Genomic DNA, 57,671 nt, shown 5'->3' with positions numbered 1-57,671 from the left:
GGCGACAACACCGCCCTGCGCGACCAGAACCTGATCCACCGGTTGATGCCGGACCTCCGCAAGGATTACCCCAACACCCGCCTGAGTGAGCCCGGCAGCACCGTGAGCCTGCCCTGGCGCTTTGATGTAGCCGGCCTCTTTGAATTGCGTTGCGTGAGGGCGGATCATCAGCAACAGGAACCTTCGCTGCTGATCAAGGTAGTACCCTACACACCTCCAAGGTGAACCTCTCTGCGCTGTGCATCGGCGGATTCTCTAAGGAAAAGATCGTAGATCACGATGAATCTTCGATGACATTTCGCTCAAACGTGAACAGCGTCATGCCTGATGGCGTTATGCCATGCACCACGTCACCTTTTTTGTCGCATTTGATCGGTACCCTGCCGCCAACTTGACCACTTTGATCACTTCATGGAGGAAGGGAAAATGTCCCAGAAGACAACGCTATCCCGTCGTGACCTGCTGAAACAGGGCTCCCGTGGCCTCGCGGTATTGGCCGTGGGCCCCAGTCTGCTGGCCATCAGCCAGCCACTTTCCGCCCGTACTCTCACCGAGGTGGGCCCTCTGCAGGCACCCGACAGCAATGGCATTCGTCTTCCTCAAGGGTTCTCTTCCCGTATCGTGGCGGCCGCCGGCCAACGCGTACGCCGCAGCTTCTGGAACCGCACTCGTTACCACTGGCACAGCTACCCGGACGGTGGCGCCACCTTTGCCACGGACGATGGCGGCTGGGTGTATGTTTCCAACAGTGAGACGATCAGTCTGCTGGGGGGCGGCGCCGGTGCCATTCGTTTTCATGCGGATGGTTCAGTGAATGATGCCTACCGCATTCTTGGCGGCACCAACCTGAACTGCGCCGGCGGCCTGACGCCATGGCATACCTGGTTATCCTGTGAAGAAACCGATTTCGGCCGGGTCTATGAGTGCGATCCCCTCGGCCAAAAAGCGGCACAATTGCGCCGCGGACTGGGTTACTTCAAACATGAGGCCGCCGCCGTCGACCCGGTCTTCAATATGGTCTACCTCACTGAAGATGAAGGCGATGGCCGCTTCTACCGATTCATCCCCGCGGGCGTCAACCAGGACGGCTCGCTGAATCTGGATGAAGGCGTCCTGCAAGCCGCCGCCGTGGACGAACAGGGCTATGTGAGCTGGCTGGATGTCCCCAACCCCAACCCGCGTCTGCTGCAAACCCCGACTCGTGAACAATTACCTCAAAGCACCGCCTTCGATGGCGGCGAGGGCTGCTGGTACAGCCACGGCCAGGTGTACTTCACTACAAAAGGCGATAACAAGGTCTGGCAGCTGGACACCAACCTGAACCAGCTGACGGTGATTTACGATGCCGCTACCGCCGCCAATCCGATCCTCACCGGCGTGGACAATCTCACCGTGTCTGGCGGTGGCGATGTACTGGTGGCAGAAGACGGTGGCGATATGCAGATTGTCGTCATTGATAAACAAGGCGAGGTGGCACCGTTAATTCAGGTCACCGGCCAGGATGATTCCGAAATCACCGGCCCCGCATTCAGCCCGGATGGCACCCGGTTGTATTTCAGTTCCCAGCGCGGCAGTGATCTGTTTGGTGGGGGTAATGGCTTTGGAATTACCTATGAAATTACCGGTCCGTTTGCGGATTTTATGACCCTGTAGCCCCCTCTGCATGAGCCCAGCTTGCCTGGGCGAGATTGAAAGCCAGATACGAGTGACGAGTTTCGAGTTGCGAAAGGCAAAACCCGGTGCACGGTTTCATGGGTTCTTGGTTTTCGAAACTCGTTACTCATAACTCGAAACGCTTCACTCGGATCGGCCAGGCAAGCTGTGCTCCTGCTATCTTTTCGCGGCGGCTCCGCCGCGATAAGCAAAAAAAAGCCCCGGCAAAGAGGCCGGGGCAAGGGGAAGGCCGGAGGGTTCCGGCAGACTCTGCGTTTGTCAGGAGGTGGGTGCGTGCTCTTCCTTCACCCGGAACCAGGCCGCGTAGAGCGCGGGCAGGAACAGTAAGGTCAGGGCGGTGGCAACGATCAAGCCGCCCATGATCGCTACCGCCATGGGACCGAAGAACACACTGCGCGACAGTGGAATCATGGCCAGCACGGCGGTGAGCGCCGTGAGTACGATGGGACGGAAGCGACGCACGGTGGATTCGATGATCGCATCCCATGCAGTGAGACCTTGCTCCATATCCTGGCCAATCTGATCCACCAGAATCACCGCATTTCGCATGATCATGCCCGCCAGGGCAATGGTGCCCAGCATGGCCACAAACCCGAAGGGCTTCTGGAACAGCAGCAGGAACAAGGTGACACCGATCAAGCCCAGCGGCGCGGTCACGAACACCATCAACGACAGCGGCATACTGCGTAGCTGCAGCATCAGCAAGGTAATCACCACCAACACAAACAGCGGCATCCCGGCATTCACGGATTTCTGGCCACGGGCGGATTCTTCCACTGTACCGCCCACTTCCAGCAGATAGCCCGGCGGCAAGTCTGCCTGAACGTCTGCCAGTGTCGGCATGATCTGATTCACCAGCGTGGCAGGCAGCGCCTCATCCGAAATATCCGCACGAATGGTTACCGTTGGCAAACGATCACGATGCCAGATGATGCCTTCCTCGAAACCATACTCCAGGGTAGCAATCTGGTTCAGCGGCACCCGGCCATTCTCGGTCTGCACGGCCAGGTTACCCAGCAAGCCCAATGCTTGACGTTCGTGGCGGTCACCGCGTACTTCCACGTTGATCAGTTCGTTATCTTCCCGGTACTGACTCACCGCCACACCGGAAATGCTGGCCTGTAGCGCCACCGACAAATCTGCCGTGGAAATTCCCAGTGCCCTCGCCCGGTTTTGATCAATATTGAGGCGAATCACTTTGCTGGGCTCTTCCCAATCCAGATGCACATTCATGGCATGAGGGTTGGCGCGCACTTTCTCGGCTACCCGGCGGGCCAACGCTCGCACTTCTGGAATGTGTTCGCCGGAAACGCGGAACTGCAGCGGATACCCCACCGGCGGCCCGTTTTCCAGACGCGATACCCGGGTGCGCACAGTGGGGAATTCTTTATTGGTGAGATCAATCAACCAACTACGAATTTCCTCTCGTTCTTCCACATTGCGCGCCAGAATCACGAACTGCGCTTGAGAGGCAGCCGGCAGCTTCTGATCCAGTGAGAGATAGAAACGCGGGGTACCGCTACCCATGTAGCCGACATAACTTTCGATCAGTGGATTTTCTTCCAGATGCTCTTCAAGCCGCATGGCCAGTTCCTGGGTCGCGGTCAGCGACGCGCCTTCTTCCAGTTTCATGTCCACGATCAATTCCAGGCGACCTGAGGCCGGGAAGAATTGCTGTGGCACAAAGCGGAAAAGAAACACGGAAAAGATGAAGATCCCCACCGTCAGGGCGATTACCGTCTTGCGATAACGTACGCACCATTCCACCCAACGACGCACTTTCTGGTAGAACGGTTTTTCGTAAGGGTCGTGCACTTCACCTTCATCATTGCGGCGAGCCAGCGACGGCAACAGCTTGTCACCGAGATAGGGGACGAAGACCACCGCCGCTACCCACGACGCCAGCAACGAAATAGTGACTACCTGGAAAATGGATCGAGTGTATTCACCGGTGCTGGATTCCGCAGTAGCGATAGGCAAAAAGCCGGCTGCAGTGATCAAGGTACCCGTGAGCATGGGAAAGGCGGTGCTGGTCCAGGCGAAACCCGCCGCCTTGAGACGGCTGAAGCCCTGCTCCATCTTGATGGCCATCATTTCCACGGCAATGATGGCATCATCCACCATCAGCCCCAGCGCCAGTACCAAGGCACCGAGGGAAATCTTGTGCAGGCCAATATCGAAATATTTCATGGCCGCAAAGGTCATGGCCAGCACTAGCGGAATCGACAATGCCACCACCATGCCGGTGCGCCAACCCAGGGAGAAGAAGCTCACCAGCAGCACGATGACCAGCGCCTCCATGAGTACCTTAACAAATTCGCCCACGCCAGCTTCTACCGCTGCCGGCTGGTCAGATACCTTACGCAGCTCCATGCCCACCGGCAGACTTTTCTGTAATTCGGTAAAGGCCTTGTCCAGGTTTTCACCCAGTTTGAGAATGTCACCGCCTTCTTTCATGGAGACCGCAATGCCAATGGCATCTTCACCCATGAAGCGCATACGCGGTTGTTGCGGATCACTGAAACCGCGGAACACATTGGCAATGTCATCCAGCCGCAGGGTGCGGTTTTCCACCTGGATCGGAAAACTGCGAATGTCATCTACGCTGTTGAATTCACCCGACACCCGCAGGCGCACCCGGTCCGTTGGTGTTTCAAAAAAACCGGCATCGGCTACCGCATTCTGGGATTCCAGCGCCTGCTGCACGGTCACCAGGGGGATGCCCAGTGAAGCCAGCTTGGTATTGGAAATTTCGATCCAGATTTTTTCGTCTTGCAGCCCGATCAACTCCACCTTGCCCACATCCTGCACCCGTTGCAGCGCCAGTTGCAGGCGGTCGGCGTAATCTTTCATGATGGCGTAGTCAAACCCTTGGCCACTTAGCGCATAAATATTGCCGAAGGTGGTACCAAATTCATCATTGAAGAAAGGACCGAGTGCATCACGAGGCAGGGTATGGCGAATGTCCCCCACTTTCTTGCGCACCTGATACCAGAGCTCACCGATTTCGGCCGAGCGCATTTCATCACGGGCCATAAACATGACCAGTGATTGGCCCGGCCGTGAATAGGATTGAATGTGCTCGAAGTCACCGGTTTCCATCAATTTCTTTTCGATGCGCTCGGTGATCTGCCGGGAAACATCCTCAGCACTGGCACCGGGCCACAGAGTATTGATGGTCATCACCTTGAAGGTGAACGGCGGATCTTCACTTTGCCCCAGATTAGCGTAGGAGATCGCCCCCATGGCACCGAGCAGAATCATGGCGTAGAGCACCAGCGCCCGGTTCTTCAGCGCCCATTCGGACAGATTGAAAGACATGGCGGCGCTCCTTATTCAGGCTGCTCGGCGGGAGCCTCAACGGGGCGTTTCGCCTCGGTGGCCACATCCATGGGAACCTGGGTCAGTTCTACCTGGCGGTTACTGCGATCCACCGGAATCACCGGCTGGCCTTCGCGCAGTAGATGCGTTCCTGCTGCCACCACCCAGTCGCTGGCGCGCAAACCGGCCAACACGGGCACCACCTGTTCCTGGTAGGGACCGACTTCCACCGGCGTTTTCTTCAAGGTAGCGCTCGCCGGGTCTACCACCCACACGTAGGTTTCTTCCTGCTCTGCAGTGAGAGCCGAGAGGGGAATGCTCAAGGTTTCGCTGGTGGCCGCCTGGGCGAATACCCGTGCAGACTGACCCAACTCAGCGCCCACCGCGTCATTGTCAAACGCCACACGGGCTTCAAAGGTGCGCGAACGGGGGTCGGCAGCAGGTGACAGCTCGCGCAATTTACCGGTAAATAACTGCCCCGGACGGGACCACAATTCGATCGCAACCGGCATGCCAATGGTAAAGCGCCCCACATCCTGTTCCGGCAGATCGATTCGCACTTCGCGATCACCATCCACGGCCAACACAAAAACCGGCTGGCCGGGAGACACAACCTGACCCGCTTCCGCCAGACGTTGCGCCACAACACCAGCCTGAGGGGCCTTGAGCGCAGCATAATCTGCCTGGTTGCGGGCCACCTTCAGGTTGGCACCCGCCTGGCGCAACTGCGCAGCACTGGCGTCAAAGCGGCTTTCTACAGCATCAAACTGGGAACGGCTGATCACCTGTCGTTCCTGCAATTCGCGGTAACGCTCCAGCTCGCTCTTGGCCAGTTTGTGATCGGCCTGGGCTGACGCGAACTGGGCGCGTGCCGCATCCAGCTGGAGACGAACGTCATCGGTATCCAGACGTGCCAACGTTGCGCCCTCGCTGACGCGATCGCCCACGTCCACCAGACGCTGGCTGATCTTGCCGCCAATGCGGAAACCCAGCTCCGGCTCATAGCGGGCACGCACCTCACCCGGGAACACATCCTGGCTGGCACCGGAGGACAGCGGCTGTGTCACCAGCGCCGGCCTGGGCGCTTCCTGATGCTCCTGATCCGGATCAGAACATCCCTGCAGACCAAGTAAACCGGCCATCAGGGCCGGAATAACCGCGTAACGCAACATGGCACTCCCCTCGTCTCCGGCTGCTTGCCGGTATGCTATACTCACCGGTATAGTAATTTTACTAAACTGAACCGTCCAGTATTGAAATTATGTCAGCCAATGTCTCCACGGCCAACCGGGGCCGACCGAAAGATCCCGCCAAGCGCACCGCCATCCTCGATGCGGCCAAGCAGCTGTTCCTGTCTTGCGGCTTCAGCGGCACCAGCATGGACGCCGTTGCCAAGAAGGCCGGGGTCTCGAAACTCACGGTTTACGGCCACTTCAGCGACAAGGAGACCCTGTTCTCGTCCGCTGTAGAAGCAAAATGCCATAACACCTTGCCCGAACCGATCTTCGCCCTGGACCCTGAGCAGCCCATCCGCGCCACCCTCACCCGCATCGGACTGGCTTTCTCCGGGCTGATCAACAGCGAGGAAGTGATCGCCCTGGAACGGCTGATGTGCACCATGGCGACGCAGGACCCGGAAATGTCGCGCCTGTTCTTCGAGGCCGGGCCACAACGTACCCTCACCGCCATGGAGAACCTGATCCGCAACGCCAATCAGGCAGGATTACTGGACGTACCAGACCCCAAGCGCGGCTCGGAAAATTTCTTCGCCTTGCTGCAAGGCTGCGAGCACATGCGCACCATGATTGGTTACCGTGACCCCATGACCTCCGCTGAATCGCAACCTCATGTAGAGCAAGCTGTGGAAATGTTCCTGCGGGCCTACGCCACCCACTAACGCTCCCGAAACCTTTCGCGCATACCCTATTTGGGTGACGCGGATGCCAAACGATTTCGCTACCCTGAGCCAATCGGGAATATCGGAGCACGGGAGGCGTGATGAAGGGGGCAATAGCACTGGTTGTGTTGCTGTGTTCACCGCTTGCTGTTGCCGATTACGACTCCTCTATCGATGCGGATAGCTGCTGGGATGGACGCACCCCGACAGGCTCTCCCTGCATGGTGGTCGCGGACAGCAAGTGGAGCACCTACACCGAGGGCAAGTTCATCGTCACCTATCGCAATGTTTGCGATCACCGCATCTATGCCCGCTTCTGCAATGAAAGAAACACAGGCAATGCGGACTGCGGTGCATCAGGTATTGCTGCCGGCGACACCAAGAGCTGGAGCACCTACAAGGCGAGCGGAGAACACCGCTATCGCTGGATTGGCGTCACCGATGCCTCCAAGGATTGGGTCTGCTCCGGCAAGGTGGATAGCTGGAACGACTAGTCTTCCGCCTCCCCAGCCACTTTTTGCTTTTTTTGATCGTTATCTGCATCACCCTCGTTTAACCGACCCCCCAACGTGGTCGGTTTTTTTTTGGTTCATCGCGGATTTCCGGGAAAGCCTGATTTAATCCCCCTTTCCGTAGGAGCGTCGCTGGCAAAGCCTCCCTGCCGTTCAGTGACCGGCAGGGGTTTGAGGGTGTTGTGGGAGTGGACGTTCGGCCACGATGCGCGGTAGCGCCTGGCAAGGTATTTCGCGGCGGAACCGCCGCTCCCACAGATGCAGCAGCTCGCCCAGACGCTGATGTCCACTCACCGTGGGAGCGGGTGTTTGCTATACCCTCCGAGTGCGACTGCGAAATAGCCTTTCTGTGCGAATATGGACTGACGAAACGAGAGAGAGCTGGAACACCAAAGGTTAATCGCTGGCAACAACGCTGTGGGAGTGCGGTTCCGCCGCGATGAGCCAGGCCAAGTCGAAACCTCCTTTCATGATCTCACCACAGAAGCCACAGCCAGGCTGTCGCCATAGAACCGCACATTGGCGTCACCCGCCGTCAGGCTTTACGTTAACGGCGTTCGGCAAGCCTTCAGCAACGCCCGCCCCCTTCGGCGAGCCCCCAGATACCACCACGACAACCCCAGGCCCCGCATGGCATCGCGATCATTGGCATCCCGAGCCAATGCCTGCTGAGCCAGGCGCAAGGCCTGGCTCAGCAGCAGAGTGCGTTGCGAAGGATGCTGACGAGCCTGCATCACCAAGCCATGCAATTTCACCCGCGCGGCCTTTTTCATGAGCCTGCCTCGCTGCTGACCGACGCTTTCAGGTTGGCCCGGCCTGCCGCAGCAAACCCGTACCAATCCAGTTTCCGGGTAACCAGCATGACCGCAGACAGGGCAGCGAACAGTAGCAAGGCTCCCAGCAGCAACGCATAGTCTTCCGCCATCAGAATGCCGTAGATCAATCCTTGCACCAGCAACAAACTGCCGGCAAATCCCCAGCCCGACGCTGGCGAGCGCATCACCGCCATCAGATACACACCGATCAGCGCACAGCAGGACAACGCCGCCGCGAGATAAGCCCAGGCAAAATCGATATGCTCGCTAAGTGCCACCAGCAGCAGATAAAACATGGCCAGCGCCAGCCCCACCAGCAAGTACTGCATGGCATGCAGCGGGTACCGGCGCAGCACTTCGAACAGGAAGAACGCCGCGAACGCGAGCCCGACAATCAGAAAGCTGTACTTCAACGCCCGCTCGCTGGAGAGCAAGCCGGTGACGGGTTGTACTAGGCGCACACGTAGCGACTGATCTTGCTCGTTACACAAACCATCACCCTGAGCGCAGTGGATCGCGCTTGCTGCCGCCAGGCTGTTAGTACGCCACTGGCTTGTGAAGCCTTCGGCATTCACCTCTCTCTCAACTGGCAGCACCAGACCTTCAAAACTCGGGTGAGGCCAATCTGCCCGCAGAGCCATTCGGGTTTCTTTCGCCAACGGCAAGGCAGACAGCGACTCTGTGCCATTCAGGTTAAGGCGCACCTTTACCGTAAATGCACCCTGAATATCCTTGGGCAACTTCACTGCAACTGCGCTATCACCAAGGCCGGAGGGAAGCTGCTCCGTTTCCACCAGAGGCTGAGGCACATCGTTCACAAAAATTTGTGGACGTTCCACCAAACCGCGCAAGTCCGCAATCTGCATCACCAGCAGCGGAGCCTGTGAAGAGGCAACCTGTTCCGGTTGCGTCACACGCTGCCAGCTGGCCGGAAATACCGCCTCCAGTTGCAACAGGCTGCGGTACACAGGCGTGCCATAAATCCCGCGATAACGCATATGTGTTTGCAATTCGCCATCCACGCTCAGCGTGTCTGGAATCGCACTTTCCAACACCTGCCGGTGCCGTTCGATACGGCAGTCTTTTGATGCATCGCAATCTGACTTTTCTGCCAGATAACGACGCACACGTGGCACAACCAGCATCGGACCACTGATTTGCTGCTCACCACTAACCTGACGTGCAATCTCATGCTTTACCCGCCAGGCCTCATTGCTTCTGTCGCTCACCTTACCCTGGATCATCATCAACGGGATGACTAACACCAGCATCAAGCCGGCAATGGTCAGCATTTTCAGAAAAAGATTGTTTCGCATGGGTCCTCTCCCCTTGGTTAATGGGGAAAGGATGACGAGGCAATGGGAGGGTTGTGTGGGGATTGTGTGGGGAAAGCCAGTTTCGGGTAACGCGTTTCGAGTCGCGAAAACCTTCAACCAAAACAGACTTCAGGATTTTGAATTTCGAAACTCGCTGCTCGTGACTCGTCACTGAGGCGACCGCAGCTCCCCACAGCTATGCTGGCAGATTGAGGGTCACCGCCACCCCGTCACCGGTGTTTTCTACCTGCAGTGTGCCGCCATGCAGGCTGGCAATTTCTTCCACCATGGCCAAGCCAAGGCCAGAGCTTTTTTCTGCTTCTGGTGCAGCAAGGGAATAAAAACGTTCTGTGACGCGGGGCAAGGCATAATCCGGGATCAGCGGCCCGGTATTGATGACGCAAAGCGATGGGGGCGTGACGGCAACCGTCAACACCGTTTCCCGGGCAGCAAAGCGCAGCGCATTATCAAGCAGATTGAATAACGCCAGCTTTAGCGTTTCCGGTTCCGCCAGCAACGTCTCGTCTTCGCCACTTACCTCGACCCTGAGCGACTTTTCCTGCAACAGCGAATAGCGGCTTGCTTGCCATTCCGACACCATCGCTGCCATTTCCAGCGGCATTTTTTGTGCCGGCAGGCTTTCCAGCTTTTCCAGCCTGGCCATGGCCAGCAACCGGTCCAGCAGCTCACTGAGCCGCACACTTTCATGGACCACATTATCCGTGAAGCGCTGCAGGGCAGGCTCGTGGATTTCCTCGGCCAGAATTTCCCCTGCGCCCCGTATCGCCGCCAACGGACTTTTCATTTCATGGGTCAACAAGGTCACGTTGTCTTCCAGACGCGCCCGATCTTCCAGCCTGCGGCGCATGGCCGTCACCGCATCGGCCAGCGCACGGATCTCATCGCGACCATGAAAATTCGGTGGCGCAGCACGCTCACCGCTGGCCACGGCTTCGGCATAACGGCGCAGCCGATTCACCCGGCGACTCAACCACCAGGCCAGCAGGCCGCCCAATACCAGACAGAACAACAGCACACCACCGCCATACAACATCAAGTGACGTTCTGCGCGCTGCACGAAGGGTTCAATGGAGCGGCCCGGCTTACCCAGACTGATCACGCCGATAAGGCTGCCGTCATCCCGAATCGGTGCGGCCACATACATAACGGAGGTAGAGGGGTCGGCAGGATCGTTGCGCGTAGTTCGCGCTCCATAGCCGCCCTGAAGGGTCAGATAGACATCGTTCCAGCGAGAAAAATCTTCGCCTTCGTCACGCCCCTGAGAATCAAACAACACCACTCCATCGGGGCCGGTGATATAGACATGAGTGTGAATGCCACCCTTCTTCATTCCCCAGATTTCGGCATCTGGTGTGCGTGCCGCATAGCGCTGCAAGGCTTCACGCAGCTGCGGGGTAATCACCACCTGGCCATTGTGCGCATCCACTGCCACCATTTCCGCCAGCAGGTTGGCAGCATCCACCAGGGTTTCTTCCGCCGACTGACGCACCAGCGGCTTGGCCTGACTGAATACCATGTCCAGTACGAACCAGCCCAGCAAACCAAGAATCAGAAAATAAAACAGCAGCAGACTCTGACCGAGCTTCACGGGTTTTCCAGGTAGTAGCCGATACCCCGGCGGGTGGCGATCAAGGCATCGGCTTGCAAGGGTTTGAGCTTGGCTCGCAGGGTTTTGATGTGCGTGTCCACGCTCCGTTCAAAGCTGTCTTCGTCGCTGTCGCAGATATCCAGAAGATGCGCACGACTGAACACCTGCCCCGGATGCTGAATCATGGCAGCCAGAATCCGGTATTCGGAACGGGTCAGTGACAACGCCTGCCCCTTGCAGAGAATCTGCGCGCCTGCCTCATCCAGCTGCCAGAGCGAATCCTGCTCCCGAGGCGCCAGACGCTTGAGAATCGCCCGAATCCGCGCCACCACTTCGCGGGGGCTGAAGGGCTTGGTGACATAGTCATCACCACCCAGCTCAAGGCCGAGAATACGATCCACCTCTTCCTGCCGCGCGGTCAGAAACAGCACCGGCACCTCACTGGTCTGACGCAGGCGCTTTAGCACCTCAAAGCCGTTGATATCCGGCAGCCCCACATCCAATACCACCAGATCCACTTTTTCACTGCCCAACCGGGAAAGTGCATCTTCGCCCAGCGCCACATGGCTTACCGAAAAATGCTCTCGCTCCAGCGCATACATCAGTGGTTCCGCAATGCGGGGTTCGTCATCAACTATCAGTATTCTTGCCACAGGTGATTATCCAGATCAGCAGTATCGGCATGATAACCAGAGCATCGCGCTCTGCCCAGCCGTACAAAACCACTCACCACTCCCGGCTTTGTGTGTGTATCTCCTTAATGAGAAGCGCGTCATCGCGCTGCTCCAGAACCAGAGCGATGCGGTTCTCGCGATTCAGGCTACTGCGGAACAGCTCGTAGCGCTCCTGTTGCTCAACCGTGACCTGCCAGCGCGTACGGCCTCCTTCATTGGCAACCTTGCGCACCACGGGCTTGTCGAAGTGAAATTCATGCACAGAAGCGAACAACCATAATGCTCGCTGCTGCTGCAGAAATTCATCGCGGGTCAGCGATATCAGCATCGGCTCCTCATCCGCCATCAACAGGGTGACCTGCACCGTCACATCATCCGCCAGCATGCTGGCCAATAGCCCATTATCCTGCTGCCTCAACACCGTTTCATACGCCTTCACAAAATCCGCAGGGCTTTGTGTGGAGGCGTTATCGCCATACCCGACAAGGGAGAAACTCGACAACAAAACCACCATCAGCATTCGCAGCTTATGCATCACCAGGGCCTCCCGTTACCACACTCCGCACGGACTGGATCGACCTTGCAGCGAACTTTTTTCATCCACCCCATCATGTCCTTGTCGTATACACCGGACTCAATCAGGAACAGACGCGCCCCATTCATCATTTCGGTATAACGCTCCCGGTCCTTGTCAGGAGGGGGATAGAAGAACAGCAGTTCATCTTCTGCCGCACGGACCACTTTCATTGCCGACGCAAACTGATCAGAAAAATAGCGCCGCGAACGCGCCATAAAGTCGTCTGAGAAATGCTCATGGCGCAGCACCAGTTGCATGGTGAGCTGTGCGGTGGCCATCTTGACCACAATGCCTTTTGCCCCTACCCCGCGATAAAGCTCCAGGGGACGATAGGCCACCGCCGGTGCCGCGATCACATCCACCACACCGTTGTTGAATTTCGATGAAAAATTACTGATATCCGACAGCTCCGGCCTCACCCCGATGTGCTCTGCCATCAGCGACTGGGCAGGGTCGTTGTCAAACACCGCCATGCTATGGCCCGCCATTTTTTCTACGCTGTTGATGGTGCGGTCGTTGATAAACAGATACGCCGCACCCAGCGGCAGAATGCCGGCAGTTTCATAGGCTCCGTGCCGCTGGCTTTCTGCCAGCTTCGGATGGGCCAGCAGTTCGATCAATGTCTGCAACGCCGCATAGGAATCCATCCCGCCAATGGCATCGATGCTGCCCGTAAAGGGCACGAACTGGCGGGCCCGGATGCCTGTCATCATCAACCCATCGCAGAAGCCGGCCTTGAAATCCTCTGCTGCCACTCGTTCATCAGTGAAGACTTTGAGGGAAACCGTCTCCCCCCAGCTGGCGGCCGCAACACGATACCCTTGCATCTGTTCCCATAAATCGCCCTGGGCGCCGATCAAACTGAAAACGCAGAGTGTGTTGGCCATAAGCCGGGGGGCCAGAAAACACAGCAACGTGACCAGGATGAACTGCCGCAGGATGAGGGTGATTTTTTTCATGTTATTCCCTGTAGTAACGGTACCGTTATCCGGCTAATGCGCCGTGCCCGCCGACGCCGGACTGACCAACCCTTCGCCACTCAACCGGGACAGCATTACCTTGCCCAGCCAACGCAACCCCGCGGGCATACCGGGCACGCGTTGCAAGCCTGCATACCCTGACAAGCCACTACGAAGCACGGACAGCACCCGCTTCCCGTCACGACCCGACGGGATGCCGAATGCATTGGCCTCCTCATCGCCCAATAGATAACGAAACAGTGCGGCATGCAGGTGACGAGGTAATCGTGAGGTCGGGCGCTGGTTGCTCAACCCCTTCAATAACGCCGCCATCACCGTTCTGGCATTATCGTCCGGGGCAAAAAACTGGCTCATCAATGCCGCATCGAAATCGTCCTGCTCTTGCTGAGATCGTCCCAGTAATGTTTCCGGCACTCCCATCAATCGGGTCGTATAGCGCCATACCAGACGATGCCCGGCTGCCTCCTCTTCACTGATTCGGGCACCCAGCAATCGCATGCAATCCAGCATCTGGGCCCCGAAGAACGCTGGGCCTGCGGCCGTGGCCAGCTGACTCACCGGCATTCCCTGTGCCTGCACATCCCAGCCCTGTTCCAGACACCGCATGCGCACCAGCGCATGCACCAGCCGCACATGCAGGCATGTCTCCCATACCCTGCCGCCGGGTGCCAGGGCATCACTATCACTCACCTTGAAAAACAGGGCTGCGGATTCGTTCAATCGGCGGGTCACGTTGGCCTCCAGACGCCCGGTGCCTACAAAAATGGCCGCGGCATCCGGGTGCCCAAAAGTTAGCGGCAAGACACCATACGTCAGCGCCAGAATCATGTGCGGAAAGTGTCGCTGTATCATGGCTCCACCACAGCGCATCACCTCAAAGTCCACCCACTCAGGCACGGCCTCCATATCTTCCAGAAAACGTCGGCATGCCGTATCCCCTTGCCTGGCCAACAGTCTGACCGCGGCCGCAGGCTGTCCCAGTGCCGCACCCTGTTCCCGCAGGCGCAAGGCAACCGTTTCCGCCAACGGGTCACCCTGGTAATGCCAATGCAGCATGGACTCGGCCCAGGCGGCATTCGCTCGCGGATCGCTGAGTTTGCCCCGCCCCACGATCAACGGGTTCTCTAACCTCCGATACCCTTCCTGCCCGACCGCTTCGGTGTGGGTTGTCACTTCCATGATGACCTCCGTTGTGTATTTTTTGGCCAGAATACGCCCTGCCTCAAAAATACTCAACATGTTGAGTATTAATCAAGTTTAATTATACGTACGCTGTCACACAGGAGGGGAATGCCATGTCCTTGCGTCACGTTTTACTGGTGTATCTGGGGAGCGGCGGAGCCGCTGGCTACGATATCGTCAAAGGCTTTCAGCACACTTACGGTTACTTGTGGAATGCCAGCTTTCAGCAGATTTATCGGGATCTGGGCAAGCTCCACGAGGAGGGTCTGCTGGATTGCGAAACGGTGGAGAATGCCCCTCGCCCCCCTCGCAAGGTCTACCAGCTGAATCAGGCAGGCTGGCAGGCGATGCAGGCCTGGCTGGCCAAGCCACTGCCGATTCCACGCATTAACGACGGCTTTATGGTCAAGCTTTCCGCAGTACATTTGCAGAACCCGGACGTATTGGCCGCCGAGCTGACGCAGCTACAGGCGCATTACCGGGATACACTTGAGTATCTGTACCGGAAACGGGCGGTGTTCGAGTCCCTGCCGCCAACCGTGCTGGAAAAATTCATGGGCGTTTTCCTCACACTCAAGCGAGGCATCCGTTTGGCAGAGACCTGGCTGGAGTGGTCTGAGGAAGTCGCTGAGGTGCTCGCCAAGCGCCAGTGGCAACAGGTGACCCCGGACGACATTCACCTGTTCCTGGAAACGCTGCAGGGTGACGGCCTGCCACAACCCCACAGTGGAACCGACAAATAAGAAGCCTTGCCGATAACGGCATGCATGGCATGATGAAGAAATCTGCAATGGCCCCAGGGAAAGGAGGCAACCATGCTGGAACTTATCGACAACCTGCCAGAAGACACCGTTGGCGTTAGTGGCCACGGCGAACTCACCGCATCCGATTACAAGCAGGTGTTGATTCCTGCCATCGAAGCCGCCCTTAGCGACCACAACCAGATCAGTTTTCTGTATGAACTGGGCCCCACCTTCGAATCCTTCTCTGCCGGCGCCATGCTGCAGGATGCTCTGGTGGGCCTGCGCCATCCGCTGAGCTGGCACAAGATTGCAGTGGTCACCAGCCACGACTGGATCGCCAAACTGGTCGGCCAGGCCAGTGCGATTATTCCGGGGGAGGTGAGAGTGTTTGAGTGGGCAGAGCAGAAAGATGCGTTGAGCTGGTTGGCGAGCTGAGAAGCAAGTTTCAAGATACAAGTTGCAAGGCGCGAACCAGGCCTCGGTTTATTCAAGGTTTGAATCCGCGCCGAACCGAGATCCGCGGGCAAGGCATTGCCTAATCAAAAACCGTGTCCGCGTTGCCTAATCACAAAGCTGGTCCGCGTTGCAACTTGAAACTTGTACCTTGCAACTGCCCTAACCCACCTGCCGCACGCTCAGTTTCAACGCATCCAGCAAATCCCGCCCTGCGCTGTGCAGTTCACGGATGTCCTTCAGGAAGAACGTTTTTTTGGCTTCTGTCTGCACTACCAATACACCGTAAAGCACGCTGTCGTATTCCAGCGGGATTCCCAGATAACTCTGGAAGCGCTCCTCGTCGGAACCGGCAATGTGAAAATAATCCTCATGGGCCTGAATATCCCGTGCCACGACCGGAGCCCGCGAGCGGGCCACCTTTCCGGTCAGGCCCTGGGAGAATGCCAGCGACGCCCCCAGTACACTCTGATTCAGGCCACTGGTAGCAACGATCTGCAGCGTCTGACTGACGACATCAGCTTGATAGAGGCTGCACACCTGAACGTTGAGACGGCTACGGACGGAATCGACTCGGGCATGCATAAAATCAGGGGGAAGTGGCACGGTAGATCCTTGGCTATTTTCTGCGCTTGTTGAGTCCCGAAACTCTTTCAAGTTTCGTGCCCAAATGCCACATCCCACGCTAAACACACCAAGAAACAAGGCACTAAACCTTGCTCAACGGCCTCCTTCGATCCCCCAAAGCCTTTCCGAAAAGCGATACCTCACCTCTCTGCCCCCCTGTGAAGCGCACTCCATCTTTTTGATTTACACTGTATACGCTCGATATAGACAGGAACCCTTTGTGGCCAAGAAAGCGAAAACCGAAGAAGAAATTGCCCTGTTCCGGGAGTCTGTCTGCGAAGCGGCGATCAAGCTGTTCATTGATCGTGGACCGCAGAACGTGACCATGCGGCAGATTGCCAGCGAGGTCGGGGTCAGCCCGATGACGCCGTATCGCTATTTCCGTGACAAGGACGAGATCCTCGCCACCGTCCGCGCTGCCGCATTCAACCGTTTCTCTACCGCGCTGGAAACTGCGGTGGCCAATGCGCCGGATGCCCGCAGCAAGGGCCGCGCCGTAGGTGATGCCTATGTGGATTTCGCCAAAACCTATCCCTCTGCCTACCAGCTGATCTTCTCGCTCCCCCAGCAGGATGAGGAGCAATACCCGGAACTGGTGGCTGCCAACGCCCGCGCCCAGAAAGCCATGGTCAATTACGTGGAAGAGATGATTGCCGCTGGCCTGCTGGAGGGAGATGCCCAACTGATCGGCTATATGTTCTGGGCTACGCTGCACGGCATCGTGGTGCTTGATCTGGCCAGCGGGCTGCGGGGCATGGACGGCACCACCCTGCGCGAGAAAATCATGCGCACCCTGTATGCCGGCATGAAGGTGCAGCCCCCCCATCTGGACGATTGACCATTTCGCTCACGGGCCGATCAAGTGCTCTTGACCAGAAAAATATACAGTGTAAATTTATAACGTAAATGATTTGCCCTTTGAGGCCCCAGTACGAGGAACGCGATCATGTCTTTGCCTGAATCCATTACGTCCCGGCTGCGTTTGCCGGTCATGTGCTCCCCCATGTTTATCATTTCCAACCCGGATCTGGTGCTGGCTCAGTGCAAGGCCGGGGTGATTGGCTCTTTCCCTTCACTGAACGCCCGCCCACTCTCCCAGCTGGACGAGTGGCTGCACCAGATCACCGAAGAACTGGCCAAGTGGGATCGCGAAAATCCTGATCAACCTGCCGCGCCTTTCGCGGTTAACCAGATTGTTCATCGCTCCAATGATCGCCTCGAAAAAGACCTGGAACTGTGTGAAAAGTACAAGGTACCGCTGGTCATTACTTCGCTGGGAGCCCGTGAAGAAGTGAACCAGGCAGTACACGGCTGGGGCGGTATCGTGATGCACGACATCATCGACAACTTCTTCGGCCGCAAGGCCATCGAGAAAGGTGCCGACGGGCTCATCGCCGTGGCCTCCGGGGCAGGTGGCCATGCTGGCACCCAATCCCCCTTCGCCCTGATTCAGGAATTGCGTCAGTGGTTCGATGGCCCGATTGCCCTGTCCGGCTCCATCGCCAACGGTCGTTCCGTGCTGGCTGCCCAGGCCATGGGCGCCGACCTCGCCTATATCGGCTCCATGTTCATCGCCACCGAAGAGGCCAATGCCGAACAGGCTTACAAGCAGATGATTGTGGACAGCAGCGCCAAGGACATCGTCTACAGCAACCTGTTCACCGGCGTACACGGCAACTACCTGGCACCGTCTATCGTCAACGCCGGCATGGACCCGAAAAACCTGCCGGAGAGCGATCCCTCTGCCATGAACTTCGGCTCCGGCGGCAACACCGACAAGAAAGCCTGGAAGGACATCTGGGGCTGCGGTCAGGGCATTGGCGCCATCGAGGCCGTACAGAGTGCAGGCGACGCTGTTGCCCGTCTGGCCGAAGAATACGCCGCCGCCAAGAAAGCATTGCTGGGCTAAGTCATTCGGGAGAGCATCATGGGCAGTAACACTGGTCTGTCGGCATGGCATGCTGTCGTCAAGAACAAGAACCTGGAACAGCTCAATGCGCTGATTGCTGACGAGGCCGTGTTCCACTCACCTCTGGTGCACACGCCTCAGGCAGGCAAGGCTCTCACCCTGGCCTACCTGACGGCGGCCATGCATGTGCTGGCGAACGACAGCTTTCACTATGTACGTGAAGTCAGCGAAGGCAATCACTCTGTTCTGGAGTTTGCGCTGGAGCTGGACGACATTGCAGTGAATGGCGTTGACATGATCACCTGGAACGATGACGGCAAGATCATCGATTTCAAAGTGATGATTCGCCCCTATCAAGCCATTGAAGCCGTGCGCACTCGCATGGCCGCCATGCTGGAAAAGTTGAAGTAGTGATTACCTGCCCCTCAGGCTGAACCTTTCTGGTCAGCCTGTCCGGGTGCAGACAACTAAACAGAAGAACCCGGCATATAACGATGGAACGCCTCAGTGGCAGCCGCTACCGTCACCGCCACAAACACCCCACTGAACATGATGCCCACCGTGGCAGTCGCCAGGGCCAACACCTTGCTTTTGCGACTGGAGGGACGGAAGTCTCCATAACCCACCGTCAGTGCGGTAATGAACGACCAGTAAAACGCATCGAAACGTGACCAGCCTTCCAGCCTCCCCACCCATTGCCCGAATAAAGTAATCAGCAGAAAAAAGAAGGCCAGCAACGGAAAACCCAACCGCATGGCTTTCAGAAAAAGTTCGAGAAACAGCAGCGTAAATTCCATTTACTCCTTCCTGAAAACAGTTTGCCGCGAGCTGCAGTTTTTTCCTCGCTGTCGCTCGGATCACCATGCGAGCATAAGCCCCTACAAGGTGCATAGGTTTTCTGGTTACGCCGAACTCAACGAGCTGGAAGGATTTTCAGTTCTTCAACAACCGCCGGGAACTTTTCAGAGCCGTTCTATCGAATCGGGCGTAGCTCGTAGCTCGTAGCTCGTAGCTCGTAGCTCGTAGCTCGTAGCTCGTAGCTCGTAGCTCGTAGCTATTGGCTGAAGTTCACCCGGCAGAACCAGCTTTTCAAGTACGACGTCTCCGGGATCGCAGGGTGCACGGGATGATCCGGCCCCTGCCCTTCGTAGCCGATCACCTGCAAGCTGCGATCAATATGGCGTGCGCTGGACTGCACCACATCCAGCAAGCGATCCGCCGGCATATGCATGGAGCATGACGCCGAGATCAGATAGCCGCCCGGCTTCACCAGTCGCATGGCCAACTCGTTGATAGCGTGATAACCCGCCAGGCCATTCTTGAAGTCTTTCTTGCGCTTCACGAAGGCCGGCGGATCCAGCACCACCAGATCATACTTTTCGCCATCCGCGATCAGCTGCTTCATGGCCGCAAAAGCATCGCCCTGAATGGAGCCAACCTTGTCGCCTACGCCGTTGAGCTCGGCATTACGGTGCACATAACCGATCGCCGTTTCGGAAGCATCCACGCAGGTCACCGATTCCGCGCCCGCCAGTGCCGCCTGCACACCCCAACCGCCGCAGTAGGAAAATACATCCAGCACCCTTGCGCCCTTGGCAAGCGCCGCCATTTTTTGCCGCGCAGCCCGGTGGTCGTAGAACCAGCCTGTCTTCTGACCTTCGGCCAGAGGCGCAGTGAAATGGGCACCATTTTCAGTCAGAGAAATTTCATCCAGCAGCTCGCCCTTGAGTGCACGGGTATAGCGCTCCATACCTTCAATTTCGCGGGCAGCAGCTTCGTTCTTGGCAATGATATGGGAAGGGTTCAGCACCGCATCCAGGGCACTGACGATAACGTCCAGATGGGACTCCATGGCACCAGAACCGGTCTGCACCACCAGCACATCATGGAAACGATCCACCACCAGCCCAGGCAACCCATCGGCCTCACCAAAGATCAACCGGTAGCAAGGGGAATCGAACAGGGTTTCGCGCAGGGACAGCGCCTGCTCGATACGCTTCTTGAAGAAACTGCGTGACAGCTCCTGCTTCACATCGCGACTGTAAAGGCGAGCAGCGATCAGGGAATGGGGGCTCAACAAGGCGCGCCCCAGCGGTTTGCCCCGGCTATCCTCCACTACGCAGGCCGCGCCTACCGGCAGATCCTTGAGTGGAGTCTGACGAGTGTCGATCTCGTTGGCATAGACCCACAGGTGGCCGGCCTTGAGACGGCGTTCTTCATTCTTGCGCAGGCGGATAACGGTCGGTTCGGTCATGGTAGCTACATTGGCTGACGGGAAAGGGCGCATGATAGCACAGGGGGCACAGAGCCCACGGAGATTAACACCCTCTTTATCCTGTGCCCGATCTCGGCAACCAGCGCGGTAGAGGACTTCAGCGCAGGAAAATTTCTTCTGCACCTGTGGGAGCGGCGGTTCCGCCGCGAAATACCCTGCCAGGCGCTACCGCGCATCGTGGCCGAACGTCCACTCCCACAGTTGCAGCAGTTCGTCCAAACGCTGAAGTCCACTCGCCCACGGTATTGCCCTTGTGGCGAGTCGGGTTTCCCATCAGCTGTCTGGCTGAATATTGCTTTTCCGCTAATCCGCGATGAACCAAAAAAAAGCCCCGGCCAAGTGGCCGGGGCTTTCATGTTGCGTGACGCGTGTTGCTGGTTGCGTCTTTTTTAGCCCTTCACAAACTCCGGGTAGGCTTCCATACCGCAATCTGCGATATCCATACCCTCGTACTCTTCTTCTTCGCTTACGCGGATACCCATTACCACTTTCAGGATGCCCCACACTACCAGGCTGGCAACGAATACCCAGACGAAGATGGTAGCGGCACCAGCCAACTGACCCAGGTAAGTCGCAGCGCCTTCCTCAACACCATCAACAACCTTGTAGCCGTTGGTCACCGGTACCAGCATCAGACCCAGGAAGCCAGCCACACCGTGAACAGAGATGGCACCCACCGGATCATCGATCTTCAGCTTGTCCAGAGTCAGGATGCTGAACACCACCAGTACACCACCCAGAGCACCGAACAGGGTTGCCTGCAGGGCAGTCGGGGTAGACGGCTCAGCGGTAATCACCACCAGGCCAGCCAGCGCGCCGTTCAGCAGCATGGTCAGGTCAGCCTTGCCGAACAGGATACGAGCAACAATCAGGGCAGCAATCGCACCACCAGCGGCAGCAGCGTTGGTATTCATGAAGACCACCGCCACAGCATTGGCATTTTCCACGTTGGAGGTAGCCAATACGGAACCACCGTTGAAGCCAAACCAGCCCATCCACAGGATGAAGGTACCCAGAGCGGCCAGCGGCAGGTTGGAACCCGGGATAGCGTGTACTTCACCATTCGGACCGTACTTGCCTTTACGAGCGCCCAGCAGCAGAACACCAGCCAGGGCAGCAGCAGCACCAGCCATGTGCACGATGCCGGAACCAGCAAAGTCACTCCAGCGAACAAAGGACATGTCTGCAGGACAGGTATCGCCGGGAGTACCCAGAGTGTAAAGGCCAAATACGCCACACTCGCCAAAGGAACCCGCTACACCGTTACCCCAAGTCCAGGAACCAGATACCGGGTAAATGACAGCGGTCATTACAACGGCAAATGCCAGGAAAGCCCACAGCTTCATGCGCTCAGCAACAGCACCTGACACGATAGACATGGCAGTAGCAACGAACACTACCTGGAAGAAGAAATCAGCAGAAGGCGCGTAGGTCCACTCATCCGCTACACCATCACCGGTAATACCGGAAAGGAAGATGTCTCCTCCGTACATGATGGCGTAACCGCAAATCATGTACATGGTGCAGGCAACAGCGAACAACGCTACGTTCTTGGTAAGAATTTCAGTGGTGTTCTTGGCGCGAACAAGGCCGGCTTCCAGCATGGCGAAACCTGCCGCCATCCACATCACCAGCGCACCACTGACCACAAAATAAAAAGTATCTAGTGCGTACTGCAACTCAAAAGTCGAATTTTCCACAATGCAACCCTCCGGAAATGGAAGCGTGTTTTTTCAAGCCCTGGCATGGGTCGATTTCAAAACACGGTAAAACTTAAATCGCGTCCTCGCCGGTCTCGCCGGTACGGATACGAATGGCCTGCTCAAGGGAGGTAACGAAGATCTTGCCGTCACCAATCTTGCCGGTATTAGCGGCTTTCGCGATGGCTTCAATTACCTGGTCCAGAGAGGACTCGGCGATGGCCACCTCGATTTTTACCTTAGGCAGGAAATCAACAACGTACTCGGCACCCCGATACAGCTCGGTGTGACCTTTCTGGCGTCCAAAGCCTTTCACCTCGGTAACGGTGATGCCCTGCACGCCGATCTCGGAGAGTGCTTCACGCACGTCATCCAGTTTGAACGGCTTAATTACGGCAGTAACCAGTTTCATTTCATTCTCCTCAGCTTTCACCGCGTCCGGTGACGTCCGTTTCACTTCGAGCCCCGAAATGGTTCCCGATCCACAGCTTGCTCGAACGCTCTGACCCAATAAGTGCACGACCCATGCCAGTTTTTGAAAATCATGCAATTTCAAGGGGTTACAAACACCACCGTCCTTTGAGGCCGGTGGCAGCGCGCCATTATAGCGCACCGTTTTGGGGCGGGTTCCAGTTTGGTGCAAACCACCATGCAGGCTCCACGCTGTGCCCCAAAGTCACTCACCGTGCTACCATCCCGTCCGGATTACAAGGGAGTCTCTGAATAACTCCTTGCGTACTCAGCGCGGCCTGAAGCGTGCAGCTGTTGCGCCTTGTCTCGATGGTCAGGGTGGTTCCCTTTCCGAGAGACAAGGCGCAGCAGATGTGCGCTTCAGGCTACGCCCTCCGGGTCTTCCAGGCTGGCCCGCACTCGTTGTTGCGCTTTTTCGACAGGCAACCAGCATGCCATCAAAAGCGCGCCCCTCTTTACCTTTGCCGAGGGGGCGAACCAGCCTGAAAGACTGAGCATGCAAGGAGTTATTCAGAGGCTCCCCAGGACGTTGTGCACGCCATTACCTATCCACGACCACCGCGGAGTTTTCATGCCAGATCTGCCTATTATTGACCGCCTGATGGCGGATATCAGCCGCCGCCTGCCTGCCGACCTGGGCAGCCTGCGCAGTGAAGTGGAACGCAATGTTCGCAGCGTGCTGGCAGAAACCGTTAGCCGGATGGATCTGATCACGCGGGAAGAGTTTGATATCCAGCAACAAGTACTGATGCGCACCCGTGAAAAGCTGGAAGCACTGGAGAAGCAGGTAGCCGAGCTGGAGAAGGGCACCGACAGCTAAGGCTGAGCCTCTTTAAAGCGGTATTTACCACAGAGATCACAGAGCACACTGAGAAAAAGAAGGCTCCAATCTCAGTGCACCCTGTAATCTCTGTGGTGAAAATCTTTTGGATGCGGGTCTTTTATCTCGCTGGCACCGAGCGCCGCGAATACCCCACCCCATAAGGCGTCGCTTTTTCGGTCTGGTAATAATCCCGTACGCCGGATTCCCAATCCCGAAGCACCCCATCCACCCCCGCCAATAAACCGGTCTGGATACCCTGCTGATAACGCTGAGCCGCAGAAGTGGAGAGGAAACTTTCATAGCTGGCCAGTTTTTCCAGCGGCAGATCACGATAAGTAAACGCCAGGGACAGCAACGTCTGCTGCTGCATCAGTTGCAACAAAGGCTCACGATGCTCCTCCAACTGAGCCTCCAGTGCGGCAGTGTCCACTGCGGCATTGGGGTGCGCGGCAATTTCCACGGCAATGTGGTTAGCCTGCATGGCTTTTTCCTGCAATTTCAATCCCAGCACTGTAGCCTGCATCAACCCATCCAGGCGACTCGCCGCCTGCATTCTCTCTTTGTCTGCCAACAAGGCAGGCGCCGCTGCTTTCAATGCGGACAACACGCCATCTTCCAACCCTTGCAGTTCAAGCTGAGTGATACGCTGCCCCAGCGGCGAGCTAAACCACAACAAAAGGGTTTCCCGATCACCCGGCTGCAATACACGCTCCACGCCAATCCTGACGTGCTCATAGATCACCTCGGGACGGAGAGACTCCATGGCAATATGCTGAAGTACCTCGCGCTCTTCCTGATCCAGGCCCGGGTTCTGCTCCAGTGCGGCGTTAACCATTTTTTCAAACACCGGCATCTGGGCATCAATCCCCGAGTCGATCAACAATCGGTCAACGGAGGTATCTTGTTCGGCATGACTCTGCGGCATGCCCGCCAGCAGCAGCGCCAGCAGCAGCACATAGCGAATAACCCCGTTAACCGGAACTGCATAAAAGCGGTATTCCATTTTTCTTTCCATCACTGAATATTCCACTTACCAGCCTAGCCGCTTCTGGATATTCCAACCAGTGTCTCGCTGGCGCATCTGACTCGCCAGCCGGTTTTCTGGCCGACCGGTTTATGCTTGAATCACCTCCATGAATCGCCTTCGGGGAGAAGGGCCGTTACTCAACCAGCCGTGGACAACCCAGCCTTGACGATCGACTGGCCTGCCATCGTTTTCAGTGAACAAACGCAAGGGCGTATCCGTGCGCTTTGTGAACGTCGCTTTGGCCACACTGCCGATGCCGAAGTTGCCAGCGATTATGTGCTGGAACATCTTTCCAGCGGAGACTGGGCACAGTGCCGCAAGTTCACCGGCAAATCCCGACCGGAAACCTTTCTCTACACCCTGTGCAGCAATCTGGTGGAAGAATACGCGCGCAAAAAGTTTGGCCGTATCCGCCCACCATCCTGGCTGCAGCAGCTGGGGGATACCTGGCTGACACTGTGGAAATTCATCTGCCTGGAACGACAACCCGTACCGGTAGCTATTGATCGCCTGGCCGGTGAAGATGACGCACTGCGTGACCGCCATGCCCTGACCGACATGGTGAAAACCATCAAGGCACGCCTGCCCTGGTGTGGCCAGCAAAGCGGTGAAATTCCGCTGGAGGAATATCACCAGGACACTCCCGGCGACGATGACAACAGCGATGATGGGCTCGAGCCCCTGCTGTTGTTACTGCACCAATTGGTGCTGGAACAAACCGGGGAACCATCATTATCCGCTTGGCAAAACCCGGATACCTTGCAGGCACTGCGAGGCGCCATCACGCTGAGTGACGAACAACGGCTGATCCTGCGCATGGCCTACGTGGACGGACTCAAGTTCAGCGCCATTGCGCGCAGTCTGAATCTACCCACTCATCAACCCGCGCGACTGGCACAGCGTGCCGTGGCACATATTCGCGAGGTGCTGGCATCCCGACAGTTACTGCCGGAGGGTGGAGAATAATGCATTTTGTCTGTGTTCATCCTGAGCATCTGTCCATCTCAGTAGTCAGGGGTAAACGACTATGACATCGAACACATCAGGCCAGCGGCAGGACGAATATCTGAGCCGAATTGCGCTGGCACTGACACAGGCGCAGCCCGCACAGGGTAGCGAGCCGGATGATGAGGATCTGGCCGCACTGCTGGACAACATGCTGGACGCCACCCGGCGCAAGGAAGTCATCAGCCATCTGGCCAATAACCCGGCGCTCTATCAGCGCTGGCAGCAGTTGCTGGCCAATCATGATCTGTGGATCAGCAACAATACCGTCACCAGCATCGCTTCCGCCGGCACAAAACGCCGGCGCTGGTGGCAGCCCGCCGGCGGCGTGACGGCAGCCGCCGCCGCGCTCTTCGCAGGCTGGCTGGTGATCAAACCCGGCCACGACCTGCTGACACTGGATCAGGCCTATCAGCAGTTCTCTCCGCAACTGACACGCTATCTGGATGACCAACCCTACATGCGAGCACTGCCCATCGCCGTGGACAGCGAAGTGACCGACATTCTTGCCGGCATTTATCAGGGACAACAGACCCGCAACATGACCACCAGCTTTGCCGGTATTGGCCGCGCCCAACTGGTACTGGCCAGCGAGGAATACCAGCAACGGGCAGGCAGCTCTCCTACCCTCGGCTTTGAATGGGGCCGCTGGCTACTGCTCAGCCATGCCATCTGCAGCGCTGATCCAGACAGCCTGACGCTGATTGCGCCACCGACGCCGCCAAACGCCGAAACAGCGTTGCCGGAGCCACTGAACTGCGCCTTCGTGGATACTCAGGTCAGCGCCCTGCAGCAACTCCTGAAACAGTAGCCCCTCACCACTGCTGCCCAGAGTTTCACGAGGCTCACCCCCCTTCCTTCGCAGGAGCTCTCTGCGGCCTTTAGCCGCGGAGACCCTGCCATACAGATCTTCCCCTGCAAGCAGGCCCCTATGGACCGCTGTCTGCGGAAGCAGAAATCCGCTCATTAGATGATGTTCCCGCAAACAGGAAAACTCGCAGGCTTGGCCGTTCAGCGGGGCACGAACACGCCAATGCACGCTGAGAGACAAGCAATAGCCTCTATCGGCTAACCTGCCAGGAAAACAGATTGATGGCTGCGGAAGGCAAGGGCGCGGACAAAGATGCCATGCTATCCCGCAGGCTGACATTGAGAGGAGACTGCTGCAGGTAAGCCAGGTCCTGACTGACCCCCACACCCGGCACACTGCTGACCATCAAGTGCTCCATGCCTACCGTGTCCAGATTCACCACCCACTCAAAGTGCAATGACTCACCACTGGCCAAGCGATTGGGCTGACCACTGTCAGGATAAAGTTGCGTGACGCCGTATTGGCTATCCACGAACAGAATGCTTACGTCCTGCGGCTGAGCACTCAGATTGGTCAACGCAAACAGAATCCGGTCGCCCTCTTTCAGGATCGGCCGGTCATTCACGGAAAGCGGTTGCTTTTCGCCATTACGCTCCACACGAAACACCTGCCTGAGTATCGGATCGGCACCGGGTAACGATTGCACGCTGGCCAGCATGCGCGTGACCTTGGCTATTTTCATCAGTCCTGTCTTCAACGTTTGTTTCAGACACTCCTGCAATGGCCAGCGGCTGCATTGCGCTTTGTCTGGCACAGGTATATTCAATATCCGCTGCGGCAAGCGGGTGTCGATGCAATGTTTGCGTGCCGATGGATCAAGCACCTGCTCCTCACAAGGCAGGCTTTGATCCGCCCGGAGGAACCACAGATACCCATCAAACTGGCTTACCAAAATATCGGCCCGCTCCGGCTCCGTCAGCGTCATGCCGCTACCGGAGCCGGACAGCATCTTCAGCCAATTTTTGAGTTGTGCCTGCTGCCCAGCAGACGATGAACTTGCCGGCAGCACGGCCACATTCACGTTATCGCTCGCCACCGGTTGCTCAAGCTCAACATAAACAGTTTCCGGCCAACCTCTGGCAGCGTCATCGCTCAAGGTCGCCCAGCTGCGTAACGGCGTTGCGCCGTTGAGTGTTACCCGCCCTAACCGCTTGCGTGTTTTCGCTATGGGGGAATCAAATACCGCTACCGTGGCTCCGCCATTCAACAGCGACAAGCTGCCCGCATGCACCTGCAACTCACCGTTTCCAAACGATGCAAAATAGCTGGATGGCACCGGGCTATCGTCATTGAAAAGCGGCTTGTTCATGTCGCTGGCACTGAACAGCGGTTGAGTCGATAGCCAGGGCAAACTCTGATAGCGGGACAGCACTTGCTGCGCCAGTTGCTGATAACTCAACTGCGGATTGGCCGCCATGACTTCCATGAGGGTGTAAGTAAACAAACCATGAAAACGCCGTTCCACCGCCTTGCGCGGCAACTTCATCTCCGGCGTAGTCTGGGCGCTTTGTGCGGCCGAAAACGCAATCAACTCACCCCGGGGCTTGCCTTGTACTGTATCCCGAGTGGAGAAGTCGGCCATCACATCCCGGTCAGTTATTTTCACGCCCGGGGCCACGTCTGGAATACCCAACACGTCACCGCCCACCCGACGATAACGGACTTCCGGAATGGCGCTGGCACCACGAGTCATGGTGCCCGAGTAACAACTATCGATAACCAGCCACACATCGGCACCACGGTCACGAATGCGATCAATGTAGACAGCGAGCTCGTCATCCAGAATGGCATTTTTCGCCGTGCCAGTAGCTCGATCCCAACCAGACACATCAGTGGGCAGAAAGATTTCATCCATGCCATCGGTTTCAGTATTGTCCGTGGCGCGTGCCGGCTGGCGACTGCCGTGACCGGTAAAGTAGAGATAATAGAAATCATCATCTTTGGCCTGTGCGGCCAGACGATCCAGGGCGGCCAGGATATTGGCGCGAGTGGGCTGGGTTTTCCCCTCTACAGTGACCAGTTGCTCGATATTGCCGTCATCAAAACCCCGCCGGCGAAGTAATGCCTCGACTATCTCCACATCATTGGCCGGTGCTGCCAGCTGTAGCCACGAGGGCAGGTTCGGGTAGTCCGCCACGCCGACCAGCAGGGCCCGCTTGGCGGCCTGCACCGGCAGCGCCGCGAACAGTCCCAACAACAACACCCCGGCACACCAGCCTCTGCGGGTGATGCCCAAACGTACCCTCGTTGGCATGATCACCGTTTCCCGTTCCTCTCCTTGTACATTCCGCTGGCCATCCATTTACGGTTTGCCAAACAGGGTAAACGCCGCCCAGGCTGCCGGATCCGCATAGCGGCCACCGCTGGCAATCAGGCTACGCTGTGCCTCCGCCATGGCTTCCAGGAAGCCGCTTTCAGGATGCTCACGCATACTCGCATAGAAAGCCTCCATCAGATTGGCGGTGGCACCGTCATCCACTTTCCAGTAAGACGCCACCACCGTAGGCACCTTGGCCAGGGCGAATGCCCGCGCCAGGGTGGCATACTCCAGCCCCGGTTTGCCGATGCCGGTTTCACAGGCTGACAGCACCACCAGATCGGTCTGATCCAGTTGCAACGCCGCAATGTCGATCACATCCAGTCGGTAGCCCTCCGCCAGTAACAGGTAACTGTCCGCTGGCACGGCCGGATCCAGACTGCCATGGGTGGCAAGATGCACCACCCGGGCGTCGCGCACTGCGGCAGCCACGTTGGTGTAAGTGGCTGCCGCGCCTTCCAGCACGGTTGGCTGGCCGGCGGACTCCGCCGCAATCCGGCTCACCTCCTGACGCGCGCCCGGCAAGCTGCCATCTGGATCTGCCACCAGAGTCAGTCCATCACTGTAGGACCCGTTTTGTTGCAGCACCAGGCTCAGGTGATACAGGGAAGGCACCACCCCGATATTGAAACGCTGGGCCGCATACTCTCGGTGCTGGCCATCTTCCGTTCCAGGCTGACGCAACAGCGCAGGGAAAGGCAGATACGTCAATGCCCCCACCGGAGTCACCAGCACCTGGGACTTGCCTTCCAGCTCCCGCTCCACCGGACGCAGCAGCTTGTCGTAAAGCCAGGCCAGGTGGTTATCCATCTGCCCCACTTCCTCCGCAGCGCCCTGCTCAGGGTTAGCCGGTGCAGACAGTCCTCGTTCCCCCGCCTCCAGATGTCGGGCGCGATAACGCATCCCTCTGACTACCAGCTCACTGACCAACTCCAGATCTGCATGGCTCACCGTCACTTCCCGGATCTGCGCCCCCTCTCGGGTCACCAGCTGGATCAACAACTTGTCCGGTGTGGGCAAATACTGCACCAGCGCCTGCTCCTCACCGAGTTGCTGATGCATGGCCGCGACTTCTCGCGGGTCCAGCTTGAGCATCTGGTAGAGGCCAAAATGTTCACTCTCCATACGTGCCAACAGGGTTTCGCGCAGCCGGTTTTTGTTGGCCAGTTCCTGCCGCAATCGTACGGCCTGGTCACGATTCTCAGCCCGGGCCACAGCCGGAGCGTCATCGCCGCGCTTGCTATCGGCGGGGGAGGCCAACGGAGCCTTGTCAGCACGCTCCAGCTTCGCCTCCAGTTCATGGATCTGCTGCTCCATGTCCTGATAACGCTGCAGCAGCTGCCCCTGTTCACTGTCCTTGGCCAGAGCCGGCAGAAAAATATTGCTGAGTGCCTGTTGCTGTTGGGTATCGCCACCTAAAAACGCCAACTGCCCGTACTGGTTATCGTTAAGCAGTGACGCCACCCCCTGGGATTCATACAGCAGCACGCCCAGATCCGTTGCCACATAGACACGGCCATTTTCGGCTACCGCCACATCGTGCACCGTGCGCCCACCATACTGGCCACGAGCTTGATCGTAAGGCAACAACTGGTTCAGGCGGTCCGGGTATAGCCAAGTGCCGCCGTGATAGAGCACCACGCCCCCCGCCGTCGGTAACAACCAGGTATTTTCCCCCGCAAAACGGCTACCCTCTCCACCCAGCCAGAACAGCGGATTTTGTTCCTTTACCGCCTGGTAGCTGGGGTCGTTCATCGCCGGGAATGCCTGACGCTTTTGCCAGCTGTCTTCCCCCGCCAGTTCACGAGCAAAGTCCTGGTTGGTGCCCACCAGCGCGGTGCGCTCATCCAGCACGGTGTAACCCGTGACAAACCAGTTGGCTGGCTTGCCCACATTGTCGAAACCGTTGCCATTCCAGCGTAATAGTCCTCCGGACAAATCCACGCCCTGATGAGCGAGATGCCGCTCATTGGAAGCAACTACCTCAATGCCTCCGTCCAGGGTTTCATGCACCCCCACCAGCAGCGGGCTGCGTGACGGAAACACCTTGCTGTCGAGCAGATAGTTGAACTCAGTGACCTGTTGATCCGCATAGCGGAACAGGGACGACCCCGCCACCACCCACAGGGTGCCACGGCTATCCACCAGCATATCGACAATGCCGCCCTGCCAACCTTCTTCTTCCACGGAAGGACGAGCACTGAACAACACCTGGGGCGTATCACTGTCCTGAGCAAAGCGCACTACCTGATAACCATCATGGGAGATCAACCGTCCCTCGGCATCCTCCGCAAGCACCCGCGCATTCACGGACGAATAAGGGAACACGGCTTCCACCGGCATATCGTTGCCGAGAATCAGAATGCTGTTCCCCGTTGCCATAAAGACCCCATCGAATGCCTCACTCATCAGCAGGTCATAGACACGGTCACGAGTCACCCTGTCGGAGTCGCCCTCCCGCCGGGTGTACACCCCTTCTTCGCTGAACAACACCAATCCCTGCTCATCACTCCAGGACACTCGCGGCCCCAGCGGCAAGCCTCCGCGTTGCTCGGCGAAGGGCAGCGGCATGGCCTCAAAATAATTTCCCTGCAGCACATTGATGCCCCGGTCAGTATTCACCACCAGCGCCTCTTCGCCTTCACCCAGATGCCAGATAGACAGTTCATGGGCACGCTTGGCCATCAGCAGATCATTCTTGCCCGCCACCAGCAGTGGCGTCTCATCCACCAGCGACCACACACCACTTTCACCATCCAGACTGTGCGCAAACACTTGATCCTGATCGAGTCGGTAGGCTCGCATCCGGCCACTGTCGAAGGCCATGCTGTTGGCGCGTCCCAGCCGGGTACGCTGATCACCCGCCCACAGCCATGCCGTATCCTCCGCACGATAGAGCAGCGCGGCTTCGCTCCCCGGCAACCGCAGCACCTGCTCAATGCTTTGCCCCTCCATTGCTGCAAGCGGCACGGGTTGACCCTCGCCATACTGTAGCCGCACCAGACCTTTCGCCGTGCCAACCCACACCTGATCATCATGAGCGGCCAGCGCCTGCACCCGAGCGGATGGCAGCCCCTGCGCCACGCTCCAGCGTTTCACTTCCCCTTCGTAGTCCCCCGCCAACGCCAGCAGGCCACGGGCGGTACCCAGCCACAACACGCCATCTTCCGTTTCTGCCAAGGCAAGAATGTTGGCCCGCTCATCCCCTGCCTCCGGCGCCACGGTCGCCGACAATCGTTGGGTGCGCGCATCCATGCCAAACCAGTGCCAGTACCCCTCGGTCAACACCGACAAGCCCTGGCTGGTGGCTACCACCACATCACCATTTTCTCGCAGCAGCACCTGCTGTTTCTCTGCCCCAGCCAATCGCTCACCCAACAACTCACTGTTGCCATAACGGTGCCAGTAGGCGGTATTGCTGAAGTCGGAACGCTGCAGGCGATGCGCGTCACGCAACAGGGTAATCGGTTCCTCACCAATCGCCGCCAGCGCCTTACGCAGTTTCGAGCGTGACTTGGCCTGCTCGGCGCTGCGTAACCAGCCATAGGCGGATGACCAGTTGTCAAAGGTCTCCTCCGGCAAGCCATGGGGCCGCACCTGCCGATACAGCTGATGCAACAGGGTGACGGCTTCTGCGCCGCGAATCACAAAACGTTTGTCGTCGGAATGCACATGCGCCGCCGTTATGGCGCGGTACAACACGTCTTCCGCTTCCATCACATAACGCGCGCTGTCGCCCACATGTGCCAACAAATATGCCGCCAGTGCCAATCCGCTTTTTTGTTCTTCGGCACTGAGGTATTCGGTTTCCTCATAGTCTTCCCGCAGCACGTCCAGTTCAGGATCATCCACCGACAACTGTGGCAGGTGTTTCACATCATTGATGCGCTTGACCTGATTCACCATGCCCAGCAGGGTCTGGAAGCTGCGGGTAATTCGCAGTGCCATTTGATGACCCTGCTCTGAATCCACCGCCAGAATTTCTCCCTGATCGTCATAACTGACCCGCAGCTCGCCAACTCCCACATCCACAATCCGCACCGGCTTGCCCATGGGGTTATAGGTGAACTGGAGTGTCGCCTCAGGGCTGATCAGTTCACGAATTTCATCATCGTCGTTGTAATGCAATGCAATGACACTGCCGCTGGAATCCGCAATACGGGTGAGCTGACCAGAAGGCGTGTAGGCCAGCTCAAGGAAGGTCGCTCCGCGGGAAAAATACACCGGCTTGCCGAACACCGGATGATCACGCCGGATAACCTGCTCCCCGCTGGGCAGCACGATTTCCACCCCCGGCATGTCGCCATCCAGCTGATAGAACACCCGCGTGCCATCTGCAGAGAGTGCACTGCGTCGCGCAGCATCAAACCACTGGAGATAACGCAACGATGTTCCGGGACGCTTGCCCTCCACCGTGTATTGCTCAAACTCCGACAATGAATCGCCAAGCTGCCCCAGGGCCTTGCGCTCCCAGGATCGCTCGATATCCAGGCCGCGAGCATTGGCATCCTTGATGGCCTTGAGCGCAACGATGGGACTGCCACCCCAAAGCAGATGTTTGTGCAGGAAGGAATTGACCACATCACGGTCATAGGGATTACGCGCCAGCATCCGGGCGCCGTAACCAAAGGTCTGGTTCGCACCCAACTCTTCGGAATAACGCGCGACCAGATCATGGAAATGGCTGGTGCTGTCACGTTGGTAGGTGCTGCGAGCCACCAGTGACTGTGCCGCACAACGGTTGTCCTTGCGCGCACGACAGAACGACTCCTGGTAGCGCAGGTAGTCCATGTAATGGCCACGGCCTTCAAGAAACTCCTGAAACGAGGCTTCGGCAGCCACCACTTGCGCATTAGCGAGACGTTGATGACGCGTCTGGTTCTCGTAGACCCAGACGTCATATAGCAACAGGGATTGGCGCGCACTCAAACGCGATGCAGCACCTTCCTCCTGCTGCTGCAAACAGGAGCGCGCCCAGCCATGGGCTCGATCCCACTCTTTCTCGCCCACGTAGTGATCCACCAGCGCCTCGCAGGCGAAAGTTTCCGTGGGGGCCGCGCTCACCGCTTCCTGCCACATTTGCGGCACTGTCTTCGCCCCGCTCCGCTCAGCAAGCTCCCAGACCGCTTTTTTCCAGGGGTAGCGGGCCGTCAACGCACCAGCCCATTGGCGAGCCGCCTGCTCGCCCTGCAACGCGGCAGTGTACTCATAGAGCGTATCCAGCAGGCGCTCCGATCCCGGCGAAGACGGCAGTATCGCCATCAACATGTTCCGCGCTTGTTGCCGCTGCCCCTGCGCCCATCGCGCGCTCGCTTCGCGCATCAACAGGGCCGCATCTCCGGGGTAAGTCGCCAGCGCCTGATTGAGCAGGGTCCGGTAATCCTCTTTGCTGCCCAGCGCCTCAAGATCGCCAAGCATCCCCTCCAGCATGCCTGCCGACACATCCCCAATCGCTGGCTCATACCGTCGAAATGCTGCAATGCTCGCGGCATGATCCCCCGTCTTGCGATAAGCCTCCAGCAGGGTAGCCAGATGATGCTCGGCAAGGTGATCAATCAACGGAGCCCCCTTCGCTGCCGCCGCCAGCGCCAACTCGGAATGTCCATCACGCAGCTCCAGGCGCGCCAGTTCGATCAGGAGTCGGCCATCTTCCGGTGCTGCCGCCAGTGCCGTTTCCAGCACCTCACGTGCACCGCCCAGATCGCCCTCATCCATCAGGCCCTCTGCGTAATAACGGGCACCTCTGGCTTGCCGATTGTCTGCGCCATACCAATACGCCAACCCCATCGACACGCGCCGGGCGCGGTCGTGCTGCCCCGTCTTTAACAACTGCTCGACGGCATACTGGCGGCGAGCATAAAAAGGAAACCGGGCGATGGCAGACAGTTGCGCCTCTACCGCTTGCGGGTAGTAACCATTGCCATTCAACGCCAGGGATTGCGCCACAAGGGCTCGGCTGTCCTGTGGTGCTGCCGCCAGGAAGCGCTCGATGAAGACCAGCCGATCACTGTATTTCCAGGTGTGCTGAGGCAGCAGAGCACGCAGGTATTCCCCAGTGAGGGTATCGCGTATCTCTTGGCGGGCAGCAAATGCCGCCGCTCGCTCACGCATGCCAGGCTGATCCAGCGCCTTCATGTTTTCGTACATCCAGACCAGCTGCCAATGATCCGGTGCCAGCGCAAGCCCTGCCTCCAGATAGCCGAAAAACGCCGGGTACTGCTGACGATCACGGGCCACCGACGCCAGCTCTGACAGCGCATACACATCACTGAGCTGATAGGAGGCTTCCACAGGAAACTGCTGCAATGCAGACGCCTCATCTCGATCCAGCGCCATCACGATGCGCGGCGTCAGCCCTAACGCCTCACGCAGAGCCGGTTCCGCCGCTTCGTACGCGCCTTCAAGCCGACGCTGACGACGCAGCGTGCTGCTCCAGATATAGGCGGCCAGGGGTTGGGGGGTTGCAGCCAACAGATCCTGCTCAAGGCTGGCCAACAACAGGGTCTCCCGGCCAGCCCAATACAGGGCGCTCCAGTAGCGAATTCGGTCATCATCAAAGCTCAGCGCGGTCTGGGCTACCGCATCAGGCAACACCGTGTTATCCAGAAGAGAGTTCAACAGGGCGAAGTGCCCCCAACTGATCGCCACTTCCAGCGGCGTCTGCCCCTGGCTGTCCTTATCCAGAGGAGAGAGACCCGCTTTCATTAACCGTGCACACAAAGCGGCATTGCCAGCCCGGGCACACCAGTGCAATGCAGACTCCCCCGCCGCGTTGCGTGCAGGCTGCCCACCACTCTGCTTCAACAGATAATCGGTAATCTCCCCATGACCACCCAGGATGCTCCACTGCAACGCCGTCTTGCCCTCTTCCCCCGTGAGGGACAAGTCCGCACCGGCCTCCACCAGCAGCACCACCGCCTCAAGATTGCCCTGCCTTGCCGCCAGCGGCAGAGGTAACGCTCCCGCGTCATCCTTCACCGACACACGCGCGGGTTCTGCCGTAAGCCACTGTTCCAGTGCCGCCGCATCGTCACTGGCCAGCACCTCACGGAAACTCTCCGCGTATGCGGGACCAGCCAACGACAGCGCGCCCCCCAATGCCCACAACAGCAAGAAGCGAGGCCATCCAGCCGCCATTGCACTACCCCAAACCGCACTCTGCATGCCCTACACCCCAATCACGTCTCAGATCACTCAATGACTAAGACGGACAATCCCGACAAATTCGACAACACCGCCAGTTGACGCCCAATATCCACCCACCCCAGAAAATAGAGAAATGCCGCAGGCCAATCAATGACAGGGGCGGCGGGCATCCCGCTCTCAACGGAAGCGCAACCGCAAAGAGGAACACATCAACGACGGAAAAGTAGCGGGGCGAAGGGCGCCCAAGGAGAGGAACGAAAGGCAGGAATAAGCAGGAAAGGGGGCGTAGCCCCCGGCCCCTCAACACCCAATTCACAGAGGGGCATCAATCACAACAAACGATTACTGAAAGGCCTGGTTGAACTTTTCCTGATCCAGATATTTCTCGAATGCCCCCATAGACTCGCCCACGGCCGGCTCATTCATCAGCTCCATCATGGCCACCTCGCCTACCACCCGGAAGGCATCTTCGAAGGCCCGAGCACCATTTTCTTCAAAAGCGGCTCTGGCCTGGCTCGGGCAATCGTCAGTCAGTAAGCGGGTTATCAATCCGCCCACATAGCGGTTCGAATCATCAATATCGGCCGGTGACGCGCTGGAATAGGGCTTGATCGTGCTGTGAGCTGAAATACTCAAAAATACCCACTTCGCCAGCTGCTTTCGTTCCTTGCCATTCAGGGATTCCGTCAGACACACCCCAAGACGTTGCGCCTGCGGCCCAGCTTGGGCAACACCGGCCAACAAAAAGGCCGCACAAGAAACCACAACTACCAGAAACTTTTTCATTCCTCTTCCCCCTCATCCTTGAAAATTCATTCTTCTGCACCCGGCCCGGTCTGCGCGCCGATACACACAACCCCGCCATAGTACCCACCCAAGCCTGCATTTCCAGAGCAACCAGCTCACGCCTGCTCCTGGATATCACGCACGAATTCCGAGACCGTACCATCCCAACCACAATGCAAGCATCGCCCCGCCTTAAAGCGTGATCGCAATTATGGTAGCCATATAAATAATGCGCGCAGCGAGGGCACAACGATCCCATTTCAGATGCCGCTCGAAGCACCGGCTGCTGCATTCATCACATTTTGCGATTTCTCTACCCATACACACCACGCAAAACACAGACTCGACAGAAGAACACGAAACGCCTTCATTATCACTCATGCCTCCCCTTCAGGATTAGCCATTCCTCCCAGGACCATTCCAATCAGCACAACCGCTTAATTTGTGCATTTATCAGCCAAAGATGCCACCGACCAATGAAACAATGAAACCTGTTCACGGAATTAGACACCATGTTTACGCACTTTTAATGTCATTTAAGCGACAAACGGATCATTTAAACACGCAACACCATAGCCATACCCGCCGGTATGGTGCTACCGTGCGCGCGCAAATTGCACAACTCGGGAAAGCTATAATGACGTATTCAAAGAAGGCGATTTTGGCGGCCACTATTACCGCCGCGTCGACCCAAGTCCTGGCCAATGGCCTGTCACTGAATGAACAGAGCGCAAGCAGTGCGGGTTCCGCCTATGCTGGCCGCGCCTCCACCGCCAACGACGCCAGCATCCTGTTCGGCAACCCTGCCGGCATGAGCCGCCTGAAGCGCGCCGAAGTCTCTGGCGGCCTGGCCTTTATCGATGCCAGCACGGATATCAGCAATGCCAGCGGCCCCTTCCCCGGCACCAACGAGGGCGATATGGTGCCTTTCTCTGCCGTGCCGTTCGGTTACTACGTCACGCCAATCAATGACAAGCTGCATGCTGGTATTGGCCTTTATGCCCCGTTTGGCGTGGAAAGCGACTACGAGGACACCTTTCAGGGCCGCTATCATGCCCTCAACAGCGTTGTGAAGGTTGTCACCATCCAGCCCACCATCAGCTACGCGTTTAACGACAAGGTTTCCATCGGCTTTGGCCCGACCATCAATCACATTGAAGGCAAGCTGACCAGCGCACTGCCCAATGTCCTTTACGGTGGCAGCGGCGACGCAGGCGTGGAAATTGAAGGCGATGACATCGGCTATGGTTACAACCTGGGCGTTCTGGTTGCCGTTACCGATCGTCTGGACTGGGGCCTGACTTATCACTCCAAAGTGGACTACACCCTGGAAGGGGACACTACCGTGAGCGGCGGCAATGGCATGCTCGGCCCCATCCCGCCGAATCCGATGATCCCGACCGGACTGCCAGGACTGAACGGCAAGTACGATGCCAAGCTCGACATCACCATGCCTGAATCTGTGGACACCTCCTTCAGCTATCAGGCCACTGAGGCCGTAACGCTGTTTGCGGGTGCCACCTGGACTCGCTGGAGCCGCCTGGAAGGCATTGATGTGGAAAACAGCGGCGTTAACCCGGCTTATGCTGGCGATTTCGGCACGGTGTCTGAAGAACTGAACTGGGAAGACACCTGGGCCGTCGCCGTCGGCGGGGCTTACCAGCTCAACCCGAGCTGGGTGCTGCGCGCCGGTTACGCCAAGGATCGCACCCCCACCAGCGATATGGATCGCACCGCACGTATCCCGGTAAGCGATCGCGACATCGTAACCCTGGGTGCCGGCTGGATGCTGTCTGACGACCTGACTCTCGATGCTGCCTATGCCTACATCGACGAGAAAAAAGGACGAGTCGCGCAAAGCAGCTACAGCGCCGACTTTGAAAACAGCGCTCACGGCGTGGCTCTGCAGGCCACCTATCGCTTCTGATCAGTCCGAACAGGTAGCCGTAAAAAGCCGGGCAACATGCCCGGCTTTTTTTGGTTCATTGCGGGCTAGCGGGAATGGTTGAGAAGAATAAACACAGGACGCAGAATCCTGCGTAAAGGTCGCCGAAAACCTGGGGCCAGATGCCACTGTGGGAGCGACGGTTACGTCGCGATGCCCTGGCATCGGCCTTCTTCGCGGCCGCAACAATCAACCCGTTGGACGCAGACAGATCAGTCCCCTCCGGTTTTGACTTTCGAAACGCGCTTCTCACAACTCGAAACCCGGTCCCGCTCGGGCTCGGCTCGCTTGCAAGCGCCCCACCCCAAAAGGGAAGGCAAAGGATCACTCCAACTCCGCATCCGCCAGATGCCGGGGATGATCATCGCTCAACCTCCCCACCCACAGTGGGTGTGGCTCAGCCAATCGCACTCGCTTGCGGAAATGTCGCGACACTATCCACAGTATTCCTGCCATCGCCAGCATCAGAAGATTAACCAGCAGCACATCACCTTCGCGCCATGCCCTGCCTCCCTCCAGCAACACTGACAACAGCGGTATCGCCAAGTACAGCCACGGCATAATACGCAACCATTGCGCACTGAAACGCAACGGCGATGCGCGCAGACTCCAGGCCACCAACGGCACCAGCACCAGCAAGAACACCAACCGCTCCAGCCATAGCACCTGCTCCGCCAGGGGAGAGTGCAACCCGGCCTTGCTGACCCAGAAACTCACCGCCACACCACTGACCACACCCACACAAACACCCAGCGTGAGACGCAACAAAAACGCCGATGCACGGGAAGGGCCGGTACGGTCACTGCGCCGCTCGCACCAGAGAATATTGCCGGACACAAACAACAGACAGCCCAACAGGCCAAGCACAAAATACATCAGCTTAAGCGGCAATCCGCCGTAATCCCCAAAGTGCAGGGAGTACACCGGCGACAGTGACGCCTGATTCAGGTTGCGGGATGCCGGGCTGATGACCCGCAAGGGTTTGAGCATCGGATCGAGTACAACATGGGCATGATGACCCAGATAACCGGGCACCGAACCTGCCACATCGAGCCAGCCCTGACTGTCGCCGTAGCCTCGCACCTCCACCCAGGCCACTTCCAGCCCAGGCACCTCATGGCGAGCCGCAGAAAGATAATCCGCCATCAATGACATTTTCAGCGGCTCCCCCACCGCTTGTGGTGCCGGCCAGACTTCCGTCTCCTCCGCAATCACGCCTTGCAACTGGGGACCAAACACCAACGCCCCCAATAACACCGCCATCACCGTAAACAACCCCATGGCGGCACCCGTGATCGACATGATCAGATGGAAAGGCAAGCTGACAACGCCAATCAGGTTGTGCAGGTTTTTCCAGTAACGGCGCACATTTCCCTGATGCCTCAAGGCCAGCAGTTCCTTGCCGATTTTCGGCCAATGAATCACCAAGCCACTGAACAAGGCCACCCCGTACAGCACGGCAATGAAACCCATTAACGTCATGCCGATATTCAGTAAACCTCCGCCAGCCGGAATGGCCAGCTGGTAATGGAGTTGATTGATGAAATCGGCAAGCTCAGAGGACGGCTGCTCAACAAAGTCGCCACCGGTAACAAAATTGGAGGCATATGCGGTGCGCCACTCACCGTCCTGTTTCCACATGGCAGCGGGATCATCACCCGGCTGAAAAAAGAGCCGCTCTGCAGCTGAGGGAAAGCGCTGAATCAAGCGCTCCAGGAACACATCCTGATCCAGCGGTTGGACACGTTCGGCAGGAAGCGCCTGCCAATGATGCAGCTCGTGGTGGAACACATTGATCGCACCCGCAAAGAAGGCCACAAACAGGATCAGACCACTGATCATTCCTGCCCAGGCATGCACATCAATAAAGCGACGCAAACGATCAGCCTTCATGATCCGCCCCCGTACAGGGAAGTCGTCTGCAGCAACAGGGCGGCAACACCATTGCCGGCAACCAGTCCCGCCATCACCGGCCAGGCACGCTCAGATAACGTCGAGAGCAACCCCAGCACCATCCACAACGCCACCACCAGCAGCAGCATGAGCACCAGCCACGAAGACCACGGCACCGGCAAGGCTGCCGCCAGCAGTCCGACCAACATGACACTCAATGGCAATGAAAGCAGCACTACTGCCAACACCCTCATGATCGCCCCCTCGACATCCGATTCCCTTTCTGGAAGCTATCATGCTGATGAGCCGCCAGCAGAGCCAGCACAATCAGAAAAGCCGCCTGACTCCACAACCAGAACATCAGGCCGACCCCCAGCCCCTGCGACCACACCCACAGCAAGGCCGCCGGAACCGTGAGCCCCACTCCCAGCCAGCGCGCCACCATTGGCAGTGGACGATCGAGCCAGCGCTGCTCCCGGTCAGCCAGATAAAAAAGCGTTGCCGCAAGCAGCGTCAGCAATAACGCGCCAGTCCAAAGCATGGGATGTGCCCTTCACCATCATGATAATGGTTCTCATTTAAACCCGAGAGCACAGACAAGGTCAATCAGGGCAGGCAGGAATCAACGGTGGGGGCGAAGGGGCAGCATAGCCTGGGTGGCATGACTTAGCTGAGCGGTTGAAAGGCGATCCCAGTGGATATCATCACGATCCGGCATCCACACATCCCGGAATGCAGCAGCATCGGCTACCGCCACTTCCGGGTTGAGCATGGCTGCCCCGTGGCAGCCCTGAGCCGATAATCCTCCCACCTCACGGATAACAGACCACCAGCCAGCCGGACGACAGCACAGTGACACCTGACTCAGGTTACATCGCACATCACTTTCCACCACTGCGCATTCCAGCACATTATCTTCGCGCGTGCTTAACCCCTGTCGCCAGAGGGCGGAACCGCCCACAACAATGGCCGACGGAAAGGTACGCATCAGCGCCTGCAACACCTCAGCCTCACTCAGCGGATCCCCAAGCACTACGCGGAAGAACACCGGCCGTTCTGGCGCGACCTGACGGATCACTCCAGCTTCCAGCCAGCGCAGGGTCACATCCAGCGCCTGCTCCCCCTCTCCGGGCAACAACTGTTTCAGATCGGAAAGCGCAAACACCTTTGGCAAACTATCCAGCGAAGGTGCCATCACATCCAGTTGCATCATGGCTCGACAGTCCTGGCGACGGGCAACGGCATACCCAGCCCCTGACGGAGCACCATGACCGCACGAAGCAGCTGACAGCAAACCGCAACCCGACGGGAATCCGGAAGCAGATTACGACGCAACCGGGCCGCCTCCGCCAGGCGGGATTCCAGGCGCGCAAGCTCCACCTCAGATACTCGTGCAGGAAACTGTTTGGCGGTCAAGCGACGTGTTAGCAGCTGACCCTGAAGGTCCTCTTCAAGAGTGATATAGGCGCGCAACACAAGGCTATGGCTACCCAGACGACGCATGGTGCGAGACACATGGCGGCGACGGGGACGATCCCGCCGCGATGGCAACCACGGGGCAATAAGGCCGGCCAGCTTATCCACCAGCAACACCCAACCTGCACCATGCTGCTGGCTATTGAGGTACCACCACCATGCCTGCAGCCGGGCGATGTCGCTTCGCAAAACCCGCACCTGCCGCCACTGCCACCCTCCGGCTCCGGAGGCGAGACCGGCACGATAAACCGCCAGGTACTCTGACAAGGCCTGCAAGCGATGTTCCACGGCTTCGAGGGCGAGGCCGTGAAGGCTATCACTACTCGATAGGCTTGGAGATGTCATAGATGGGCTCCTGGTACTACGGTTGGGACTGCGGACAACGCACAATCAACCCCCAGCCTGCCTGTAAGAGGCAGGGAGCAACCCCTAGACTAGCGCCGCTCCCGGCTCTGCCCCAGCGGGAAAATGTGCTTTTTCGTTGTGCCGCGTTGCGGTTTGTTTCACCGTGGTAAATTGCCGGAACCAGTTCACACTTATTGTCTCTCAGGCCATCGCTCACACTACCTGTGGCTGCTATCTTACGCATTTAGCATTAGCCTGATGGATAACGTCTTGCGCATCACCCTAGCCATTTTTCTAGCCCTGCTTCCTCACCTGTCACTCTCACATCCCGGAGGCGTCGATAAACAAGGCGGACACCTTGACCCTCAAACAGGCCGCTACCATTGCCATCGCGATGACTGCAAGCGCGCTCATGAACAACAACACAAGGCGGAGCAGGAGGCCCGTGAAGAAGGCCGCGCCTTCAGCACACTGTACGACCGGGATCAGTGGCCTCACTGGACTGATGATGATCACGACTGCCAGGACACCCGCGCCGAAACCCTGATCCAAACCAGTCGGACTGCAGTGACGTTCAGCGATCCTCGTCAATGCACCGTCACCAACGGGCGCTGGTACGACCCTTACACAGACCGCACCTTTACCCGCGCCCGCTCACTGGACATTGACCATATTGTTCCCCTGCGCCATGCCCATGGCCACGGCGCAGACCGGTGGTCGAAAGAGCAACGCCAGCAATTCGCCAACGATCCGCAGAACCTGCTTGCCGTCTCCGCCCGCGCCAATCGCAGCAAGGGGGCCAGCAGCCCTGACCAATGGCTACCGCCCAACCAGGCATTCTGGTGCGAGTACGGCCGCCGCTGGCAGGCTTTGAAGCAACGCTATGCGTTGATGATCACTCCCCCGGAGCAGGAAGCGCTGGACCGACTGGCGGCGACCTGCCCCGCGTTGTAGCCCTCGCCAGGACTGGCGGCCGCACCCGAAACTCAGCGCGACCCCATAAAAAAGGCCGCGCCTGACAGGGCGCGGCCTTACTCTCAACACCCACAACCTTTCAACCTGTTGCGGCGTGCTGCTTGCGGCGTACAGTGTGAACTTACTGTTCTGCCGCATCCTTCATGTTGTCCATGGATTCTTCTGCGTTATCCACAGCGTTATCCAGGTCTTCACCCATTTCTTCCATGGGCCCCTTGGGATCCATGCTCTCTACTGCCTCATCCACTTTCTCACCCGCTTTTTCTACCGGACCATCACTGCTATCGCAGGCTGCCAGCAGGGCCGTGGAGGCAAAAATGGCGGCCAATGCCGCTTTACCGAAAATACGCATAGACTCACTCCTTGGATGTCTGTGATTCGAACATCCGTTACCCTACCTGCTGACTTGCCATCAAACCAAGTACCGACACACATAATGTCGGCATTTTACGAAGCCTTACGAATGGCCTGGCAACCATGCGCAGGGTCCGCACAGACCGGGGAAAGACAAAGAATGAGAAAAGTCGGGCATCAGGTGGGAGGACTGGCACAGCTGGTGACCCGCTTCGGCAATGAAATCACTCAGGTTGTGCAGGACATGCATGGCACCATCGCCAATCCCTTCGGCATCCGTGGGCACGACTACACCCCCGCGCCAATGGTGTACAACCTGATCCGCTATGGCTTCAGACAGGCAGGCAATGCCGCCGGGTTGGCGGATCTGCTCGCCGACCCGAACCGGGAGCTACGCGACAGCCTGGATCTGCAAAGCATCCTCAACGGTATCTTCGGTCAACTGCTGGTGGAACAACACAGCAGCTATGCGCTGCCCATGACGCTACTGCCAAAACAGCAACTGGCCGGTGACACCGATACGCTGGTGGTCTTCATTCATGGCCTGTGCATGAACGATGCCTGCTGGAACACCCCTGCTGCAGATGGCTTTAGCCAGTGGGCTCGCAGCCACCTCAATGCGGAAGTCCGTTACCTGCGTTACAACACTGGCCTGCACATTTCCGATAACGGCCGCAAACTTGCCGGGTTACTGGCCCATACCGCACTACCCAAGCGGGTTATCCTTATTGGTCACTCCATGGGCGGACTGGTCGCGCGAAGCGCGCTGCATCAGGGCCGCGAACGCCAGGACTCCTGGGTTGATAAACTCTCGCACCTCGCCTGCCTGGGCTCCCCCCATCAGGGAGCGCTGCTGGAACGCATCGGCAACAACGCCAATCGCCTGCTGGCCAGCACCCCCTGGTCCAAGCCATTAATGCGATTGGGCAACCTGCGTTCCGATGGTATCCGCGATCTACGCTTTGGCTATGTACTGGAAGAACAGTGGAAACATCGTCCCATCGACGAAGTACAGCCCAGCAGCAAGGTACCGCTGGATCCCACGGTGAAACAGCTGTTTATCGCCGCTAGCGTCAGCGAGCCGGAGCACCCACAACCCCGTGGTGACTGGCTGGTGTCCGTGGACAGCGCCCTCGCCTCAAGGCTGTACCCGGAGGCACCGCTACTCACACGGGAACTGTTCTGGCAGATGGGCCACATGACCATGATCGAGGAGAGCCGGACCTACGCACGGGTCCAGCAATGGCTGGAACAGACGCAGTGAATTGCACTCTCTGCGACACTCCTGCAAGCACCTTCAGCGAAGTCGAAGGGCGCGAATATTTTCGCTGCCCTTGCTGCCAGCTGACCTTTGAACACCCGGACAAACTGCCAGCGCCGCAAGAAGAAAAAGCCCAGTATGACCTGCATGACAACCGCCCGGACGACCCAGGTTACCGGCGCTTTCTGTCACAGTTGGCCACGCCTCTGACGGCAAGGCTTGCCCCAGGAGCCAAGGGACTCGATTTCGGCTGCGGCCCCGGCCCGGCACTGGCAACCATGCTGCAGGAACAAGGTTTTTCCTGTGCTACCTATGACCCCATCTACGCCCCGGACAGCACACCACTGGAAGGCGACTATGACTTTGTCACCTGCACAGAAGTCATTGAGCACCTGCATCAGCCTGCCCGTGAGTGGGACTGGTTTGCGCGACACGTCAAACCTGGAGGCTGGCTCGGCATCATGACCCGGTGGCTAACCGACGACGACAGTTTCGCCCGCTGGCATTATCGCCGCGACCCAACCCACGTCTGCTTCTGGCAGCCAGCAACCTTTGAATGGCTGGCCCGTGAACAGGGCTGGACACTGGAGCTGGTCGGCAATCCTGTGGTACTGATGCAGAAGCGTTAGACCACCCTCATCCCGCGACAACGATGGCCACTGCTGCGGCTATCAATGCCATCGGCACGATAATCAACAAATGACGCACAACACGTTCGGCCAACACCGAAAGTTGGTATTTTAGTTCCATTTTTATTATCCCCTTTTCCCCACTTGGAATAGTAAAGGAGATAAAAATGCCGGCCATCGCCCATATGGGTTATTCGATTCGTTTCATGGCAACTTTTTGTTCACAGGCTATGCATCCAGAACTGCATCGGTTTGTGAGAGGGCTGTTCGTCCCCCAGATCGGTCCAGTCAAAGTCCGCCACCAACTGATTCTGCGGAAAATAGCCACGGCCACGCCAGAAATCATCCAGGGGACGGTACCCCTGCGGCCTCGCCGGGTGACCCTCCGGCCGCTGCACCGCACAGAAAGTGGTGTGCTGAAAGCCAAAATCCTCGGCGTATTGTTCGCGAAGATCAAAGAAACGGTGGCCAATTCCCTGTCCACGCCAGTCTCTTTTCAGTACAGATTCACCAAAATAAAACACGGTGGAGAGATCCGCGCCCAATTGCCGAAATGGTGCCTGAAAAGCGTCATCCGCCTCCTTCAACGGCAGACCCGTCGCTGCTCCCACCAGCTTGTTGAACTCCAGCGCCAGCACGAACACGCTGCGGTCTGATTGCGCATAGCGATCCAGATAACGGCGCTCGTAATCCAGGTCCCCGTCGTACAGATAGGGGAAATCGCGAAATACCTCAATCCGTAGCCGAGCCAGCTCATCCAGCCAGGGCTCGACAGCGATACCGGTCACCGGGCGAATTTCCACTGAAGACATGCAGGCTCCTCGGGATAAAGATCAGGAAGGGAATCAATAGCACGACGAGCCGGGGAAGGAAAAGAGAAGAACGATGAGTGCCGATTACCGGGTTGCGAGTACCGAGTTTCGAGTTTCGAGTTGCGAAAGACACCCCCTCATCATCCGCCGAGGCAGATCCGGAAAGATTTTCGCAACTCGAAACTCGTGACTCGCCACTTGAGCCCCGGCATGTCACCGACACTCTGGCAGGTCTAGGGCCGCATCAAGATCAGGCCTGTGATCCACAACACCACAAATACCGCCTGGCGAAAGCGTTCTTCGTTAACCCGGTGATGCAACCACTCACCCAGCAGCATGGCGGCAATGACCACCGGCACCAGCAAGCCGATCTTCGGCGCGGCCGGCAAAAGCGAACCGTCAAACAGAAATACCACCGTCAGCAAACTGTTAAGCGACAGCCAGACCAGAATCAGGGTGGCGCGAAAACGCTGCTTGTCCAGCTGCAACCCACTCAGCGCATACACCAGCAAGGGGCCACCAGAAGCAAACAGACCATGCGTAATCCCGGCCAGAAACATCCAACAGCGGGACCACCAGGATGCATGGCTGCGCACCTCAATACCCTTGAACATGCGCCATAATTCACGGCTACTGAACCACAACACCAGCAAACCAAAACCCTGCCGCAAGTAATCGTCTCCCAGCCAGGGACGCAGTCCGTAACCCGACAAGGTACCCAGCACCATCAGAGGCAGGATCAACTTCCACAGGGTAGGCCAATGTATATTGTGTCGATGACGCCAACTCAAGGTGCTGCTCATAACAATATTCAGCGGCACCAGTACCGGTAAAATCTCCGGGATCGGCAGCACCAGGGCACCCAATGACAATGCAATGACGATACTGCCAAAGCCCGTCATCGCTTCCGTGGTAAACGCAAAAAAGATAAACAGCCCCAGCAATAGCCAGGGCCAGATGAGCGCAATATCCACGGGTTACTGCTCCAGCTCGACAGCAAATTTGCGCATCATCAGGCGCTGGTAGAGGTCCGGAGCAAGACGCCACAGCACGCTGGCAAACCAGGTGAAACGGTCCGGGAAAAGACGCTTTTTCTTGCGCGAATAAGCCAGAAAAACCTGCTCAGCCAATTGCGCCGGACTCTGCATGCGCCCCACCATGGAACGCGCATGGTTAGCCGGTTCGCCATCGTGTCCCAACGCATTGGTCTCGATAGGCGTGTCCAGAAAACTGGGGTACACCATCAGGATATGTACCCCGTAACGGGCCACCTCACCACGCATGACTTCAAAAAACTGCCCCAGCGCACTTTTGGCACTGCAGTATCCGGCACGGCCCAGCACCGGCATCCAGCCCGCCATGGAACCGATATTGATAATACCGCCGCGACTCTGCTTGAGCAGGGGCAACAGGGCAATGCTCAGCTCAACCGGCGCCTGCCAGTCCACCTGCATCACTTTGCGAAACACCGGCACCGCCGTTTTCTCGGCCAGCGAGCGGTGGGTAATGCCGGCATTATTGATCAGCAGATCCAGTGCGAAAGGCTGCTCCTGCAGCCAGAGCTTGAGCGCCGTAATAGCATCGCCATCCGTCACATCCAGCTCCCTGAAGATCACTCTTTGCGGGTCGACCTTGCCGAGCTGTTCGGCGCGCGCCTTCAGCAATACGCCATTCATGTCTGTGAGAATCACCCGATAGCCGCAGTCATGGGCGCGCCGGGACAGCTCCCAGCCCAGCCCCGATGCCGCACCGGTAATCAGTACCGTTTTCATGATCCCTGCCTCTGTCTTGCCCCTGCCAGATAGAAACGGAATACCTCTTCAGAACTCTTCTTTGGCTGATAGCCAAATTCCGTTTTCAAACGCCGATTGCTAAGCACCGGACGATAGCGGAGGAAGTTGATCTGGGCCGGGGTATAACCGGTCAGTCGCAACTTGTTGCCAAGCCACAGTGCAGCGCGAAGCACGCTGGCAGGAATCGCCAGCACCGGCTTGTCCAGAATGACCCCCAACTCATGAATACTCAGGGCGCCATCGCCGGCCAGATTGAAGCAACCCTGCTGCTCTTCAGTCACCCCTTTCTCGATGATCGCCAACACATCCTGGTCCCAAATGAACACGAACGGAGACGGCGAACCCGCCACCGCCAGCAAGCGCTTGCCTTCAAACAGTCGGGTAATCAGATTGCGGGTGCCAGCTCCCAGCACGGTTCCCGGGCGCAGGATCAACTGCGCCAGCTGCGGGTGCTGCTGACGGTAGGTCGCCAACAACTCTTCCACCTGGCGCTTGTGGTCGGAATAGGCAAACTCGGGATTGCCACGCAACGGATCCTGTTCATCCAGCCAGGCAGGACTGTCCGCATGATAGCCATAAGCAGCGCCGGAGCTGGTCACGACCAACTGCCGTACTTCATTGGCTACACATGCCTCCAGCACATTGCGGGTGCCATTCACGTCGATATCGTAATCACGCTGACGATCACCAGAATCCTCCAGCACCGCAGCCAGATGCACCACCTGCTCGATACGGTGCTCACGCATCAAACCGGCAATGGCAGGATCGCGGACATCCATCACATGAAATGGAAACGGCGCGGTTTTGTCTTCGCGGATATCTACACCCACTACGAAATGCCGCTCCGCCAAACGTCTTGCCAACAAGCTACCGATGTAGCCGCCCGCGCCAGTAATCAGGATGCGTCTTTGCATGGCGCGCCCTCCTCTTGCACAGCATCGGACTGACGCCCCCACCAGAATGCCAGCAGCAACCCGGTGACCAGATGCCAGACACCCCAGAACGCGGCAATCAGAATCATCTCGCTGGCGTCAGGGAAGAAGGTGAACAGGATGGCCAACCCCAACCCGGAATTCTGAATACCCACTTCCATGGTGATCGCTCGACGATCGTTGCGCGGCAGACCGGTGAGCCCGGCGGCGAAAGCCCCCAGCCCCAGCGCCAGCAGATTTTGCAAGACAACCAGGCCGACGATGCGATCCGCCGTGGCCAGGAATACATCCATGTTGTTGCCAAACGCCACACCAACGAACAGCAGCAACACCAGCAGGGTCACCACGCGCATGGGCTTCTGGGCTGCACGGGCAAAGGCCGGGAACGCCTTGCCCACCAGCATGCCGACCACCAGCGGCAGCCCCAACACCAGCGCCACCAGCATGAGGATCTCCATACTGTCGAGCTGGATTTCGGTAAGAATATTGCGGGTATGCGGGTTGATGTAGCCGTACAGGGCAAAGTTGAAGGGGGTCATGAACATGGCCACCAGGCTGGACACAGCCGTCATGCTCACCGACACCGCCACATTGGCACGAGCCAGCCAGGTCATGATGTTGGAGAACGACCCGCCGGGGCAGGAAGCCACCAGGATCATGCCCAGTGCCAACTGGGGATCCACTTCAAAAAACCAGGTGGTCAAACAGGTCGCCGCTGGCAGCAGCACAAACTGGGCAATCAAACCCACAATCGGCGCATCCGGCCGCTGCAACACACGACGAAAGTCTGCCCCGGTCAACGACAGGGACACACCAAACATCATGAAGGCCAGAATGACATTGAGGGTCAGCAGATTATTACTGCCAAAATGCACTTCCATGTCACACCCCCACTTTCAGTTCGGCAATGTGGGCGCCCACAGCCTTGCGGTAGGTGTCCTTGTGAACGTAGTAAGCCATCCGTGCCAGCTTGAGATAGGAAAGACCTCCGTCCATTGCCTTACCCGCTTCCGCAGTGGCCTTGTTCTCCAGAGACTCTGCCAGGGGTAAACCGTGCATCTTGGCGTGCAGGTACAGCGCCACCATTTCCGCCTGTTCGTTGCGGCCTTCCCAGCCAAGGCCAGCCGCTTCCACCATGCCCATGACAAACAGGTTACGGTGCTGCGGGTGGAACACATTCAGATAAAGTTGCGGCGCATCCTGGCCCTGCCAGTTCAGCTCGGCTGCATCAATGAAGGGGTAATCCAGTTTATAACCGGTGCCCATCATGATCAGGTCATAAACCCGTGACTGGCCGTCGGCGAAGGTCACGGTATTGCCTGCGACTGCCGCAATATCACCGTGGGGAGTGATATCGCCATGACCGAGATAATGCAAGATCAGGGAATTGATCACCGGGTGGGATTCATAAAGACGATACTCAGGATCAGGCAACCCGTAATCGCTGGGCTTGCCAATCAGCAACCGGATCAGCGCCCCATCCACTTTCTGTTTGACCGCGCGCGGCAGAGTGAACTTGCCACCAAAACTGTCCGTCGGCTTGCCCATGATGAACTTGGGCAGGAAGTAGTAACCACGGCGCACGGACATGTCCACACTGGCAGCACGATGCACCGCATCCACCGCGATATCACAGGCCGAGTTACCGCAGCCCACGATCAGCACCCGCTTGCCGGCAAACACCTCAGCGTTGCGATATTCGCTGGAGTGCATCAACTCACCTTCAAACTTGCCGGGCAGTTTGGGCATGTTGGGTTTGTGCAGGGTGCCATTGGCAATCAGCACACCATCAAAACGGCGGGTTTGCTGCTCGCCATTCTTGCTGGTGGTTACCTGCCAACCGTCACCATCGCGCACCACATTCTCCACCCGGGTGGAAAATTCGTAGTTCTCATACAGACCAAACTGGCGCGCATAGCTCTGAAAGTAGCGCTTCATCTCACTGTGATGGGGATAGGTGGCCACCCCCTCCGCCATGGGGAATTCCTTGAATTCCGTCATGCCCTTGGAGGAAATGAGATGAGCAGACTCGTACATGGTGCTGTGGGGGTTATCGATATCCCACAGGCCACCCACATCGGAATGCAAATCGAAACCAATGAACGGAATGCCATATTTTTTCAGATTGCGGGCGGTCGCAAGCCCCATGGGGCCGGCCCCTATCACTGCGTACATGTCGATACCACGCTTGTTATTGTTTTGGGAGCCGTGTCGCTCTCCCTTTACTGAGCCAAACTAATAATTTGTTATGATGTTCACTCTACGGTCCGCAGGCAGCCTCCTCACGGCCAATTCAGGACCACTCCACGGTTAATTCGAGACAGCCTATGTCACAACAGCCCACCGTTACCGTGCGCTATACCCAAGCCATCAGCCAGGCCGCCGCCAAGCTGGGGTTTTCCCTGCCGGACGACCTGCAGCAGGCTTTTGCCGAGCAGGAAAGGGTCAGTCTGGAACTGCAGGGTGCCATCTGGGAAAGCTTCTGCTCACAGGCAGAAGATGCCCTTGTGGGGGTACGATTCGGGCTGGCGCTGGAGGTAGGCCATCTGGATACCGCAGGCATGGTGCTGATGAGCTGCGACACCGTGGCCGATGCACTGGAAAGCCTGATCGATTACTACCCCATTGTGGGAGAGGGTGGCACCTTCGAATTCAGCATCGAGGGGGATGACTGCATTGTCAGTTACCAGCCCCAATACCGCGAACGACAGCAGGAACGGGTAGAAGCAGCTTTAGCCTCACTACTGCAACTGTCTCGATGGTCCACCGGCGGCAAGCTCAAGGCATTGCGGCTGGAATTTGCCCACGCCGCCCTGGACGATAACCGTCGCTATGAAACCCTGCTAAATGTACCGGTACGTTTTCTCTCCAGCCGCAATAGCCTGGTGATTCCCGCCAGCAACCTGCAGCTGCCACTGATCTACGCCAACCCGGCCCTGTGCCAACACCTTCGCACCTTGGCCGATCAGGTACTGGACTCCCTCGGCGAGCAGTCACTCAGCGCCCAGGTCACCAATCTGCTCCGCCAGCACCCACACTGGGGCAAGGAAAAAGTCGCCGACATCCTGGCCATGAGTGGCCGCCATCTGGTGCGCAAGCTGGGAGAGGAAGGCAGCAGTTTCAAACTGCTTCGTGATGGTTTGCTGCAAGGCATGGCCGAGAAACAATTGCAGGAAGGAGTTCGTCTTGGCGATATCGCCGAGGCACTGGGCTTCTCGGATGAAAGTGCTTTTTCGAAGGCCTTCAAACGCTGGACCGGCATGACGCCGGCCCAGTTTCGAGAGAAGTTCTGATCAGACTTTTTCCAGTGCCTGAGAAATATCCGCCAGGATGTCATCGATATGCTCGATGCCAACGGACAGCCTCACCAGATCCGCACTGACACCGGCACTCTTCAATTCCTCATCATTGAGCTGACGATGGGTGGTGGTGGCAGGATGACACGCCAGTGACTTGGCATCACCGATGTTCACCAATCGCTTGATCATGCCAAGTGCATCGATAAAACGCGCACCCGCTTCCCGGCCACCTTCAATACCAAAACTGAGGATGGACGACGGCACCCCACCATCCATGTATTTCTGCGCACGATCATAATCCTGATCAGTTTCAAGACCGGCAAAATTCACCCAGCTGACCTTGTCATGATCACGCAGGAACGCCGCCACCTTCATGGCATTCTCGCAGTGTCGCTCCATACGCAGACTCAAGGTCTCGATGCCCTGAAGAATCAGGAAGGCATTCATGGGGGACAACGCTGCCCCCATGTTGCGCAACGGCACCACACGGGCACGACCGATAAAGGCGGCTTCCCCCATGGCTTCCACATAGACCACGCCGTGATAGCTCGGATCCGGTTGATTGAACTGTGGGAAGCGGGGATTACCCTTCCAGGGAAACTTGCCGGAATCCACAATCACACCAGCAATGGTGGTGCCATGACCGCCCATGTATTTGGTCAGTGAGTGCACCACAATATCCGCACCGTGTTCGAACGGACGACACAACGCCGGGGTGGCCACAGTATTGTCGACCACCAGAGGCACACCAGCATCGTGGGCGACTTTCGCCAGAGCAGCCATATCCACCACATTGCCTGCCGGGTTACCGATGGACTCACAGAACACCAGCTTGGTGTTGTCATCAATTGCTGCAGCAATAGACTGGGGATCGCGACCATCCGCCATGCGCACATCAATACCCTGATTGGGCAGAGTGTGGGCAAACAGGTTGTAGGTACCGCCATACAGCTGGCTCACCGACACAATATTGTCACCCGCACAGGCCAGGGTCTGGATAGTGGCAGTGATTGCCGCCATGCCGGATGCCATGGCCAGCGCACCGATACCCCCTTCCAGCATCGCTACACGTTCTTCCAGCACCGCGTTGGTCGGGTTCATGATGCGGCTGTAGATATTCCCCGGCACTTTCAGGTCAAACAGATCCGCCCCATGCTGGGTATCATCAAAGTAATAACTGGTGGTCTGGTACATGGGCACCGCCACCGCATGGGTTTGCGGATCGCCATCAAAGCCACCATGAATCGATACCGTTTCCTTTTTCACTTTTTCTCTCCCTCACACACGCAAAAAATAAAAAGGCCGCCCTGAGGCGGCCCGGGTTGCCCGCTTATTCAAGCGGAGGTTCTGGCCAGAAAGCAAACTGCTTTGGTACTTCTGACAATGGCGTCTCGAAGCGCGGGGCGCGTTTTTCCAGGAAGGCATCAAAACCATCGCGGCCATCCCAGAAAGAGTGCGACCAGTAAATCATCTTGGACTCCACCACATGAGCCTGCAGCGGGTGATCAAATTCCGGATTACGCCACAGCATGTGTCGCGCCAGTGCCACCGCCACTGGCGAACTCTTGGCAATCAGTTTGCGCGCCATGCAGCGAGCCACATCGACCACCTCACTCTTGTCATGGGCGCTGTGGAACAAGCCAGCCTCTACCCCCTCTTCTGCCATGAAGATATCGCCGCTAAGCACCCACTCCAGGGCTTTTTGCCGCCCCACCACCCGAGGCAGAAACCAGGATGAGCACGCTTCCGGTGTAATGCCCCGCTGGGTAAAGACAAACCCGATCTTGCTGTTCTCGGCCACCAGGCGAATATCCATGGGCAGGGTCATGGTGATCCCCACCCCTACAGCCGCGCCGTTGATGGCACCGATCACCGGTTTGCGGCAATGATAGATGGCCATGGACAACTCGCCACCGGAATCACGGATGGTTTCCAGTGGTGCGTCCATGCCTTCTGCGTCATCGTAACCGAACAGGTTACCACCACCTTCCGGCTCCATTTCCATGCCAGCACAGAACACCTTGCCCGCCCCGGTCACGATAATGGCTCGCACCTCATCATTGCCGTCTGCCGACTCCAGCGCATGAACCAGCTCATCTTTCATGCGCAAGGTAAACGCATTTAGGCGTTCGGGACGATTGAGCGTAATGGTGAGAATGTTTTCCGACAGCTCGGTTTTGATGTCCTGATATTGCATGACTACTCCTGGGAGGTTGTTCTTGTATTGGCAGGCAGGGATAACGGCACAACCTGCACCGATTGCCCCCGAGCATAACGCGATGGCAAGGCGTCGAACATGGCACGAAGTGTTCGATTCAAATGGGGTTGATCGTAAAACCCGGCAGCCACGGCCAGCTCGGTGAGACTCATGCCACTTTCCCACAGGGACAAGGCACGCTGACACTTCAGATGCAAAACAAAGCGTTTGAACGTCACGCCAAGCTGTTCGCTGAACAAACGCCGAAAGCGGGATGCCGACAGGTTCGCTCCAGCAGCCAGCGTCTCCAGATCCAGACTGTTGTCATGGCGCAACTGCTGGCAGGCGCGAATCACCCGGGCATCCGGCGGGTTCAAGGGGGCAGGCTGGCGCAACTGCTCAACAAACTCAGCGGCGAGATCGGCACGGGCATCACCATCCGCCAGCGCCAACAGATTTTCCCGCAGGGCTTTCAGCGGCAGATGCGCGTCGGATTCTGCCTCACGCAAACACCACCAGGCGGGCTCATCCGGATCCAGGTGCATGACGGCCAGGGGACCGTCACTGTGCAATGATTGACTGACTTCCGGGGCCACTCGCACCAGCGGCTGGCGGAGACTTTGCTCGCCTAACTCGACACGCAACATCCCTTCCAGAGACACCAATAGCGACGCAGCCACATGCTGGTGAGGCTGATTTTCCATGCCGGACAGCAATACCAGCCAGCCACCCTGCCAGATATACAGAGGGGACAGTAAAGACGTCATGGAATCCGGCGTAGAAACAGTCATGCCGGCATAATGCCCGGCGAACGCCGGGCGGACAATCTGCCGATCAGGCCGAAACACCCTCGCGGCGCAGGCCCAGCTTGTGAGCCAGTTCGAGAGAAACAAACATGGGACCCACCAGCAGGAAGACCAGATCATCCACGAAAGACGGTTTCTTGCCTTCCACCTTGTGACCCCATACCTGCACCGCCCAGGCAATCAACCAGACCACGGCGCTGGTCCAGCCTAGCGACAACCCGCTGCGATCCACCACCACGATGGCCGCCAGTGACAGCGCCAGCCAGACGCTCATCAGCAGCGTCATGCCTGCCGACATGCGCAGATAGAAAGGCATGCAGATGACCGCGAGCAAGGTGCCGCCATTAACCCAATAGGCCAGCCCCCCTTCCAGACCAAACCACTGACCCAGCGGGACCAGCCAGAACAAGCCCAGGGTGGACACAAAGATGGCTGGTACACAGAGAATGTGTACCCACTGGTTGACCGGATGACGATGGCTTTCACCATAATCTGCCAGAAAGGTATGTAAATCACGCATGGCGCACTCCCGAATTGTTGTTTTCCATTCGGAGATTAGCGGCAAGCCGGACGGGGGAATTGTACGCAGGGGCCAAAGGAGTCAGGCCAAGCCTCTCACGCGTCGCAGGCGCGCCGGGTATCTTTCAGTGCCCGCAACACTTGATGACGACTCAACAACCCCACCAGTCGCTTCTGGTCATCCACCACCGGATAGACCTTGGGCTTCTGGTTCACCATCTGCTCAGCCACATCCACCACCGAATCGCTTTCTTTCACCGTCAGCGGCTCACCGTGCATGAATTCATCCACAATCAACGAACCCTCACAGTGATAGCTGGACACCAGCAGTTTGCGCAGACAATCCTGCTCCGAAACAAACCCTACCACCCGCTGATTCGCATCCACCACCGGCAGGCCCGATGCCTTGTGCTGCAACAGCTGCTCCACCACTTCAGTGAGTTCGGTCCCCAAGGCGATCGCCATGGGGTGCTTGCCCATCAGGGCGCTGACAGTCAGGTCGCTCATTGTCATATCCTTTCGACAAGTCTTTCTTCGACTATAGCACTGTCCGACATCATCGCCTGTGATATTCAACCGTCATGGCGTTACAACAGGCGGTTAGGGATGACGTCAGCTCCCGCCCTTCCTACAATGGTTGGCACCTGCACCCTCGCGAACGCAATTGCCGCCACGAACGAACCGCAGGCCCCATACAGGATCGCAAGGAGCAGCGAATGGTATTGCAGTCCCCCCGGAACGCCGGTTCAGCCACTTTCATATTGCTGACCCTGCTATTTTTCATCTCTCCGGGAGCCTTTGCCGACGCCACCTGCGATGCAGCCGAACAAACCCTGATGGAACTGGAGCGAGACCTCCAGCAGCTACGAGCGGATCAGGACCAATGGCAGCGCCTGCTTGACGGTCAGGTCCCGGCACCTCATCAACTGGCAGGCCTGCTCGGCCATCCTCTTGATCAGCCTCATGCCAACCACATCCACCCCCCGGAACCTCTGGTGGCTGCCGACAGCCACTGCTCCGAGCATCAGGAGGACATCGCATCCCTCACCGCACAGCGCAATCAGCGGCAACTACAGATCCACAAAATGCGGCAAATACTGGTGGAGCGGCCACTGGAACAACGCAAGGCCTTGCTCGCACTTTCAAGGCTTTACGAAACACTGCAAACCGTCATCGACAAGCCAGGTTCAGGCCCCGATATCCGCGGGGATGCGCAAACGCTACAAACCTACATCTCCAGTGTCTGGGTACTGGTGCCCAAGTTGAGAACCGCACCCGGCCAATCCCTGGCGTCCCTGGATCAACTCAGGTACAGCACGCCACAGCTGTCTCCACCCTCCCCCGTCACCCCCGCTTTCCGACTGCTCGCTCACGCCCGTCAGGATATCCAGCAGCAGGTTCGCATTCTCCGTCGTGAACTCTGGCAGCGCCGCACACTGAGCAGCCAGATCAATGACATGGGTGGCATGAACGCCATTCCCGCTCTACTAGGAAGAGAAGTCAGGCAACTCCTGCAACACTTCAGTGATGTCATCTTCCTTATCCGTCACGACCTGAGCGGCCCGCTGCAAGCGTCAAGCTACGCCCCACTGGTACGCAATCTGGTGGCACTACTGCTAGGCTCCGTCAGCTTTGTGCTGCTGGTCAGGCTGGCAGGCCGTACTCGCGGCTGGGCACTGGCACTTCACGAAAGAGTCATCCGTTCCAGCGGCGAAAAACGCTGGC

Annotated in this window: 53 protein-coding genes (2 of these 53 cut by a window edge); 18 read left to right on the top strand and 35 right to left on the bottom strand. The window is 57.9% G+C overall.

Going from position 1 to position 57,671, the window contains the following annotated elements; translation table 11 throughout:
• Together Y5S_RS10625 and Y5S_RS10620 are read left to right on the top strand one after the other, a co-directional pair.
• Positions 1-225 carry the final stretch of a cupredoxin domain-containing protein gene (locus Y5S_RS10625; protein WP_035232866.1) on the top strand. It extends 255 nt beyond the left edge of the window, so only the last 225 of its 480 coding nucleotides appear in the window; its start codon lies beyond the left edge, outside the window; its stop codon occupies positions 223-225.
• Between the two features lie 201 nt (positions 226-426).
• A complete protein-coding gene (locus tag Y5S_RS10620; protein WP_035232865.1) occupies positions 427-1,653 on the top strand; it encodes an alkaline phosphatase PhoX in 1,227 nt (408 codons plus the stop codon).
• Positions 1,654-1,932: 279 nt separating this feature from the next.
• Here the strand turns inward: Y5S_RS10620 and Y5S_RS10615 are convergent, their stop codons facing one another.
• Together Y5S_RS10615 and Y5S_RS10610 are read right to left on the bottom strand one after the other, a co-directional pair.
• The gene (locus Y5S_RS10615; protein ID WP_035232864.1) at positions 1,933-4,995 is read right to left on the bottom strand and encodes an efflux RND transporter permease subunit; all 3,063 of its coding nucleotides are present in this window, start codon (positions 4,993-4,995) and stop codon (positions 1,933-1,935) included.
• A gap of 11 nt (positions 4,996-5,006) precedes the next feature.
• Complete coding sequence (locus tag Y5S_RS10610) at positions 5,007-6,167, bottom strand: efflux RND transporter periplasmic adaptor subunit (protein WP_035232863.1); 1,161 nt, start codon at positions 6,165-6,167, stop codon at positions 5,007-5,009.
• Between the two features lie 89 nt (positions 6,168-6,256).
• On the opposite strand from Y5S_RS10610, the gene Y5S_RS10605 reads away from it, so the two are divergent.
• Complete coding sequence (locus Y5S_RS10605) at positions 6,257-6,892, top strand: TetR/AcrR family transcriptional regulator (RefSeq protein WP_035232862.1); 636 nt, start codon at positions 6,257-6,259, stop codon at positions 6,890-6,892.
• A gap of 101 nt (positions 6,893-6,993) precedes the next feature.
• Entirely contained in the window at positions 6,994-7,386 is a 393-nt protein-coding gene (locus tag Y5S_RS10600) for a hypothetical protein (RefSeq protein WP_035232861.1), read from the top strand.
• 560 nt (positions 7,387-7,946) lie between these two features.
• Here the strand turns inward: Y5S_RS10600 and Y5S_RS10595 are convergent.
• The 7 genes from Y5S_RS10595 to Y5S_RS10565 form a co-directional block, all read right to left on the bottom strand.
• Positions 7,947-8,177 (bottom strand): hypothetical protein, encoded by a 231-nt coding sequence (locus Y5S_RS10595; protein ID WP_035232860.1) that lies wholly within the window; start codon positions 8,175-8,177, stop codon positions 7,947-7,949.
• Positions 8,174-9,535, bottom strand: coding sequence for a cell envelope integrity protein CreD (gene creD, locus Y5S_RS10590; RefSeq protein WP_035232859.1), 1,362 nt, complete (start codon positions 9,533-9,535; stop codon positions 8,174-8,176). Before creD ends, Y5S_RS10595 begins: the two co-directional genes overlap by 4 nt.
• A gap of 196 nt (positions 9,536-9,731) precedes the next feature.
• Entirely contained in the window at positions 9,732-11,144 is a 1,413-nt protein-coding gene (gene creC, locus Y5S_RS10585; RefSeq protein ID WP_035232858.1) for a two-component system sensor histidine kinase CreC, read from the bottom strand.
• The gene (gene creB, locus Y5S_RS10580; protein ID WP_035232856.1) at positions 11,141-11,797 is read right to left on the bottom strand and encodes a two-component system response regulator CreB; all 657 of its coding nucleotides are present in this window, start codon (positions 11,795-11,797) and stop codon (positions 11,141-11,143) included. The genes creC and creB overlap by 4 nt, the downstream gene beginning before the upstream one ends.
• Before the next feature lie 73 nt (positions 11,798-11,870).
• Entirely contained in the window at positions 11,871-12,353 is a 483-nt protein-coding gene (locus Y5S_RS10575) for a hypothetical protein (RefSeq protein ID WP_035232854.1), read from the bottom strand.
• Positions 12,353-13,354: a putative solute-binding protein gene (locus tag Y5S_RS10570; protein WP_035232852.1), complete on the bottom strand. Its 1,002-nt coding sequence runs from the start codon at positions 13,352-13,354 to the stop codon at positions 12,353-12,355. Before Y5S_RS10570 ends, Y5S_RS10575 begins: the two co-directional genes overlap by 1 nt.
• Positions 13,355-13,387: 33 nt before the next feature.
• Positions 13,388-14,554, bottom strand: a complete 1,167-nt coding sequence (locus Y5S_RS10565) for an oxygenase MpaB family protein (protein ID WP_197055135.1) — start codon at positions 14,552-14,554, stop codon at positions 13,388-13,390.
• A 116-nt stretch (positions 14,555-14,670) separates the two neighbouring features.
• Here Y5S_RS10565 and Y5S_RS10560 point away from each other — a divergent pair, with 116 nt between their 5' ends.
• Positions 14,671-15,300, top strand: a complete 630-nt coding sequence (locus Y5S_RS10560) for a PadR family transcriptional regulator (protein ID WP_035232849.1) — start codon at positions 14,671-14,673, stop codon at positions 15,298-15,300.
• 72 nt (positions 15,301-15,372) lie between these two features.
• Positions 15,373-15,735 carry a SpoIIAA family protein gene (locus tag Y5S_RS10555; RefSeq protein WP_035232846.1) on the top strand — a complete coding sequence of 121 codons (363 nt, stop codon included), beginning with the start codon at positions 15,373-15,375 and terminating at the stop codon, positions 15,733-15,735.
• A 180-nt stretch (positions 15,736-15,915) separates the two neighbouring features.
• On the opposite strand, the gene Y5S_RS10550 is transcribed toward Y5S_RS10555, so the two are convergent.
• Complete coding sequence (locus Y5S_RS10550) at positions 15,916-16,359, bottom strand: GAF domain-containing protein (RefSeq protein WP_081939730.1); 444 nt, start codon at positions 16,357-16,359, stop codon at positions 15,916-15,918.
• Positions 16,360-16,600: 241 nt separating this feature from the next.
• Here Y5S_RS10550 and Y5S_RS10545 point away from each other — a divergent pair, with 241 nt between their 5' ends.
• From Y5S_RS10545 to Y5S_RS10535, 3 genes are all read left to right on the top strand, one after another.
• Entirely contained in the window at positions 16,601-17,218 is a 618-nt protein-coding gene (locus tag Y5S_RS10545; RefSeq protein WP_035232842.1) for a TetR/AcrR family transcriptional regulator, read from the top strand.
• Between the two features lie 108 nt (positions 17,219-17,326).
• Positions 17,327-18,289 (top strand): NAD(P)H-dependent flavin oxidoreductase, encoded by a 963-nt coding sequence (locus tag Y5S_RS10540; RefSeq protein ID WP_035232840.1) that lies wholly within the window; start codon positions 17,327-17,329, stop codon positions 18,287-18,289.
• Between the two features lie 18 nt (positions 18,290-18,307).
• The gene (locus Y5S_RS10535; RefSeq protein WP_035232838.1) at positions 18,308-18,700 is read left to right on the top strand and encodes a nuclear transport factor 2 family protein; all 393 of its coding nucleotides are present in this window, start codon (positions 18,308-18,310) and stop codon (positions 18,698-18,700) included.
• 56 nt (positions 18,701-18,756) lie between these two features.
• Here the strand turns inward: Y5S_RS10535 and Y5S_RS10530 are convergent, their stop codons facing one another.
• The 4 genes from Y5S_RS10530 to glnK form a co-directional block, all read right to left on the bottom strand.
• On the bottom strand, positions 18,757-19,086 hold the full coding sequence (locus tag Y5S_RS10530; RefSeq protein ID WP_035232836.1) for a potassium channel family protein: 330 nt from the start codon (positions 19,084-19,086) through the stop codon (positions 18,757-18,759).
• A 257-nt stretch (positions 19,087-19,343) separates the two neighbouring features.
• Complete coding sequence (locus Y5S_RS10525) at positions 19,344-20,543, bottom strand: class I SAM-dependent rRNA methyltransferase (protein ID WP_035232834.1); 1,200 nt, start codon at positions 20,541-20,543, stop codon at positions 19,344-19,346.
• A 410-nt stretch (positions 20,544-20,953) separates the two neighbouring features.
• A complete protein-coding gene (locus Y5S_RS10520) occupies positions 20,954-22,264 on the bottom strand; it encodes an ammonium transporter (protein WP_035232833.1) in 1,311 nt (436 codons plus the stop codon).
• Positions 22,265-22,337: 73 nt separating this feature from the next.
• Positions 22,338-22,676, bottom strand: coding sequence for a P-II family nitrogen regulator (glnK, locus tag Y5S_RS10515; RefSeq protein WP_008930504.1), 339 nt, complete (start codon positions 22,674-22,676; stop codon positions 22,338-22,340).
• Between the two features lie 630 nt (positions 22,677-23,306).
• Between glnK and Y5S_RS10510 the strand changes: the two genes are divergently transcribed.
• Positions 23,307-23,555: an accessory factor UbiK family protein gene (locus Y5S_RS10510; RefSeq protein WP_035232829.1), complete on the top strand. Its 249-nt coding sequence runs from the start codon at positions 23,307-23,309 to the stop codon at positions 23,553-23,555.
• 121 nt (positions 23,556-23,676) lie between these two features.
• On the opposite strand, the gene Y5S_RS10505 is transcribed toward Y5S_RS10510, so the two are convergent.
• Positions 23,677-24,573 (bottom strand): hypothetical protein, encoded by an 897-nt coding sequence (locus tag Y5S_RS10505; protein WP_156107717.1) that lies wholly within the window; start codon positions 24,571-24,573, stop codon positions 23,677-23,679.
• Positions 24,574-24,747: 174 nt separating this feature from the next.
• On the opposite strand from Y5S_RS10505, the gene Y5S_RS10500 reads away from it, so the two are divergent.
• Both Y5S_RS10500 and Y5S_RS10495 read left to right on the top strand, forming a co-directional pair.
• Positions 24,748-25,551 (top strand): RNA polymerase sigma factor, encoded by an 804-nt coding sequence (locus Y5S_RS10500; RefSeq protein ID WP_156107715.1) that lies wholly within the window; start codon positions 24,748-24,750, stop codon positions 25,549-25,551.
• Positions 25,552-25,612: 61 nt separating this feature from the next.
• Positions 25,613-26,401 carry an anti-sigma factor family protein gene (locus Y5S_RS10495; RefSeq protein WP_035232824.1) on the top strand — a complete coding sequence of 263 codons (789 nt, stop codon included), beginning with the start codon at positions 25,613-25,615 and terminating at the stop codon, positions 26,399-26,401.
• Positions 26,402-26,651: 250 nt separating this feature from the next.
• Here Y5S_RS10495 and Y5S_RS10490 read toward each other — a convergent pair whose 3' ends face one another.
• From Y5S_RS10490 to Y5S_RS10480, 3 genes are all read right to left on the bottom strand, one after another.
• Positions 26,652-28,715 (bottom strand): caspase family protein, encoded by a 2,064-nt coding sequence (locus tag Y5S_RS10490; RefSeq protein ID WP_197055134.1) that lies wholly within the window; start codon positions 28,713-28,715, stop codon positions 26,652-26,654.
• Positions 28,716-28,763: 48 nt separating this feature from the next.
• The gene (locus Y5S_RS10485) at positions 28,764-35,915 is read right to left on the bottom strand and encodes a CHAT domain-containing protein (protein ID WP_035232821.1); all 7,152 of its coding nucleotides are present in this window, start codon (positions 35,913-35,915) and stop codon (positions 28,764-28,766) included.
• 351 nt (positions 35,916-36,266) lie between these two features.
• On the bottom strand, positions 36,267-36,710 hold the full coding sequence (locus Y5S_RS10480; RefSeq protein WP_035232819.1) for a hypothetical protein: 444 nt from the start codon (positions 36,708-36,710) through the stop codon (positions 36,267-36,269).
• A 637-nt stretch (positions 36,711-37,347) separates the two neighbouring features.
• Here Y5S_RS10480 and Y5S_RS10475 point away from each other — a divergent pair.
• Entirely contained in the window at positions 37,348-38,637 is a 1,290-nt protein-coding gene (locus tag Y5S_RS10475) for an OmpP1/FadL family transporter (protein ID WP_035232817.1), read from the top strand.
• A 342-nt stretch (positions 38,638-38,979) separates the two neighbouring features.
• On the opposite strand, the gene Y5S_RS10470 is transcribed toward Y5S_RS10475, so the two are convergent.
• From Y5S_RS10470 to Y5S_RS10450, 5 genes are all read right to left on the bottom strand, one after another.
• Positions 38,980-40,548 carry a PepSY-associated TM helix domain-containing protein gene (locus Y5S_RS10470; protein ID WP_035232815.1) on the bottom strand — a complete coding sequence of 523 codons (1,569 nt, stop codon included), beginning with the start codon at positions 40,546-40,548 and terminating at the stop codon, positions 38,980-38,982.
• A complete protein-coding gene (locus Y5S_RS10465; RefSeq protein WP_035232813.1) occupies positions 40,545-40,802 on the bottom strand; it encodes a hypothetical protein in 258 nt (85 codons plus the stop codon). The genes Y5S_RS10470 and Y5S_RS10465 overlap by 4 nt, the downstream gene beginning before the upstream one ends.
• Positions 40,799-41,089, bottom strand: coding sequence for a hypothetical protein (locus Y5S_RS10460; protein ID WP_035232811.1), 291 nt, complete (start codon positions 41,087-41,089; stop codon positions 40,799-40,801). Before Y5S_RS10460 ends, Y5S_RS10465 begins: the two co-directional genes overlap by 4 nt.
• A gap of 81 nt (positions 41,090-41,170) precedes the next feature.
• On the bottom strand, positions 41,171-41,761 hold the full coding sequence (locus Y5S_RS10455; RefSeq protein ID WP_035232810.1) for a hypothetical protein: 591 nt from the start codon (positions 41,759-41,761) through the stop codon (positions 41,171-41,173).
• Entirely contained in the window at positions 41,758-42,369 is a 612-nt protein-coding gene (locus Y5S_RS10450; RefSeq protein WP_035232808.1) for a hypothetical protein, read from the bottom strand. The genes Y5S_RS10455 and Y5S_RS10450 overlap by 4 nt, the downstream gene beginning before the upstream one ends.
• 258 nt (positions 42,370-42,627) lie before the next feature.
• Between Y5S_RS10450 and Y5S_RS10445 the strand changes: the two genes are divergently transcribed.
• Complete coding sequence (locus Y5S_RS10445) at positions 42,628-43,323, top strand: HNH endonuclease (protein WP_035232963.1); 696 nt, start codon at positions 42,628-42,630, stop codon at positions 43,321-43,323.
• Positions 43,324-43,465: 142 nt separating this feature from the next.
• Here the strand turns inward: Y5S_RS10445 and Y5S_RS10440 are convergent, their stop codons facing one another.
• A complete protein-coding gene (locus Y5S_RS10440; protein WP_035232806.1) occupies positions 43,466-43,696 on the bottom strand; it encodes a hypothetical protein in 231 nt (76 codons plus the stop codon).
• A gap of 162 nt (positions 43,697-43,858) precedes the next feature.
• Here Y5S_RS10440 and Y5S_RS10435 point away from each other — a divergent pair, with 162 nt between their 5' ends.
• On the top strand, positions 43,859-44,962 hold the full coding sequence (locus Y5S_RS10435) for an esterase/lipase family protein (RefSeq protein ID WP_035232804.1): 1,104 nt from the start codon (positions 43,859-43,861) through the stop codon (positions 44,960-44,962).
• Positions 44,941-45,588 (top strand): class I SAM-dependent methyltransferase, encoded by a 648-nt coding sequence (locus Y5S_RS10430; protein WP_035232803.1) that lies wholly within the window; start codon positions 44,941-44,943, stop codon positions 45,586-45,588. Before Y5S_RS10435 ends, Y5S_RS10430 begins: the two co-directional genes overlap by 22 nt.
• A gap of 221 nt (positions 45,589-45,809) precedes the next feature.
• On the opposite strand, the gene Y5S_RS10425 is transcribed toward Y5S_RS10430, so the two are convergent.
• The 6 genes from Y5S_RS10425 to Y5S_RS10400 form a co-directional block, all read right to left on the bottom strand.
• Positions 45,810-46,400, bottom strand: coding sequence for a GNAT family N-acetyltransferase (locus Y5S_RS10425; RefSeq protein WP_197055133.1), 591 nt, complete (start codon positions 46,398-46,400; stop codon positions 45,810-45,812).
• Between the two features lie 233 nt (positions 46,401-46,633).
• Positions 46,634-47,374: a sulfite exporter TauE/SafE family protein gene (locus Y5S_RS10420; RefSeq protein WP_035232801.1), complete on the bottom strand. Its 741-nt coding sequence runs from the start codon at positions 47,372-47,374 to the stop codon at positions 46,634-46,636.
• Between the two features lie 3 nt (positions 47,375-47,377).
• The gene (locus Y5S_RS10415) at positions 47,378-48,172 is read right to left on the bottom strand and encodes an SDR family NAD(P)-dependent oxidoreductase (protein WP_035232799.1); all 795 of its coding nucleotides are present in this window, start codon (positions 48,170-48,172) and stop codon (positions 47,378-47,380) included.
• Positions 48,169-49,107, bottom strand: a complete 939-nt coding sequence (locus Y5S_RS10410) for an SDR family oxidoreductase (protein WP_035232797.1) — start codon at positions 49,105-49,107, stop codon at positions 48,169-48,171. Before Y5S_RS10410 ends, Y5S_RS10415 begins: the two co-directional genes overlap by 4 nt.
• Positions 49,089-50,006, bottom strand: coding sequence for a bile acid:sodium symporter family protein (locus Y5S_RS10405; protein WP_035232795.1), 918 nt, complete (start codon positions 50,004-50,006; stop codon positions 49,089-49,091). The genes Y5S_RS10410 and Y5S_RS10405 overlap by 19 nt, the downstream gene beginning before the upstream one ends.
• 1 nt (position 50,007) lies before the next feature.
• A complete protein-coding gene (locus tag Y5S_RS10400) occupies positions 50,008-51,300 on the bottom strand; it encodes a flavin-containing monooxygenase (protein ID WP_035232793.1) in 1,293 nt (430 codons plus the stop codon).
• Positions 51,301-51,452: 152 nt separating this feature from the next.
• On the opposite strand from Y5S_RS10400, the gene Y5S_RS10395 reads away from it, so the two are divergent.
• Positions 51,453-52,418 (top strand): AraC family transcriptional regulator, encoded by a 966-nt coding sequence (locus Y5S_RS10395; RefSeq protein ID WP_035232792.1) that lies wholly within the window; start codon positions 51,453-51,455, stop codon positions 52,416-52,418.
• Here the strand turns inward: Y5S_RS10395 and Y5S_RS10390 are convergent, their stop codons facing one another.
• The 5 genes from Y5S_RS10390 to Y5S_RS10370 form a co-directional block, all read right to left on the bottom strand.
• Positions 52,419-53,690 (bottom strand): O-acetylhomoserine aminocarboxypropyltransferase/cysteine synthase family protein, encoded by a 1,272-nt coding sequence (locus Y5S_RS10390; protein WP_035232790.1) that lies wholly within the window; start codon positions 53,688-53,690, stop codon positions 52,419-52,421. It abuts the gene before it with no gap.
• A gap of 64 nt (positions 53,691-53,754) precedes the next feature.
• The gene (locus Y5S_RS10385) at positions 53,755-54,621 is read right to left on the bottom strand and encodes an enoyl-CoA hydratase-related protein (protein WP_035232789.1); all 867 of its coding nucleotides are present in this window, start codon (positions 54,619-54,621) and stop codon (positions 53,755-53,757) included.
• A gap of 2 nt (positions 54,622-54,623) precedes the next feature.
• Positions 54,624-55,412 (bottom strand): helix-turn-helix domain-containing protein, encoded by a 789-nt coding sequence (locus tag Y5S_RS10380; protein ID WP_035232961.1) that lies wholly within the window; start codon positions 55,410-55,412, stop codon positions 54,624-54,626.
• A 43-nt stretch (positions 55,413-55,455) separates the two neighbouring features.
• Positions 55,456-55,947 (bottom strand): Mpo1 family 2-hydroxy fatty acid dioxygenase, encoded by a 492-nt coding sequence (locus tag Y5S_RS10375; RefSeq protein WP_035232787.1) that lies wholly within the window; start codon positions 55,945-55,947, stop codon positions 55,456-55,458.
• 95 nt (positions 55,948-56,042) lie between these two features.
• Positions 56,043-56,453 (bottom strand): CBS domain-containing protein, encoded by a 411-nt coding sequence (locus Y5S_RS10370; protein WP_035232785.1) that lies wholly within the window; start codon positions 56,451-56,453, stop codon positions 56,043-56,045.
• A gap of 209 nt (positions 56,454-56,662) precedes the next feature.
• On the opposite strand from Y5S_RS10370, the gene Y5S_RS10365 reads away from it, so the two are divergent.
• Positions 56,663-57,671 carry the 5' portion of an AAA family ATPase gene (locus Y5S_RS10365; RefSeq protein WP_052041525.1) on the top strand. Its footprint extends 1,742 nt past the window's final position, so only the first 1,009 of its 2,751 coding nucleotides appear in the window; the start codon lies at positions 56,663-56,665; its stop codon lies off the right edge, out of view.

The organism is Alcanivorax nanhaiticus, assembly GCF_000756665.1.
In the GTDB taxonomy this organism is placed as follows: domain Bacteria; phylum Pseudomonadota; class Gammaproteobacteria; order Pseudomonadales; family Alcanivoracaceae; genus Alcanivorax; species Alcanivorax nanhaiticus.
This window is presented reverse-complemented; position numbering and strand designations above follow the sequence as displayed.

Coding starts and splice junctions, on each gene's coding strand:
- Y5S_RS10620 (WP_035232865.1), top strand. CDS start 427: ATGTCCCAGAAGACAACGCTATCCCGTCGTGACCTGCTGAAACAGGGC.
- Y5S_RS10615 (WP_035232864.1), bottom strand. CDS start 4,995: ATGTCTTTCAATCTGTCCGAATGGGCGCTGAAGAACCGGGCGCTGGTG.
- Y5S_RS10610 (WP_035232863.1), bottom strand. CDS start 6,167: ATGTTGCGTTACGCGGTTATTCCGGCCCTGATGGCCGGTTTACTTGGT.
- Y5S_RS10605 (WP_035232862.1), top strand. CDS start 6,257: ATGTCAGCCAATGTCTCCACGGCCAACCGGGGCCGACCGAAAGATCCC.
- Y5S_RS10600 (WP_035232861.1), top strand. CDS start 6,994: ATGAAGGGGGCAATAGCACTGGTTGTGTTGCTGTGTTCACCGCTTGCT.
- Y5S_RS10595 (WP_035232860.1), bottom strand. CDS start 8,177: ATGAAAAAGGCCGCGCGGGTGAAATTGCATGGCTTGGTGATGCAGGCT.
- creD (WP_035232859.1), bottom strand. CDS start 9,535: ATGCGAAACAATCTTTTTCTGAAAATGCTGACCATTGCCGGCTTGATG.
- Y5S_RS10575 (WP_035232854.1), bottom strand. CDS start 12,353: ATGCATAAGCTGCGAATGCTGATGGTGGTTTTGTTGTCGAGTTTCTCC.
- Y5S_RS10570 (WP_035232852.1), bottom strand. CDS start 13,354: ATGAAAAAAATCACCCTCATCCTGCGGCAGTTCATCCTGGTCACGTTG.
- Y5S_RS10565 (WP_197055135.1), bottom strand. CDS start 14,554: ATGGAAGTGACAACCCACACCGAAGCGGTCGGGCAGGAAGGGTATCGG.
- Y5S_RS10560 (WP_035232849.1), top strand. CDS start 14,671: ATGTCCTTGCGTCACGTTTTACTGGTGTATCTGGGGAGCGGCGGAGCC.
- Y5S_RS10555 (WP_035232846.1), top strand. CDS start 15,373: ATGCTGGAACTTATCGACAACCTGCCAGAAGACACCGTTGGCGTTAGT.
- Y5S_RS10540 (WP_035232840.1), top strand. CDS start 17,327: ATGTCTTTGCCTGAATCCATTACGTCCCGGCTGCGTTTGCCGGTCATG.
- Y5S_RS10535 (WP_035232838.1), top strand. CDS start 18,308: ATGGGCAGTAACACTGGTCTGTCGGCATGGCATGCTGTCGTCAAGAAC.
- Y5S_RS10530 (WP_035232836.1), bottom strand. CDS start 19,086: ATGGAATTTACGCTGCTGTTTCTCGAACTTTTTCTGAAAGCCATGCGG.
- Y5S_RS10525 (WP_035232834.1), bottom strand. CDS start 20,543: ATGACCGAACCGACCGTTATCCGCCTGCGCAAGAATGAAGAACGCCGT.
- glnK (WP_008930504.1), bottom strand. CDS start 22,676: ATGAAACTGGTTACTGCCGTAATTAAGCCGTTCAAACTGGATGACGTG.
- Y5S_RS10510 (WP_035232829.1), top strand. CDS start 23,307: ATGCCAGATCTGCCTATTATTGACCGCCTGATGGCGGATATCAGCCGC.
- Y5S_RS10505 (WP_156107717.1), bottom strand. CDS start 24,573: ATGGAAAGAAAAATGGAATACCGCTTTTATGCAGTTCCGGTTAACGGG.
- Y5S_RS10495 (WP_035232824.1), top strand. CDS start 25,613: ATGACATCGAACACATCAGGCCAGCGGCAGGACGAATATCTGAGCCGA.
- Y5S_RS10490 (WP_197055134.1), bottom strand. CDS start 28,715: ATGCCAACGAGGGTACGTTTGGGCATCACCCGCAGAGGCTGGTGTGCC.
- Y5S_RS10485 (WP_035232821.1), bottom strand. CDS start 35,915: ATGGCGGCTGGATGGCCTCGCTTCTTGCTGTTGTGGGCATTGGGGGGC.
- Y5S_RS10480 (WP_035232819.1), bottom strand. CDS start 36,710: ATGAAAAAGTTTCTGGTAGTTGTGGTTTCTTGTGCGGCCTTTTTGTTG.
- Y5S_RS10475 (WP_035232817.1), top strand. CDS start 37,348: ATGACGTATTCAAAGAAGGCGATTTTGGCGGCCACTATTACCGCCGCG.
- Y5S_RS10470 (WP_035232815.1), bottom strand. CDS start 40,548: ATGAAGGCTGATCGTTTGCGTCGCTTTATTGATGTGCATGCCTGGGCA.
- Y5S_RS10465 (WP_035232813.1), bottom strand. CDS start 40,802: ATGAGGGTGTTGGCAGTAGTGCTGCTTTCATTGCCATTGAGTGTCATG.
- Y5S_RS10460 (WP_035232811.1), bottom strand. CDS start 41,089: ATGCTTTGGACTGGCGCGTTATTGCTGACGCTGCTTGCGGCAACGCTT.
- Y5S_RS10455 (WP_035232810.1), bottom strand. CDS start 41,761: ATGATGCAACTGGATGTGATGGCACCTTCGCTGGATAGTTTGCCAAAG.
- Y5S_RS10450 (WP_035232808.1), bottom strand. CDS start 42,369: ATGACATCTCCAAGCCTATCGAGTAGTGATAGCCTTCACGGCCTCGCC.
- Y5S_RS10445 (WP_035232963.1), top strand. CDS start 42,628: ATGGATAACGTCTTGCGCATCACCCTAGCCATTTTTCTAGCCCTGCTT.
- Y5S_RS10440 (WP_035232806.1), bottom strand. CDS start 43,696: ATGCGTATTTTCGGTAAAGCGGCATTGGCCGCCATTTTTGCCTCCACG.
- Y5S_RS10435 (WP_035232804.1), top strand. CDS start 43,859: ATGAGAAAAGTCGGGCATCAGGTGGGAGGACTGGCACAGCTGGTGACC.
- Y5S_RS10430 (WP_035232803.1), top strand. CDS start 44,941: ATGGCTGGAACAGACGCAGTGAATTGCACTCTCTGCGACACTCCTGCA.
- Y5S_RS10425 (WP_197055133.1), bottom strand. CDS start 46,400: ATGTCTTCAGTGGAAATTCGCCCGGTGACCGGTATCGCTGTCGAGCCC.
- Y5S_RS10415 (WP_035232799.1), bottom strand. CDS start 48,172: ATGAAAACGGTACTGATTACCGGTGCGGCATCGGGGCTGGGCTGGGAG.
- Y5S_RS10410 (WP_035232797.1), bottom strand. CDS start 49,107: ATGCAAAGACGCATCCTGATTACTGGCGCGGGCGGCTACATCGGTAGC.
- Y5S_RS10405 (WP_035232795.1), bottom strand. CDS start 50,006: ATGGAAGTGCATTTTGGCAGTAATAATCTGCTGACCCTCAATGTCATT.
- Y5S_RS10400 (WP_035232793.1), bottom strand. CDS start 51,300: ATGTACGCAGTGATAGGGGCCGGCCCCATGGGGCTTGCGACCGCCCGC.
- Y5S_RS10395 (WP_035232792.1), top strand. CDS start 51,453: ATGTCACAACAGCCCACCGTTACCGTGCGCTATACCCAAGCCATCAGC.
- Y5S_RS10385 (WP_035232789.1), bottom strand. CDS start 54,621: ATGCAATATCAGGACATCAAAACCGAGCTGTCGGAAAACATTCTCACC.
- Y5S_RS10380 (WP_035232961.1), bottom strand. CDS start 55,412: ATGACTGTTTCTACGCCGGATTCCATGACGTCTTTACTGTCCCCTCTG.
- Y5S_RS10375 (WP_035232787.1), bottom strand. CDS start 55,947: ATGCGTGATTTACATACCTTTCTGGCAGATTATGGTGAAAGCCATCGT.
- Y5S_RS10370 (WP_035232785.1), bottom strand. CDS start 56,453: ATGAGCGACCTGACTGTCAGCGCCCTGATGGGCAAGCACCCCATGGCG.